At 36.6% G+C, this 57,671-nt stretch carries 54 protein-coding genes, 1 pseudogene and 1 riboswitch (2 of these 56 cut by a window edge); of the genes and pseudogenes, 39 read left to right on the forward strand and 16 right to left on the reverse strand.

The features are described 5' to 3' along the window. The 3 genes from rnpA to AC07UM_RS21930 form a co-directional block, all read right to left on the reverse strand. Positions 1–358, reverse strand: the 5' portion of a protein-coding gene (rnpA, locus tag AC07UM_RS21920; RefSeq protein ID WP_103231451.1) for a ribonuclease P protein component. Its footprint begins 14 nt before the window's first position; 358 of the gene's 372 nt are visible here — the first part of the coding sequence; it begins with the start codon at positions 356–358; its stop codon lies beyond the left edge, outside the window. 104 nt (positions 359–462) lie between these two features. Beyond that, positions 463–1,188: a tRNA threonylcarbamoyladenosine dehydratase gene (locus tag AC07UM_RS21925; protein WP_494684940.1), complete on the reverse strand. Its 726-nt coding sequence runs from the start codon at positions 1,186–1,188 to the stop codon at positions 463–465. Next, entirely contained in the window at positions 1,181–1,807 is a 627-nt protein-coding gene (locus AC07UM_RS21930) for a TatD family hydrolase (protein ID WP_494684939.1), read from the reverse strand. The genes AC07UM_RS21925 and AC07UM_RS21930 overlap by 8 nt, the downstream gene beginning before the upstream one ends. 96 nt (positions 1,808–1,903) lie before the next feature. Between AC07UM_RS21930 and AC07UM_RS21935 the strand changes: the two genes are divergently transcribed. From AC07UM_RS21935 to AC07UM_RS22030, 20 genes and pseudogenes are all read left to right on the forward strand, one after another. Beyond that, complete coding sequence (locus tag AC07UM_RS21935; RefSeq protein WP_047097234.1) at positions 1,904–2,533, forward strand: TetR/AcrR family transcriptional regulator; 630 nt, start codon at positions 1,904–1,906, stop codon at positions 2,531–2,533. Between the two features lie 103 nt (positions 2,534–2,636). Then, positions 2,637–3,632 carry an outer membrane protein assembly factor BamD gene (locus AC07UM_RS21940; RefSeq protein ID WP_494684938.1) on the forward strand — a complete coding sequence of 332 codons (996 nt, stop codon included), beginning with the start codon at positions 2,637–2,639 and terminating at the stop codon, positions 3,630–3,632. Positions 3,633–3,673: 41 nt separating this feature from the next. Next, on the forward strand, positions 3,674–3,997 hold the full coding sequence (locus AC07UM_RS21945; protein WP_027372958.1) for a DNA-directed RNA polymerase subunit omega: 324 nt from the start codon (positions 3,674–3,676) through the stop codon (positions 3,995–3,997). A gap of 125 nt (positions 3,998–4,122) precedes the next feature. Further along, positions 4,123–5,328, forward strand: a complete 1,206-nt coding sequence (coaBC, locus tag AC07UM_RS21950; protein ID WP_494684937.1) for a bifunctional phosphopantothenoylcysteine decarboxylase/phosphopantothenate--cysteine ligase CoaBC — start codon at positions 4,123–4,125, stop codon at positions 5,326–5,328. Between the two features lie 36 nt (positions 5,329–5,364). Further along, a complete protein-coding gene (porD, locus tag AC07UM_RS21955) occupies positions 5,365–6,270 on the forward strand; it encodes a type IX secretion system protein PorD (protein ID WP_494684936.1) in 906 nt (301 codons plus the stop codon). A gap of 168 nt (positions 6,271–6,438) precedes the next feature. Then, positions 6,439–8,088 carry a DNA repair protein RecN gene (locus AC07UM_RS21960; RefSeq protein WP_494684935.1) on the forward strand — a complete coding sequence of 550 codons (1,650 nt, stop codon included), beginning with the start codon at positions 6,439–6,441 and terminating at the stop codon, positions 8,086–8,088. Positions 8,089–8,418: 330 nt separating this feature from the next. Continuing rightward, on the forward strand, positions 8,419–9,558 hold the full coding sequence (locus tag AC07UM_RS21965; protein ID WP_494684934.1) for an RHS repeat-associated core domain-containing protein: 1,140 nt from the start codon (positions 8,419–8,421) through the stop codon (positions 9,556–9,558). Positions 9,559–9,560: 2 nt separating this feature from the next. Then, on the forward strand, positions 9,561–9,980 hold the full coding sequence (locus AC07UM_RS21970) for a hypothetical protein (RefSeq protein ID WP_494684933.1): 420 nt from the start codon (positions 9,561–9,563) through the stop codon (positions 9,978–9,980). A gap of 136 nt (positions 9,981–10,116) precedes the next feature. After that, on the forward strand, positions 10,117–10,446 hold the full coding sequence (locus tag AC07UM_RS21975; protein WP_494684932.1) for an RHS repeat-associated core domain-containing protein: 330 nt from the start codon (positions 10,117–10,119) through the stop codon (positions 10,444–10,446). Positions 10,447–10,517: 71 nt separating this feature from the next. Beyond that, positions 10,518–11,282 (forward strand): hypothetical protein, encoded by a 765-nt coding sequence (locus AC07UM_RS21980; protein WP_494684931.1) that lies wholly within the window; start codon positions 10,518–10,520, stop codon positions 11,280–11,282. Position 11,283: 1 nt separating this feature from the next. Next, entirely contained in the window at positions 11,284–11,988 is a 705-nt protein-coding gene (locus AC07UM_RS21985; RefSeq protein ID WP_494684930.1) for a hypothetical protein, read from the forward strand. Positions 11,989–12,459: 471 nt separating this feature from the next. Beyond that, a complete protein-coding gene (locus AC07UM_RS21990; protein ID WP_494684929.1) occupies positions 12,460–13,284 on the forward strand; it encodes a hypothetical protein in 825 nt (274 codons plus the stop codon). A gap of 16 nt (positions 13,285–13,300) precedes the next feature. Continuing rightward, positions 13,301–13,837 (forward strand): STM3941 family protein, encoded by a 537-nt coding sequence (locus AC07UM_RS21995; protein ID WP_494684928.1) that lies wholly within the window; start codon positions 13,301–13,303, stop codon positions 13,835–13,837. A gap of 161 nt (positions 13,838–13,998) precedes the next feature. Next, positions 13,999–14,619, forward strand: a pseudogene (locus AC07UM_RS22000) (IS1 family transposase). A gap of 198 nt (positions 14,620–14,817) precedes the next feature. After that, on the forward strand, positions 14,818–16,284 hold the full coding sequence (locus AC07UM_RS22005; protein ID WP_494684927.1) for a DUF5687 family protein: 1,467 nt from the start codon (positions 14,818–14,820) through the stop codon (positions 16,282–16,284). 3 nt (positions 16,285–16,287) lie between these two features. Then, positions 16,288–17,004 (forward strand): ABC transporter ATP-binding protein, encoded by a 717-nt coding sequence (locus tag AC07UM_RS22010; protein ID WP_494684926.1) that lies wholly within the window; start codon positions 16,288–16,290, stop codon positions 17,002–17,004. Between the two features lie 20 nt (positions 17,005–17,024). Continuing rightward, entirely contained in the window at positions 17,025–17,963 is a 939-nt protein-coding gene (locus tag AC07UM_RS22015) for a Dyp-type peroxidase (RefSeq protein WP_494684925.1), read from the forward strand. Between the two features lie 229 nt (positions 17,964–18,192). Beyond that, positions 18,193–18,753: an RNA polymerase sigma factor gene (locus AC07UM_RS22020; protein WP_103231440.1), complete on the forward strand. Its 561-nt coding sequence runs from the start codon at positions 18,193–18,195 to the stop codon at positions 18,751–18,753. Then, positions 18,740–19,348 carry a hypothetical protein gene (locus AC07UM_RS22025; protein WP_494684924.1) on the forward strand — a complete coding sequence of 203 codons (609 nt, stop codon included), beginning with the start codon at positions 18,740–18,742 and terminating at the stop codon, positions 19,346–19,348. The genes AC07UM_RS22020 and AC07UM_RS22025 overlap by 14 nt, the downstream gene beginning before the upstream one ends. Positions 19,349–19,378: 30 nt before the next feature. Continuing rightward, on the forward strand, positions 19,379–20,419 hold the full coding sequence (locus tag AC07UM_RS22030) for a porin family protein (protein WP_494684923.1): 1,041 nt from the start codon (positions 19,379–19,381) through the stop codon (positions 20,417–20,419). A gap of 74 nt (positions 20,420–20,493) precedes the next feature. On the opposite strand, the gene fumC is transcribed toward AC07UM_RS22030, so the two are convergent. After that, positions 20,494–21,888, reverse strand: a complete 1,395-nt coding sequence (gene fumC, locus AC07UM_RS22035) for a class II fumarate hydratase (protein ID WP_494684922.1) — start codon at positions 21,886–21,888, stop codon at positions 20,494–20,496. A gap of 227 nt (positions 21,889–22,115) precedes the next feature. Here fumC and AC07UM_RS22040 point away from each other — a divergent pair, with 227 nt between their 5' ends. Together AC07UM_RS22040 and AC07UM_RS22045 are read left to right on the forward strand one after the other, a co-directional pair. Beyond that, positions 22,116–23,723, forward strand: a complete 1,608-nt coding sequence (locus AC07UM_RS22040; protein WP_494684921.1) for a fumarate hydratase — start codon at positions 22,116–22,118, stop codon at positions 23,721–23,723. A gap of 93 nt (positions 23,724–23,816) precedes the next feature. Next, positions 23,817–24,101, forward strand: coding sequence for a hypothetical protein (locus AC07UM_RS22045; RefSeq protein ID WP_170872059.1), 285 nt, complete (start codon positions 23,817–23,819; stop codon positions 24,099–24,101). Between the two features lie 92 nt (positions 24,102–24,193). Here AC07UM_RS22045 and AC07UM_RS22050 read toward each other — a convergent pair whose 3' ends face one another. After that, positions 24,194–25,066, reverse strand: a complete 873-nt coding sequence (locus AC07UM_RS22050; protein WP_494684920.1) for a helix-turn-helix domain-containing protein — start codon at positions 25,064–25,066, stop codon at positions 24,194–24,196. Between the two features lie 155 nt (positions 25,067–25,221). On the opposite strand from AC07UM_RS22050, the gene AC07UM_RS22055 reads away from it, so the two are divergent. From AC07UM_RS22055 to AC07UM_RS22120, 14 genes are all read left to right on the forward strand, one after another. Further along, positions 25,222–27,300 carry a T9SS type A sorting domain-containing protein gene (locus AC07UM_RS22055; protein ID WP_494684919.1) on the forward strand — a complete coding sequence of 693 codons (2,079 nt, stop codon included), beginning with the start codon at positions 25,222–25,224 and terminating at the stop codon, positions 27,298–27,300. A gap of 182 nt (positions 27,301–27,482) precedes the next feature. Next, entirely contained in the window at positions 27,483–30,320 is a 2,838-nt protein-coding gene (locus tag AC07UM_RS22060; RefSeq protein WP_494684918.1) for an alpha-amylase family glycosyl hydrolase, read from the forward strand. A 75-nt stretch (positions 30,321–30,395) separates the two neighbouring features. After that, positions 30,396–30,502, forward strand: a riboswitch (SAM riboswitch). A gap of 95 nt (positions 30,503–30,597) precedes the next feature. Beyond that, positions 30,598–33,021, forward strand: a complete 2,424-nt coding sequence (locus AC07UM_RS22065) for a TonB-dependent receptor plug domain-containing protein (protein WP_494684917.1) — start codon at positions 30,598–30,600, stop codon at positions 33,019–33,021. Positions 33,022–33,028: 7 nt separating this feature from the next. Further along, positions 33,029–34,327 (forward strand): APC family permease, encoded by a 1,299-nt coding sequence (locus tag AC07UM_RS22070; RefSeq protein ID WP_494684916.1) that lies wholly within the window; start codon positions 33,029–33,031, stop codon positions 34,325–34,327. 159 nt (positions 34,328–34,486) lie between these two features. Next, the gene (prfA, locus tag AC07UM_RS22075) at positions 34,487–35,572 is read left to right on the forward strand and encodes a peptide chain release factor 1 (RefSeq protein ID WP_494684915.1); all 1,086 of its coding nucleotides are present in this window, start codon (positions 34,487–34,489) and stop codon (positions 35,570–35,572) included. A 77-nt stretch (positions 35,573–35,649) separates the two neighbouring features. After that, a complete protein-coding gene (locus AC07UM_RS22080; RefSeq protein ID WP_494684914.1) occupies positions 35,650–36,327 on the forward strand; it encodes a hypothetical protein in 678 nt (225 codons plus the stop codon). A 94-nt stretch (positions 36,328–36,421) separates the two neighbouring features. Then, the gene (locus AC07UM_RS22085; RefSeq protein WP_494684913.1) at positions 36,422–38,524 is read left to right on the forward strand and encodes a prolyl oligopeptidase family serine peptidase; all 2,103 of its coding nucleotides are present in this window, start codon (positions 36,422–36,424) and stop codon (positions 38,522–38,524) included. Between the two features lie 139 nt (positions 38,525–38,663). Next, positions 38,664–40,784, forward strand: coding sequence for a methylmalonyl-CoA mutase (gene scpA / locus AC07UM_RS22090; RefSeq protein ID WP_494684912.1), 2,121 nt, complete (start codon positions 38,664–38,666; stop codon positions 40,782–40,784). Between the two features lie 44 nt (positions 40,785–40,828). Continuing rightward, positions 40,829–41,812 carry a M28 family peptidase gene (locus AC07UM_RS22095; RefSeq protein ID WP_494684911.1) on the forward strand — a complete coding sequence of 328 codons (984 nt, stop codon included), beginning with the start codon at positions 40,829–40,831 and terminating at the stop codon, positions 41,810–41,812. Between the two features lie 408 nt (positions 41,813–42,220). Next, entirely contained in the window at positions 42,221–42,955 is a 735-nt protein-coding gene (locus AC07UM_RS22100; RefSeq protein WP_494684910.1) for a hypothetical protein, read from the forward strand. A gap of 27 nt (positions 42,956–42,982) precedes the next feature. Further along, positions 42,983–44,374: an RtcB family protein gene (locus AC07UM_RS22105; RefSeq protein ID WP_494684909.1), complete on the forward strand. Its 1,392-nt coding sequence runs from the start codon at positions 42,983–42,985 to the stop codon at positions 44,372–44,374. 66 nt (positions 44,375–44,440) lie between these two features. Next, on the forward strand, positions 44,441–44,986 hold the full coding sequence (locus AC07UM_RS22110) for a hypothetical protein (RefSeq protein WP_494684908.1): 546 nt from the start codon (positions 44,441–44,443) through the stop codon (positions 44,984–44,986). A 3-nt stretch (positions 44,987–44,989) separates the two neighbouring features. Continuing rightward, entirely contained in the window at positions 44,990–45,688 is a 699-nt protein-coding gene (gene prfH / locus AC07UM_RS22115) for a peptide chain release factor H (protein WP_494684907.1), read from the forward strand. Next, positions 45,675–46,181 carry a tetratricopeptide repeat protein gene (locus AC07UM_RS22120; protein WP_494684906.1) on the forward strand — a complete coding sequence of 169 codons (507 nt, stop codon included), beginning with the start codon at positions 45,675–45,677 and terminating at the stop codon, positions 46,179–46,181. Before prfH ends, AC07UM_RS22120 begins: the two co-directional genes overlap by 14 nt. 157 nt (positions 46,182–46,338) lie before the next feature. Here the strand turns inward: AC07UM_RS22120 and AC07UM_RS22125 are convergent, their stop codons facing one another. Both AC07UM_RS22125 and AC07UM_RS22130 read right to left on the reverse strand, forming a co-directional pair. Next, positions 46,339–46,626, reverse strand: coding sequence for a cytochrome C (locus tag AC07UM_RS22125; RefSeq protein ID WP_494684905.1), 288 nt, complete (start codon positions 46,624–46,626; stop codon positions 46,339–46,341). A 20-nt stretch (positions 46,627–46,646) separates the two neighbouring features. Continuing rightward, positions 46,647–46,940 carry a c-type cytochrome gene (locus AC07UM_RS22130; protein WP_103232222.1) on the reverse strand — a complete coding sequence of 98 codons (294 nt, stop codon included), beginning with the start codon at positions 46,938–46,940 and terminating at the stop codon, positions 46,647–46,649. Positions 46,941–47,137: 197 nt separating this feature from the next. On the opposite strand from AC07UM_RS22130, the gene meaB reads away from it, so the two are divergent. Further along, positions 47,138–48,130, forward strand: a complete 993-nt coding sequence (gene meaB / locus AC07UM_RS22135; RefSeq protein ID WP_494684904.1) for a methylmalonyl Co-A mutase-associated GTPase MeaB — start codon at positions 47,138–47,140, stop codon at positions 48,128–48,130. On the opposite strand, the gene AC07UM_RS22140 is transcribed toward meaB, so the two are convergent. Continuing rightward, positions 48,127–48,675, reverse strand: a complete 549-nt coding sequence (locus AC07UM_RS22140; protein WP_494684903.1) for a DUF4251 domain-containing protein — start codon at positions 48,673–48,675, stop codon at positions 48,127–48,129. The genes meaB and AC07UM_RS22140 overlap by 4 nt on opposite strands. A gap of 105 nt (positions 48,676–48,780) precedes the next feature. Between AC07UM_RS22140 and AC07UM_RS22145 the strand changes: the two genes are divergently transcribed. Together AC07UM_RS22145 and AC07UM_RS22150 are read left to right on the forward strand one after the other, a co-directional pair. Continuing rightward, positions 48,781–49,587 (forward strand): M48 family metallopeptidase, encoded by an 807-nt coding sequence (locus AC07UM_RS22145; RefSeq protein ID WP_494684902.1) that lies wholly within the window; start codon positions 48,781–48,783, stop codon positions 49,585–49,587. Between the two features lie 86 nt (positions 49,588–49,673). Next, the gene (locus AC07UM_RS22150) at positions 49,674–49,985 is read left to right on the forward strand and encodes a hypothetical protein (protein ID WP_236852595.1); all 312 of its coding nucleotides are present in this window, start codon (positions 49,674–49,676) and stop codon (positions 49,983–49,985) included. 36 nt (positions 49,986–50,021) lie between these two features. On the opposite strand, the gene AC07UM_RS22155 is transcribed toward AC07UM_RS22150, so the two are convergent. The 8 genes from AC07UM_RS22155 to AC07UM_RS22190 all read right to left on the reverse strand — a co-directional run. Beyond that, the gene (locus AC07UM_RS22155) at positions 50,022–50,633 is read right to left on the reverse strand and encodes an outer membrane beta-barrel protein (protein WP_494684901.1); all 612 of its coding nucleotides are present in this window, start codon (positions 50,631–50,633) and stop codon (positions 50,022–50,024) included. Beyond that, complete coding sequence (locus AC07UM_RS22160; RefSeq protein ID WP_494684900.1) at positions 50,617–51,432, reverse strand: ABC transporter ATP-binding protein; 816 nt, start codon at positions 51,430–51,432, stop codon at positions 50,617–50,619. Before AC07UM_RS22160 ends, AC07UM_RS22155 begins: the two co-directional genes overlap by 17 nt. Beyond that, on the reverse strand, positions 51,432–52,184 hold the full coding sequence (locus AC07UM_RS22165) for an MlaE family ABC transporter permease (RefSeq protein WP_124535865.1): 753 nt from the start codon (positions 52,182–52,184) through the stop codon (positions 51,432–51,434). Before AC07UM_RS22165 ends, AC07UM_RS22160 begins: the two co-directional genes overlap by 1 nt. A gap of 103 nt (positions 52,185–52,287) precedes the next feature. Further along, positions 52,288–53,616: an exopolysaccharide biosynthesis polyprenyl glycosylphosphotransferase gene (locus AC07UM_RS22170; protein ID WP_494684899.1), complete on the reverse strand. Its 1,329-nt coding sequence runs from the start codon at positions 53,614–53,616 to the stop codon at positions 52,288–52,290. 85 nt (positions 53,617–53,701) lie between these two features. Continuing rightward, a complete protein-coding gene (locus AC07UM_RS22175) occupies positions 53,702–54,331 on the reverse strand; it encodes a 7-carboxy-7-deazaguanine synthase QueE (RefSeq protein ID WP_103232231.1) in 630 nt (209 codons plus the stop codon). Positions 54,332–54,338: 7 nt separating this feature from the next. Next, positions 54,339–55,223: a bifunctional 5,10-methylenetetrahydrofolate dehydrogenase/5,10-methenyltetrahydrofolate cyclohydrolase gene (locus tag AC07UM_RS22180; protein WP_494684898.1), complete on the reverse strand. Its 885-nt coding sequence runs from the start codon at positions 55,221–55,223 to the stop codon at positions 54,339–54,341. A gap of 46 nt (positions 55,224–55,269) precedes the next feature. Further along, positions 55,270–56,910: a glucose-6-phosphate isomerase gene (pgi, locus tag AC07UM_RS22185; RefSeq protein ID WP_494684897.1), complete on the reverse strand. Its 1,641-nt coding sequence runs from the start codon at positions 56,908–56,910 to the stop codon at positions 55,270–55,272. Positions 56,911–57,112: 202 nt separating this feature from the next. Beyond that, positions 57,113–57,671, reverse strand: the 3' portion of a protein-coding gene (locus tag AC07UM_RS22190; protein WP_494684896.1) for a hypothetical protein. The gene runs 47 nt beyond the window's last position; the window shows 559 of its 606 coding nt (coding positions 48–606); its start codon lies off the right edge, out of view; the stop codon is at positions 57,113–57,115.

A 57,671-nucleotide genomic window follows, 5' to 3' on the forward strand; every position in this document is an offset into this window, starting at 1 on the left:
CTTCACAAAGCTTTATAAATTGCGCTTCCACATCCTGAAATTTCGGAGGCATCTCAGAAGAAACCCAAAATACCATTGCCATTGTTTTCTCTCCAAAAGCGAGCTTAAATAAATCTTTATTCAAACGGTAGCATTCTCTCAGCAGTCTTTTGATGCGATTTCTGTGTACGGCTTTTTTAAAATATCTTTTAGAAACAGAAACTCCAAATCTTGCAGATTCTACAGAAAGGGTGGGCTTATCTTTCAGAATGATGATTCTCAGATTGCCATTGGTCCTCCATTTGCCTTTGTCAAAAAGCAAACCGATTTCCGTGTTTTTTTTGAGCTTTTCCGCTCTGGGATATTGAGAATTTGTCATTGACGGAGTTGTAATAGTAATTTTTATATTTTTTATCCCACCTATTTCACACATTAATAAACGATGGTGCTTTTGTAAATCTGCGAAGTAGGTGTGGGAATGTTTTAATCTTGATTTAATAAATGAGTAATCACTTCTGAAGCGGTGTACAAGCCAAAAATGGCAGGCATATAGCTTATTGTTCCGTAAAATGATCTTTTATAATTGGTTCCGTCAGTCATTTTCAAACTTTCTTCGTCCTGAATATCATTGGCAAACACACAACGAACTCCTTTGTCTATTTTTACTTTTTTCAACCTTTTTCTTACCTGTCTTGCGAGGTGGCAATGTTCGGTTTTGCTGATGTCTCTTACCAATACTTTGCTTGGATCGGTTTTTCCACCGGCTCCCATTGAGCTTACGATTTTTATCCTTCTTCTTTTGGCCGCGATAATCAAACTAAGTTTTGGCGTAACGCTGTCGATACAGTCCAAAACATAATCAAATTTTGCAGAATCCAGCACTTCATCCATTCTTTCAGGATTTAGAAATTCATTGATTTTGGTTAAATTAAGCTGTGGATTGATGTCAAGAAGTCTTTCAGCAACAACTTCTACCTTGTGTTTTCCAACAGTAGAATGTAAAGCAGGAAGCTGTCTGTTGATGTTGGTGATATCTACAGTATCACCATCCACTATCGTCATATTTCCTACTCCGGCTCTTGCAAGAAATTCAGCGGCAAAAGAACCTACTCCGCCCAGGCCTACAACAAGCACGTTCGCTTTTATCAGATTTTCCAATCCATCTTCCTTTATCAAAAGTTCAGTTCTTTCGAGCCAGTATTTATCCATTTTTTATTGAGTGTAAATTTTCTAAAATTTGTTCATTCAGTTGTTCCAAAGAAATTCCTTTTATTTCTGAAACCTTACCGTACAATTCTTCGATGTTAAAATCTTCATTGTCAGTTTCTAAAAACAATTTGTCTAATGGGGTGTTTTTTAAAATATCCTGCAAAGATAAATTATACAAAACAGCTTTTCCAAAACTCAGATAAAAATTATTAGCCAGAAGGTCTTCAGCAATTTGTCTTTTTTTATTGAAACCATGGATAATCATTGGTTGTTCAGCCTTCTTCTTAAAAGAAATAACCTCATGAAATTTTCTTACACAATGAATGATAAGAGGCTTTTTTACCTCATTGGCTATTCTTATCTGTTTTAGAAAAACTTCTTCCTGAATGTTCTGATCCACAGAAACCAATGAATCCAAACCGCATTCTCCAATGGCAAAACAGTTCTCCAACATCATGCTTCTCATCCATGAAAACTGTACTTCTATATTGTTTATATCAATATCATTGGGATGTATACCAATAGAATAAGGAAAATCCGGTGGAATATTTTCTATCCCAAGATTGTAGATTCCGTTCCTGATATATTTCTTATGATGATGAAAATCAAAAAATTCCATATTCAAAAATAGCATTTTTCAGATTTAATCTAAAATTATTAAACGATCGTTTATAAATGTGTTAAAAATTTCTTAACTTTACTCAAAGTGCACTTCATGAAAAAAAAATTTACGGAAAAACAGATTCATATACTGGATATTGCAGAAGAGCTTATCGCAAAAAAAGGATACGAGGGTACCTCTGTGAGAGATATTTGTTCTAAAGCCAATATCAATGTTGCGATGATCTCTTATTACTTCGGTTCCAAAGAGAAAATGATGTCCTATCTCTATCAATACCGGGTACTGAAGACCAGAGAAAATTTCTCGGAATTTGCGGATACCATCAAAGAAGGAAAACCGGAGATGCAGATGAGAGAAATGATTAAATATATTGTTTCCCAGCTATTTAAATACAATTATTTCCATGGGTTTGTGACTCAGGAACTTCGTCATACAGAAAATCTAAAAGATGAACTGCTTGATTTCTACCAGTTATTCGTAAAAAAACTGGATGAAGTCATTAAAAAAGGAGTTGCTTCAGGAGTTTTTACCTTTACACCCAAGCCGGAAGATATCCTTACCATGATTATCGGATCCACTTTATTTGTGATCAGGAATAAAAACTTTTATGAATTGTATGTTCCGAGTAAAAATGAAGAAACCTATACCAAAGAAGCTGAGAAGAAGGTGAGAATGAATCTTTTATTAAGTGTTTTTGCTATTTTGGGATACGCTGCAGACTAAAATTACGTTAAATATTCATAAAAAAAAATCTATTGACAAAAAAGTTATATTTTTGCAAATTAGTAAATCGGCTGTGTAACCCGAAAACTGTTGAATTTTTTATATGAAAAAATATATTTTAGGTCTTTTTGCTGTAGCAGTGATTTCATCTTGTGTAAGCCAGCAGGAAAGAGCAATGAGGAGTGCTGATAAAGAGTTTATCTTAAAGGCGGCTAATGAAAACTTCGCTAAGAAAAAGTGGAAAAATGCATTGGCTCTCTATGACAGACTTGCTAATCTTGTGGCAGGAACTGATGATTTTCCTAATGTAGGTTTCAACACTGCTTATGCCAACTACTATGACAAGAGTTATAAGCTGGCAGGTCACCAGTTTAAAAACTTTGCCGTTAGTTTTCCAAAAGATCCAAGAGCGGAAGAAGCAGCATATATGTCTGCATTGTGTTACTATGAAGGATCTATGGATTACAACTTGGATCAGTCCAGTACAGAATTGGCGATCAATGAGCTTCAGGACTTCCTGAACAATTATCCGAATTCCGAAAGATCTAAAAATATCAGCCAGCTTATTGATGAGTTGTCTTATAAGCTTGAGTTTAAAGCTTATGAAAACGGAAAACAGTACTATAACATGGGAGAGTACAAAGCCGCGAATGTTGCTTTGGAAAATGTTTTGGAAGACTTCCCAAGTACAAAACTTCGTTCAAAAATTTATGATTATATCATGAAAGCCCGTTATGAACTGGCGGTAAAATCAGTATATGGTCTTAAAGATGAGCGTATTGAAAGTGCTTTGACTTATACTAAACTGGTGGAGAAGGAACTTCCCAATACAGAATATTCTAAGACAGCTGCCGATCTAAGAGAAAAACTGGAAAAGGAAAAGCAAAACTTCGTGATTGTTAAAAAACAAACTGAAGCAAGAATTGCAGCTTTAACAGCAAGACAGAAAAAAGAGGCCGAAAAACTTGCCGACAAAGATAAAACTGAGCAGCAGGTTAAAGATCAAATCAGCAATGAAAAGAAAGCAATGCAGTTACAGAGGGACAGTGCAGCACTTAAGACCCCTCCTCCGGCAGCGACTTTCAAAATCCAAAGATAATTCGTAAATTTGCCATCTTAAATAAAAATAATTTTCTCAAAATGAGTGTAAAAGATACAAAAGCCGAAGTAAATACAATTACTTACGACAAAGATAAGATTGAAGATAAAGTAGGTTCAATCTACGAAGCTATTGTTATCATGGGAAAGAGAGCAGAGCAGATCAATGCGGAGATCCGTACGGAACTTCACAACAAATTGGATGAATTTGCTGTTCACAATTCTACATTAGAAGAGGTTTTCGAAAACAGAGAACAAATTGAGATCTCTAAACATTACGAAAAGCTTCCAAAACCAACTTCAATTGCTATCGAAGAGTGGTTAAACGAAGATATCTATTTCAGAAAAACAGAAGACAGAAAATAATCATCTGTGTTTTAATAAATCAAGAGGTCATAAAGGAATTCATTTCTTTTATGACCTTTGTCGTTTTAAAGCCTGATTGTGTGGGAAAAAATAAGTACTTTAGTATTTCAAAAAATTAGAACTAAATGAGTGTTTCCGGTAAAAAGATACTTATCGCGGTTTCTGGAGGAATTGCAGCCTACAAAATTCATTTCCTGATCAGAGATTTTGTGAAAAAAGGTGCTGAAGTACAGGTTGTCATGACCCCAGATGCAGAACATTTTGTGACGAAATTAAGCCTGTCTACGTTGTCAAAAAAACCTGTGTATTCAGACTTTTATGGTGATAACGGAACCTGGAACAGCCATGTAGAAATGGCGCTTTGGGCAGACGTAATGGTTGTAGCTCCCTGTACTGCCAATACACTGTCTAAAATGATTCATGGGATGTGTGATAACCTGGTTATTGCAAATTATATGTCAGCAAAATGCCCGGTATTTATTGCTCCCGCAATGGACTTAGATATGTATGTACATCCTTCTACAAAGAAGAATTTAGAGCTTGCAGAAAGCTTTGGACATATCATTATTCCTGCAGAAAATGGAGAATTGGCAAGTGGATTGATCGGTCAGGGAAGAATGGCAGAACCGGCAACTATTTTTTCTACTATTGACAATTATTTTAATTCAAATATCCATTCAAAAAGCCTTGAAGGGAAAACTGTTTTAATTACGGCAGGACCTACCTATGAGGCTATAGATCCTGTAAGATTCATCGGAAATCATTCATCGGGAAAAATGGGGTTTTCGCTGGCTGAAGAAGCTTCAAAAAGAGGAGCAAGGGTTATTCTGATTTCAGGACCAAGCTTCCAAACCCTAAACGACCCAAAGGTTGAACTTCATAAAGTGACTTCAGCAAAAGAAATGCTGGCAAAAGTATTTGAATTTTATGAAGGAATAGATATCGGAATTGCAAGTGCAGCCGTAGCAGACTATGCACCCAAAGAAGTGGCAAAAGAAAAAATCAAGAAGAATGACGAGAGTCTGACGATAGAATTGGTTAAAAATCCGGACATTCTTAAAACGATGGGGGAGAAGAAAACCCACCAGTTCCTGGTAGGATTTGCCCTGGAGACTCAGAATGAAGAAGAAAATGCAAAAGGAAAGCTGGAAAAGAAAAATCTGGATATGATTGTTCTGAACTCTCTACGTGATGAAGGTGCCGGTTTTAAGAATGATACCAATAAAATCAAAATATTTACCAAAACGGAGAAGAAAGAATTCAATCTGAAATCCAAAGATGATGTAGCGAAAGATATTCTCAATTTTGTTGAGGCTCAACTTTTAAAATAATTTTAATAAATTTCCGTTCTCAATTTTTAATAGACAATGAAAAAAATTATAAGTTTATTTTTTCTGTTTTTCATATATACCCAAAGTTTTTCTCAGGAGCTGTTGGCTACTGTTCAGGTAAACTCCCAACTGGTAGGAGGAAGTAACCAGCAGGCGTATAAAGCATTGGAAAAAAGTCTCAGAGACTTTATCAATAATACCAGCTGGACTGGAAAGAAACTTCAGAATTTTGAAAAAATAAAATGTGGTTTTTCCATTGTTATTGGGGAAAGAGATGGCAATAGATTCAAAGGGTCCATTGTTGTTCAGGCCATGCGTCCTGTTTATAATACAACTTATGAATCTCCTTTACTGAATCTTCAGGACCAGAGATTTGGTTTTGAATATATTGAAAATGAAAGTCTTATTTTTAATGAAAGACAGTTCTCAGGTAAAAATTTGACAGACGTTGTCAGTTTTTATATTTATGTTATTTTGGGCTTAGACGGTGACAGCTTCCAGTCGATGGGAGGGTCCCAATGGTATGCAAAAGCACAACAGATTGCACAGAATTCTCAGAACAGAAACTATGAAGGCTGGAATACCATCAATGAGCCAAGAAGCCGTTCTATATTGATTAATGAAATCATGAATCCCAACTGGAGCCAGTTGCGTTCTACTATTTATACATATCACAGAGCAGGATTGGATAACCTTTTCAACCAGGACCAGACTGCGGGGAAAAAAGTGATTTTTGATGCCCTGATGCAGTTGAAAATGTACGAAAATACTTTTCAGCAGGCATTTTTCTTCAACCTCTTTATGGATACAAAAAGTGATGAGATCTTTAATATCTTCAATTCAGGCAATAACGGAGGCTTGATTCTTAATGATCTGAAGCAGACCATGATTATCCTTTCTCCGAAAAATATTGACAATAAGTGGAATAAATGGAAGGTATAAGATTGACACCTATAAAAATCCTATAAAATTACTAACAGACCATTTGATTTTAGGTTAAAAATAGAATACTATAATCGAGCAGAATGCATAAAAACATTTTCTCACTTCATTAAAAAAAAACCTATTTTTACAGTTCAAATTCAAATTGAACCATAACCCGGATTATCAATGCTTTCGAGAATTTACATTAAAAACTTTGCCCTGATTGATACCCTTGACGTATCATTGAAGAATGGTTTACAGGTTATTACCGGTGAAACAGGAGCAGGGAAATCTATTATTTTAGGGGCTCTCCGTCTTATTTTGGGAGAAAGGGCAGATGTAAAATCCATTGCTAAGACTGAAGAAAAAAGTGTGGTGGAAACAGAGTTTTCACTCAACAACCAGTTCAAGAAATTCTTTATTGAAAACGATCTGGATTACGAACTTCAGACGATTATCAGACGAGAAATCCTTCCATCAGGAAAATCGCGTGCATTTATTAATGACGTTCCTGTAACATTGGATATTCTTAAAGAACTTTCTTCGCAGCTGATTGATATCCATTCCCAATTTGAAACATCCAATCTTTTTACATCAGAATACCAGTTTAAAATTATTGACGGACTTTCTGACAATAAAAAGATTATCGAAGACTATCAACAGACATTTTCTGAATTTCAGACCCTTACATTACTGTTGAAAAAACTGAAAACCCAACTTTCAGAATCCAATAAAGAAAGTGATTATAAAGAATTTTTACTCAATGAACTGGAGGAGCTGAAACTTGATGATGTAGACTATGAAGATGTTCAGAACCAGCTTTCTATTCAGGAAAATGCAGGAATGATTTCTGAAAATGTAGGTCAGATCTTATCGAGATTCCATCAGGAAGAAATAGGAATTTTGTCTTTCTTTCATGAAGCGACCCACAAACTTTCAAAAATTTCTGAAGTTTCCACCAGTTTTGCAGAACTTGATGAAAGGCTTGAGACTTCTTTTGTTGAGCTTAAAGATATCATTTCCGAACTTGAGCATACCGCAGAGAGAGTTGAAATCAATCCCGAAAATCTGGTATATCTTACCGACCTTAATAATAAAATCAACGCCTTATTCCTTAAACATAATGTTTCGGATCTTAATGAATTGATTGAGATCAGAAACCAGCTGGCAGGAGATCAGAAAGGCGCTTCAGAACTGGAAACACAGATCGAAGAAACAGAAGAAAATATTTCTCATAAAGAAAAAACACTTCAAACTCTTGCTGGAAAACTTTCCAAGAACAGACACAAAAATATTTCTGTTTTCATCAAAAAAGCAGAAGGACTTCTGAAAAAATTAGGGCTGGAAAAAGCAAAAGTAGATATAGAACTGCAGGATGCAGACGAGTTCAATCAATTTGGAAAAGAAAATATCCAGTTGCTGTTCCAGGCCAATTCCGGGTTCCCTTTAAAACCAATTCAGACGGCGATTTCCGGAGGTGAAAGATCCAGGGTAATGCTTGCTGTAAAGAAGATTATTGCAGAAAGTGATGAGCTTCCAACCCTTATTCTGGATGAAATTGATACCGGAGTTTCAGGGAAAGTAGCTGAAGAGATCGGAAATCTTATGAGAGAAATGTCCGAAGACATGCAGCTGATCGTTATTTCTCACCTGGCACAGGTTGCTGCTAAAGGAAATGACAACTATAAAGTCGTAAAGCAGGATGTTTCAGGCAGAACACAATCTACCATTATACCTTTGAGCGACGAAGAAAAACTCAATGAAATAGCTCAATTACTTTCCGGAAGCAAAATTACCGAAGCCGCTTTAGCACAAGCAAAAGAATTAATTGGCTAATTCAGCTAATTAAAACCCCAATTTCTCAACTCTAGAAACAGCGATGTCATCCTGAGCCTGTCGAAGGGTCTATCATTTTTGTAACTCTTCAATTCTCTTTCTTAGAGCTTCTATTTTTGCATCTTTTTGTTGAATTTCCTTTTTCAGTAGGTAATGTTCCAAATATGTTGGTAATAAATTAGAGTATTGGAAACCAATACTCTAATTATAAAAATATTAGTAAAAATGTAAAGTTGAGATAAGATTGTTGATAGCCAAAACAGAAGAAAAGAGAAAATAGGCTATCTAAAATATTGACGATCATACCTGGTGTTTCAGATGTGTTGGTAAATGGGTCAGTATATTTACCAGTACAGAGACCATCTTGGAAATACCAGGATAAGTTTTGCAAAAAACAGCGAAGGCGCTCTTGAAGTTACAGACACCAACAATTATTATCCGTTTGGATTAAACCATATTTCAAATTCGTTCAGCACATCTGGTTTTGGAAGTTATTATTCTTATAAATATAATGGGAAAGAACTTCAGGAAACAGGGATGTTTGATTATGGAGCAAGAATGTATTTGCCGGATTTAGGAAGATGGGGTGTTATAGATCCCTTAGCTGAAGCATCCAGAAGGTTTACCCCTTATCATTATGGAAACAATAACCCGATAAGGTTTACAGATCCGGATGGAAGACTTACAGTAGATAACCTGCAAGGAGGATATACTCCAGGAAGTGCTGTTATGGACTTCTTTAACAGAAATGGCTTAACAGATAAAAGGAATATGCCTTTGCTTTTCCGTAACGAAAGTGGAAGAATGATAGAAACCAAAGCTTTGGGGAATGACGGACAAGGTGGCGGTGGAAGTCCTACTTTTCAATTTCCAAAAGGTCAGGAAGAATACTATAAGAAAAACTATCCGGCTTTCTATAATTTTGTGAAAAATCAATTACCTAATATGGTTGCTGACGGTAATTTTATGAATGCTCTTAGTATAGCAAGTGGGTTTTCAATAGAGGAACTTACTGAATCATTTGAATTTGGCAAAGGTATGTACCTTAAAATAATGGCATTACCTTTTGGAGATGCAGAATATTTACATATAGGAATGACAGAAAGTAGTACTTTAAATACAGCAGGTATTCAAACAGCATTGGTTGAATGGTTTGAAAAAGCAAATAGAGATAGTAATACTGTTGAGGGTATCTCTAACTTACTTTATACTGCTTCAGTAATTGCTCATGAAACAACTCATTGGGGTGATGATTTAGGTAAAAGAAAAATTCCATTTGAAGATGTTGCAGATTTTATGTTAAAAAATAAAGGCTATAGACCAGGTGATGTAGGTAATTTTTTTGAATATAAAGCTTTTGGACAAGGCGAAACGGGTATGGGCATAGGACATTATGATAAGAAAATTTCAGATAATATTACCAATTATGTGAAATTAAATTTTAAATCACTACAAAACATTTTTAAATAAATATGAAATTAAATATCAAATTTTTCTCTATAGTTATTTTAGTTGCCTTATTTTCATGCGTAAATATGAAAAGTAGTAAACAAAGAAATCTTTTTTTATCTCAATTCTTTAATAACGAAGTAGTCCACGATCAATTGTTTAAATATTATAAAACTAATCAAATTATTATATATGACCAAAAAAAGCTATTAGTGGAAAATTCAAAAACATATGGAAATGCTTCTAAAAATATAATAATACAAACGGCAAAACCTATAAATGAAAATCACTTTATAATCTATAGCTTTACATTAAATAAAAATTTAGCTTCAATTGTTTTAGCTACATCTGATTTAGATTATGGAATTATTTATTATTTAAAGAGAGATCCAATAAATGGGTCTTGGTTGATTATGAATGTCATTCCTAAAAACAGTAGATAATTAGTGGTAATTTAGATATGTTCTTCCTATTACGAGCGTCTCGCTCATGTCCATAAATAAAACAAAACCACTGCTGATGCAGTGGTTTTATTATTTGTTCTGAAGAAACCGCTATATTTAACAGTACAGAGACCACTTGACAGACGAGTTAAAGAGAAGTTTTTATGAATGCTGCGAACGCAGTTCACTCAGGATAAGTTTTGCAAAAAACAGCGAAGGAGCTCTTGAAGTTACAGACACCAACAATTATTATCCGTTTGGATTAAACCATATTTCAAATTCGTTCAGCACATCTGGTTTTGGAAGTTATTATTCTTATAAATATAATGGCAAAGAGCTTCAGGAAACAGGGATGTTTGATTATGGAGCAAGAATGTACATGCCGGATCTGGGAAGATGGGGCGTCATTGATCCATTAGCTGAAGAAGGTTTACTCCTTATCATTACGGAAACAAGAACCCGATAAGGTTTATTGATCCGGACGGAAGACTTACCGTAGATAATCTGCAGGGAGGATATACTCCAGGAAGTGCTGTCATGGACTTCTTTAGCAGAAATGGTTTAACAGATAAAAGGAATATGCCTTTGCTTTTCCGTGATGAAAGTGGAATGATGATAGAAACCAAAGCCTTAGGTAAAGATGGTGAAGGTGAAGGTAAAATAACGATAGGAGAAATCTTAGAAAGTGTTGGTGTTGAACTCACTGGAGATATATCATCTTATATGGAAGCTAATGTAATATTGAATTTAAGAGAACAGATAGGTGAAGACTTTCCTGAACCAGAAACAATGAAAGCGAAATATGACGATTGGAAAAAATTAGTATCTTCTGGTAAATCATCACTTTCTGAACTGTATAAGATTACAAAAACAGAATTTAGAGAAGACACTAATATAAATAGTCCTGCCGTCACACGTGGAAATACTGTTTTTATTAATATGAAACATAATCCAAATGTTTTATCTTATGCATTTACGCTTGGACACGAAATGTACGGGCATGTTTTTGCAAATATGTTTTTTAAAAGTAAGTTTAGTGAAATAACAAGAGTTCCCGAATCAAGCCCTAGATCTTTTAATTTTTTTCAAGAAGTAATGGGATTACAATGGGAAATGTCTGTAGGGGCTACTAGATACACAAAGTATAATAATCAAGACCCATTTAAATCAGCTTCTTTTTATTATGGTCCAGCAGGGCAAGGGCATGAACAGTCAGTTATAGATCTTGTTGGAAAAAATATCAATCGTTTAATGTATGAGTGGAAAAATATCTATAATTTCCAAAAAAATCAATCAAAGTAATATGAAAACAAAATTTATAACCATTGTATCTTTTTTCTTTTTTACCACAATATTTGGTCAGCTAAGATTAGATTTTAAACTAATAAATTCTGTAGTGAACATAACTATTTATAATGATTCGGAAGAAAGTTATATTTTCCCTTTAGACAGGTCTCACTTTCGACCTTACGAATCAACATGTGATGCATTTGATGAATACGAAAAAGAATTTCCAAGCTTTGGACTTATGGTTAATATTATAAATCCTGAAGGAAATAAGGAAAATTATATTTTGGGATATAATAAAGATTCTGAACGTGATGCTATTCTTTATAATCTTAATAAAAGAAGAGAAAAATTAAAAAAAGAGGTAATGATATGGAGTAAAAATAATAATATAAAAAATTATAATCTCGCATACATTAACTATGAAATAATGAAAAATTTGATTTATTTAAAACCTAAAGAAAAAGTAACATTCAATGTTAACCTTGATTTAAACAACATAACAAATCAAGAATTAATTTTTTATAATTATATTCTTGAAGAATCACATAGTTATAAGCTATATTTAAATTTATGCGAATTTAAAGAAATTAGTAAATATCTAACAGTTTCCCAAAGGGTAAAATTACAGAAATATAAATTCTTAAATAATTATATAGACAGTAATATTATTAATGTTAAAATTAAAAACAATTCTCCAGTTAATTACTTTTATAAATAAAGCAAAACCACTGTAAAAGCAGTTATTTTTTCACCCTATATCCTAGCTGTTATATTTATCAGTATAGAGACCACCTTGACAGACAAGTTAAAGAGAGGCTTTTATGAAGGCTGAGAAGGTAGTTCAGTCAGGATAAGTTTTGCAAAAAACAGCGGAGGAGCTGTTGAAGTGACAGACACCCAACAATTATTATCCATATTTGGTCTCAACCACATTTCAGGAATGTTAAGTATCCCCAGTTTTGGAGGTTATTACTCTTATAATATAATGGGAAAGAACTTCAGTTGATTATGGAGCAAGAATATACATGCCGGATTTAGGAAGATGGGGCGTTGTAGATCCGTTAGCTGAAACATTCAGAAGGTTTACCCCTACTATTATAGGAACAACAATCCTATAAGGTTTATCGATCCGGACGGAAGACTTACCGTAGATAATCTGCAGGGAGGATATACTCCAGGAAGTGCTGTCATGGACTTCTTTAGCAGAAATGGTTTAACAGATAAAAGGAATATGCCTTTGCTTTTTCGTGATGCAAGTGGAAGAATGATAGAAACCAAAGCTTTGGGGAATGACGGTCAAGGTGGCGGTGGAAGTTTCACTTTCACTGGAAAATATGCAATATCCGTGTTTAATTATTTTAATAATGGAGGATCTATGTCAGGACTTAGCTTCGGTGATACTGAGGTGACATGGTATACGGGTACTGCTACCCAAGATGCTTATAGAATGGGTGATGATATCTATTCAGACATAGATCTTGGAGGAATACATAGAGCTAAGATTTCTACCCAAAGTTTTGTGAATTTGAGTTTAATTGGAAATATAAATGATGGTTTAGGTGGATTTGCAGAAGGGCTTTCATATAATGGAAATAATGGAGGCAAATTATATATTGGTACAGCTCGCCTAAATAAACCAATTAATTTAGGTTTTACAAAATTTTACGGAAATGGTAAAACATATATAAATCCTTCTTACATGGGTAAAGTTGGAAATGTTTTAGGAAAAGCTAGTATAGCAGCAACTGTTATAATAGGAGGAGTCAATATCTATAACGGGGTTCAGCAAGACGGAGGAACATTTGGACATAACGCTACAAAGGCAACCACGGGAACTGTAGGAGGTGCAATAGGAGCTTGGGGAGGAGCTACTCTGGGTGCAGAAATAGGAGCGGGAATTGGTGTTTGGTTTGGTGGTGTAGGAGCAGCTCCAGGAGCTCTTATTGGTGGAGTAATTGGTGGTATAGCTGGAGGTATAATAGGGACAAAAACAGGAGAAGGTGTAATCTATTAAATAACAAAAAGAGAACATGGAAACGAAAGTAATTAAATCTTGTAATAAAAAATTTTTATTATCAATAATTGGATCTTTAATATTTATATTTTTAGGAGGATGGCTAGCAATTAATCCAAACAAATTCGTATCCGCAATATTTAAAAATATATTATTTATACGTATTGCTGGTATTGTAGCTTTATTATTTTTTGGTTTCGTATTGCTTACAATAATTAAAAAAAGATTATCTGATAAAAATATGGGGATTATAATAAATGAATTAGGAATTATTGATAATTCTAGTTTTGTAGGTGTTGGCCTCATTAAGTGGGAGGATATAATTTCGATAGAAAAGAGCAATGTGTTATCGACAAATTTTTTGCTTATAAAGGTTAAGAACCCTGAGCATTACATTAATATTTCAACAGGTGTAAAATCAAAATTACTCAATGGAAATTATAAATCTTATGGTACTCCTATATCAATATCATCAAATTTTATAAGTTGTAGTTTTACTCAGCTGGAAGACACTCTATTAAAAAGTTTTGAAAAATATAAATTGAATAATTGATTGGGGAAATATTTCAAATGTATTGAAAATTAATGTAATGTTTCAGATATGTTGGTATGCAATATCTATGGAGATTACAAAAGGAAATCTCCATTAAATATTCAAAGAAAGAGTAACTATAACGGTTGCTCTTTCTATTTTTATGAAATAAACAGCTCTTTATGAATGTAAAAATCTATTCATATTCCAAATGTGTTGGTGAAGATTTTATCAAATATGGCAAAACCAATTATGGTAAGCAACGTTATCAATGCAGGTTGTGTAAAGGCATCAGTGTTTTAAAGTATTCTTATAAGGCTTACAAAAAAGAGCTTAATGCAGATGTTATCCGTTTGACAAAGGAGGGTTTAGGAATAAGAAGCACGGCGAGGGTATTAGAAATATCAACAAGAACTCTACTTAAAAAAATCATTGCTATTGCCGATCGTATTTTTCAGCCTTTAATTTCCTATAATCAATCTTACGAACTGGATGAGATGAGGATCTTTGTCAGAAGGAAAACTAATCCTGTTTGGCTGGTGTACGCCATAAATAAAAACAAGACAAATTGTCGGGTTGCAAATAAAATCTATACAGATAAACTGAGAAATTATTAATATCTTATTCCAAAAGAAATTCACAAAACCACAAGATTTGGAACAAATACAATAGAAAGAAAAAATCTGGATCTAAGAACCCATTTAAAAAGATTGAATAGGAAAACCATCTGCTTCAGTAGAAGTATTTTAATTTTAAAGGCTATTTTTATTTTTGGAAATATTAGGGTTAAGAGAGCTCTATAAAAAATTGAGCATGTCTCCTACATTTGACGGTACAAACAAACATAGAATGGAATCACTTTTATCTTTATTAATAGAAAAACTACTTAGGAAATAATCTTTTTTATTTTGATTCTTATTATTTGTAAATAATCAGAGGTTTTTCCAATTAAATCTGTAACATATTATACGTTATATTTACTAATGTATAAAAACTAAAATATGTTTCTAAAGTTCCTTAGGCTTGAAATCAAAAGCTTTTTCCGTGGTACATCTTTAGGGATCAATCTGGCCATGAAGATATTCCGGTTCATCGGAATTCTGTATTTCATGGGATGTCTCGTAGGCGGGGCTTTTATTGCTTTTTTCTATGTACAGGAAGAAATGCACCAGGATCCTTTAAAAGTGGTCTCAAAATTCATGATTGTTGCCTGGATTATTGATCTGGTCATTAAATATCTCTGGCAGGAAATTCCTACACAGAATATTAAGCCCTTTCTTACCATGAATATCAGGAAGAATACACTGGTCAATTATATGTTGTCCAAAACCTTTCTTTCAGCATTCAGCTGGCTGAGTTCTCTATTCTTCATTACATTTTCATTGATTGCTTTGTTTAACGGATATAGCATTTTAGGAATTTTGGTGTGGCTTATAGGAGTTATTTCATTACTCTATCTGAATAATTTCATCAATATCTTCTTCAATGGTAAAGAAACACTGGCCATTATTATAGGAGTTTTCTTTGTGGGCATCGGAGCTTTGGGATATTACAATATCGTTCCGGTTCTGTCTTATTCTGAATCTGTTTTCTACAGTTTCTATGAAAAACCTTATTTTGCTTTGATCCCTGTTTCCCTGTTTGTGATCTTGTGGTGGCTTTGTTTCCGTTATCTGCGTAAAGAATTTTACCTGGATCAGGGACTTGAAGCCAAAAAGACAATAGGGAAAACTGAAAATATTGCTTTCTTAAATAAATACGGAGCTACCGGAACATTTATCAATAATGATATTAAAATGCTAAGACGGAATAAAGTGGCCAAAGGTATTCTTCTGGGAAGTTTTATGTTCCTGTTCTATGGATTGCTGATGTTTTCGTCTTCGCTATACAAAACTCCGGCAATGATGATGTTTATGGGTCTTTTTGTGACAGGAGGTTTTCAGTTTCTGTTTGGACAGAGGGTTCCTGCTTTTGACAGTTCTTATTATCCCCTGATGATGACCCTGAATGTTCCGTACAAAGACTATTTAAAGGCCAAATGGTGGCTGATGAATATAGTAACGGGAGTTTCTATGATTGTGGCGCTATGCTACGCGTATTTCGGTTGGGAGGTCTATGTTACATTCTTCGCTGCAGGACTCTACAATATAGGAGTCAATTCTCAATTTACCTTATGGTCCGGGGCTTTCAATAAAAATCAGATCGATCTTAATTCAAAAGAGAAAAGGATGGGGCAGAAAGGAAGTTTCAATCTGGTAGCAATGCTTCTGTTGATTCCTAAAATGCTTCTTCCGATGGGGGTATTTGCATTAGCAAAATATTTCTCAGGAATTACTGGAGGGGTAATAAGCATTGCCATTATCGGTATTATAGGATTTTTCATGAGAGAAAGAATATTCAATATTATCGTAAAACTTTACAAAAAAGAAAAATACAGCACCATTGATGCATTTAAAAATAAAGGTTAAGCCATGATCAACATACATAATTTATCAAAAACATATGGAACAGCAACTGTTCTTAATATCGAACATCTTGAGATTCCAAACGGAGAAACTTTCGGCCTTGTAGGAAACAACGGGGCAGGAAAAACAACCCTTTTTAGCCTGATGCTTGATTTGATTCAGGCGACTACCGGATCTGTAAGCATTGACGGAATCAAAGTCAGTGAATCTGAAGCCTGGAAAAATAAAGTTTCAGCCTTTGTAGATGACACTTTTCTTATTGGATATCTCACCCCTGAAGAATATTTTTACTTTATTGGAGAGCTGAGAGGGCAAAATAAAGCTTCAATAGATGAATTTCTAAAACCCTTTCACGACTTTTTCAATGGCGAGATTCTAAAATCAGGAAAATATATCCGTGATCTTTCGAAAGGAAATCAGAAAAAAGTAGGAATTGTAGGAGCCATCATTGGAAATCCTGAAATTATTATTCTGGATGAACCTTTTGCCAACCTGGATCCGTCCACACAGATCAAACTGAAAAACCTGATTAAGGAATTGTCTAAGCGGGAGGGTGTTACTTTCCTGATATCCAGCCATGATTTGTCCCATACTACGGAAGTCTGCAACAGGATTGTGGTGGTGAACAAAGGACTTCTGGTAAAAGATATTCAGACCAATCCGGAGACGTTAAAAGATCTGGAGCAATATTTTGCAGATCAGGTTTCAATTTCGGATATTTAGTACATTAAAAACAGATAGGTATGAATAGGGCAGAATCACAAAATGTAACAGATTATCCTAACAGCAATACGATTTTCATGGTGTGGAAGCTTCATGAGGATCCTAAATTGAAGGAGGTCTTTCAACAATTGTGTGCATTGGTACTCAACCTTAATAATTCGGTTTTCAACAGATTCCCGGACAGCAGGGCAAACTGTGTAATGGGTATTGGAGCTGAAGCATGGAAAAAACTGGAACTTCCGACACCTCCGCCAAAAGAACTGACCAATTTTGAAGAAATCAAAGGGATAAAACATACCGCTGTTTCCACGCCGGGTGATCTTCACTTTCACTTAAGAGCAGATAATAAAAGCCTGATCTTTGATATGGCTATTGAAATATCAAATCTATTGAGCTCAGTTGCTGAAAGCATTCTGGAAATTCACGGGTTTAAATATTGGGATGCACGTTCTATTCTAGGTTTTGTTGACGGAACAGAGAATCCTCATGGTGATGACCGCGATTATTTTGCAAAAATCGGAGACGAAGACTCTCAATATAAAGATGGAAGTTATCTCTTCGTTCAGAAATATCTTCATAATATGGCTGCCTGGAAAGGGCTTTCTACAGAAGATCAGGAAAAAGTGATTGGGAGATCAAAGGAAAATGATATTGAAATGTCTGATGATGTGAAACCTTCCAACTCCCATATTGCGTTAGCCAATATCGAAGGTGAAAACGGTGAAGAATTGAAAATTGTCAGAGATAATATGCCTTTTGGAAGTCCTTCTACTAATGAGTTTGGAACTTATTTTATTGCCTACTCAAGTACATTTACTACCACCAAAAAAATGTTGACCAATATGTTTATAGGCGATCCCCCGGGAAACTATGACAGAATCTTAGACTTCAGTACAGCGGTTACAGGAACGCTTTTCTTTGTTCCTACCCGAAATATGCTTGATGAATTCTCAGGATAAAATATAAAAAGGCTGTCTCACTCTGAGGCAGCCTTTTATCAATTGTTTTTACAGAAACTATACAGAATTCTCAGATTTTTATAATTTGTATATTAAGTCATTAATGCTTGATTTTCAGTGTTGTAAATGTTATTTTGGAACAGTGTCGTTATTAAGTAAATAAAAAATATTTTTTTAAGTTGTAACCTTTTTTTGTTTTGATTGTCTTTAAAGTAGAAACAGCATAAGCATGAAACTTTTGTTCGGAAATAAAAAGAATGATTTGTTGAGCCTCCTGAAGAAACAGGATCCGGCTGCACAGAAGATTTTCTATGAACAGAATGTGAAGAGATTCCTGAGTGTAAGCAAAAGCTATGTGAGCGATTTGTATCAGGCAGAAGATTGTCTCATTAAAGCATTCTGCAAAATTTTTAAGCACATAGAAACCTTCAGAGAAGAGTCGAACCTGGACAGCTGGGCAAGAAGAATTGTGGTGAATGAATGCCTGAATTTTATCAAAAGCCATAAAACAGTATTCTATCTGGACGAGATCAACCAGTCTTTTCACGAAGACATCCACGAACCGGAGATTGATTGTGATTTTAATGCACAGGACCTTTTGGATCAGCTTCCCGATGCCTACAGGATGGTTTTTAACCTCTATGTGCTGGAAGGGTACTCGCACCAGGAAATTGCTGACACTTTGCAGATTTCAATGGCTGTGAGCAAAACACAGCTGTTCAGAGCAAAAGAAAAATTAAGAAAGATCTACTTTCAACAACAAAAAAAATTGAAAAATGAAAACGTCTAAAGATAATCTTGAATTTCAGATCAAAAGACAGATTGAAGAAAGAGAAATGGCTCCATCCAGAGATTTGTGGTCTGAAATTGAACTTCAGAATACGAGTAATTACCCTCCCAAATCAAGAGTAAACTGGTTTTTGGTGGCTGCATGTTTACTTTTGACATTGAGTTTGGGAACTGTTCTGGTTTTTCTTAATCAACCCTCAGAAATTCAACCTGAAATTGTAAAAACGATAGAAAAAACGGACACCGATAAAATAGCAACAGAGCCTGCTCAAAATAATACTCCTTTAGCTGTTCAGGACGACGAAAAAAAGGAAGTAAACAAAACGCTTTCCCAAGATAAAGAAGAAGTCATTTCTGCAGTGGCAATAGGTGAAAATAAACTTATTCCTAGAGAAACTGCCGTAAAGAAACTGGAGATTCCTCAGCTTTCTCATCCTAAACTCATCGCAAAAGCCGATTCTTTGAAAGCTTCGGTTAAAAAGAAAAAATATGTAGATCCTTCTACACTTCTCTTTTCAGTAGAACATAAAGATGTTATTGAAAAAACCAAAGATGGAAGTAACGTAGCGACTACTATCGATTTGAATGCCAGATAATTTATCCGTAAAAAATTAAAAATTAATAATATGATCAAGAAATTAATCGTAATGGGATTGCTATGCTTTTCTGCAGCATCATTCCATGCACAGAAAGCACTGAATATTAACCTGTCTTCTAAAAAAGATACCGAGGTAAGCCCGATTGTAAAGGAGAAAGTGGAAGAATATGCCACAAAGATCAATACTATTATTCAGGAGGAAAAGAAACTGATGGAAGATGAACTTACCGTTTTACAGGCCAGAAATCTTGATAAAGCAGATTTTGACAGAGAGAAGGCCCAGATTGCAGACCGTTACTCCGAGAAAATGGATAAGAGAATTGAAGAACTGGGATTTGATCTGGATGATGTTATTCAGAAGCAGGTAAGATATTCACTTTTGAATACCGATGTTACCTCGAAAGAAGATCTTAAAGAAAAGCTGTTAAAAAAATTCCGCCCCAGCAGAAGCTTTACAGGCTATTTCTCTTACGGAATCATGACACTGACAAATAGTTCTCCCGACAATAATCTCGATAAAAATATCGGGTATGCCAATAATCTGGAATTTGGTTTGAAACTGAATTATCAGCTAAGCAGGACAAGTCCGTGGGCCGTTATTTCAGGGTTAGGGTTTTCCTGGAGAACCTTGAGAGCAGACAACAATATGTACTTTGCAAAAAGTGCTGACCAGGGAGTTGCTTTGGTACAAGCTAATGAAAATCTGGATAAAAGTAAACTGAGAACAGGATATATTATCGTTCCTCTCGGTATGCAGTATAATTTCTCCAAGCTTAAAAATGCAGGAATGGATATCCAGTACAGAAGCTATTACACAGGATTTAAAGTAGGGGCCAATGTATATGGAGGGGTAAAAATGTCTACCAACAACATTGTAAAAGGAAATGATGGCGAAACCAGAGACCGCGGAAATTATCAGGTAAATCCTTTCGTGTATGGAGCACAGCTTACTGTATCGTATAACAGCTTTAGCTTATTTGTTAAAAAAGACTTCAGCAACTTCTTTAAAGACAGTCATTTTAAGGATGATAAAGCACTGATATTCGGCTTAGCCATTGGATTAGATTAAATAAACATTGAGCGTAAATTAAAAACTCCGGGAGTCATTCCCGGAGTTTTTACATTGTATCAGTTATAGAATCATTATTTTAAACTTCCTACCATATCTTCTGGTTTTACCCATTCATCAAACTGCTCAGCAGTTAACAAACCAAGATTGATGGCTTCTTCTTTTAGAGTCGTTCCGTTTTTATGAGCGGTTTTGGCAATTTTAGCGGCATTTTCATATCCAATGTGAGTATTTAAAGCCGTAACAAGCATTAACGATTTATCTACAAGCTCTTTAATTCTCTCATGATTCGGTTCAATACCTACAGCACAATGATCGTTGAAAGAAATACATGCATCAGCAATCAATTGGGCAGACTGTAAGAAATTATAAGCCATTACCGGTTTGAAAACATTCAGCTCATAGTTCCCCTGAGTTCCTGCAAATGAAATGGTTGTATCATTTCCTAAAACCTGAGCACAAACCATTGTTAAAGCTTCATTTTGAGTAGGATTTACTTTTCCGGGCATAATTGAAGACCCCGGCTCATTTTCAGGAATGTGAATTTCCCCGATCCCGGAACGTGGACCTGATGCTAAAAGTCTCACATCCTGAGCAATTTTATATAAAGAAACGGCAAGCTGCTTCAATGCACCGTGGCTTTCCACAATAGCATCATGAGCTGCCAGCGCTTCAAATTTATTTTCAGCGGTAATGAAAGGATGTTTTGTAAATTGAGCAATATATTCGGCAACCTTTACATCATAGCCGTTAGGCGTATTCAATCCTGTTCCTACGGCTGTTCCGCCTAATGCCAGTTCAGAAAGGTGAGGCAGAGTGTTTCTTAAAGCTCTTAATCCAAACTCTAACTGAGCAACATACCCTGAAAATTCCTGTCCAAGGGTAAGTGGAGTAGCATCCATCAAATGGGTTCTTCCAATCTTTACAACATCTTTGAACGCTTTTGACTTCTCAGCCAGTGTATTTTTTAACTTTTCTACTGCCGGAATGGTTACCTCCACTACTTTTTTATAAGCAGCAATGTGCATAGCAGTAGGATAGGTATCATTGGAAGACTGGGATTTGTTGACATCGTCATTCGGGTGGATCTCTGATTTGTCACCCAATGTTCCGCCATTATTGACGTGAGCTCTGTTTGAAATGACTTCATTGACATTCATGTTCGATTGTGTCCCGGAACCTGTCTGCCAGATCACCAAAGGAAACTGGTCGTTCAGTTTTCCTTCCAGAATTTCGTCACACACGATGGCGATCATATCTCTTTTTTCGGCAGGAAGCACTCCCAGCTCAGTATTGGTAAAAGCGGCAGCCTTTTTCAGGTACGCAAAAGCTTCAATGATCTCATGCGGCATTGAACCTTCAGGTCCGATTTTGAAATTATTTCTTGAACGTTCCGTCTGTGCACCCCAAAGTTTGTCTGCAGGAACCTGCACTTCTCCCATGGTGTCTTTTTCTATTCTGTAATTCATTATGGTTGAAATTTGTATGATCTGTTGATGATAAAATCCTAAAACCCCTTCACACTATTGAATTTTAATGCAAAAAATAATGTTAGGCTTTCATTTATTTAGCTCCTATAAAGGTACTTATAAACTCAGAAACCCACAATTTATAATCATTATAAATATCAATTTAAATGACTGATTTTACTCATATTTTTTTTAATGAGGCGTATTTTTGCACAAACAAAAATTGAATGGACTTTAGATATCAGGATCCGTATCCAATTCAGAAAGATGATACGGTGTATAAGAAGCTTACATCAGACTATGTAAAGGTTGAAAAACTGGGTGACAGAGAAATTTTAACAATTGATCCGAAAGGATTAGAGTTATTAGCGGAAGAAGCGATGGCAGATGTTTCTTTCATGCTTCGTTCTTCACACCTGGAAAGCCTTAAAAGAATCATTGATGATCCTGAAGCTACAGATAACGACAGATTCGTTGCTTACAACCTTTTACAAAATGCTGCAGTAGCGGTTGAAGGAGCTCTTCCTTCATGCCAGGATACAGGAACAGCTATTGTAATGGGAAAAAAAGGAGAAAATGTATATACAGGAGTAGATGATGGAGAATACCTAAGCAAAGGAATCTTCAACACCTATCAAAAAAGAAATTTAAGATATTCTCAGGTAGTTCCTTTAACGATGTTTGATGAGAAGAATTCAGGATCTAACCTTCCTGCACAGATTGATATCTATGCTAAAAAAGGAGATTACTATGAATTTTTATTCTTAACTAAAGGAGGAGGTTCAGCTAATAAAACATTCTTGTACCAGAAGACAAAATCTTTACTGAACGAAAAGTCTCTTGAAGAATTTGTTAAAGAAAGAATCTCAGATCTTGGAACAGCGGCCTGCCCGCCCTACCACTTGGCATTGGTAATCGGAGGAACTTCCGCAGAAGCTAACCTTGCTGCAGTAAAAAAAGCATCCGCTAAATATTATGACCATCTTCCAACAGAAGGAAATGAAGCTGGACAGGCATTCAGAGATCTTGAGTGGGAAGCTAAAGTTCAGAAGATCTGCCAAGAAAGTGCAATCGGAGCTCAGTTTGGAGGGAAATATCTTACCCATGACGTAAGAGTAATCAGACTTCCGAGACACGCTGCATCTTGTCCGGTAGGAATGGGAGTTTCTTGCTCTGCAGATAGAAATATCAAAGGAAAAATTACAAAAGAAGGGATTTTCCTTGAGCAGCTTGAGCAGAATCCGAAAAGATTCTTGCCAGATACTCCTCCACATTTAGAAGAAGCCGTTGAGATTAACCTGAACAAGCCGATGCCGGAAATCCTTGCTGAGCTTTCAAAATATCCGATCAAAACAAGATTGAAACTGAACGGAACATTGATCGTAGCAAGGGATATCGCTCATGCAAAAATCAAAGAAATTATCGATAGCGGGAAACCAATGCCTGAATATTTCAAAAATCACCCGATCTATTATGCAGGACCTGCAAAAACTCCGGAAGGAATGGCTTCAGGAAGTTTTGGACCTACTACTGCCGGAAGAATGGACGTGTATGTAGACGAATTCCAAAGCCACGGAGGAAGTATGATCATGCTGGCAAAAGGAAACAGAAGTAAAGATGTTACCAATGCTTGTGGTAAATACGGAGGTTTCTACCTTGGATCTATCGGTGGTCCTGCTGCGATTCTTGCAAAAGACAATATTGTGTCTGTAGACGTAGTAGACTTCCCGGAATTGGGTATGGAAGCGGTAAGAAAAATCGAAGTAAAAGACTTCCCTGCATTCATCATTACCGATGATAAAGGCAACGATTTCTTCGCAAATCTTGCTCACTAATTAGTTTAAAATTAAAATAAATAACAAAATAGAACATGTATCTTTTGTGTAAAAGGGAAAAAAGTTCTATTTTTGCCTAAAATCTTTAAGAGAATGATAACGATATTATCAGCATTTTGGCCGTTCTACCAGTTCCTTTGGACTATATTCTTCATTACTATGTTCTTAGTGGGATTCTGGTGTATTTTCATGTTCTTCGGATTAGTAATCCCAATGTGGCTAACTGAAGGTTTGAAAGAGTATTTCGGAAAAGTAAAGCCTTTCGATCCTGAAGATATCAGAAGAAAGCTTATTTCTGAGCAGGAAGGTGTAGAAGTTATCTATAGCGAGCCTAAAGGAAACGGACCTTTCCTTCACGATCACGGACATCATCATTAATTGATTGTCATTGCTTTTTCACCTGAATTCTGAAAAAGCAATATCAAAGCAAAACAACATATATAAACCGCTTAAGCAATTAAGCGGTTTTTCTATTTATTATTTCTCAGGCTTTCCGGTGATACCCCAAATTTCTTTTTAAAAGCCCGTGTAAAGTTCTGTAGATATTCATAACCGCATTCAATGGCGATCTCTTTGATCATAATATTTTTATCGGGAATCAACTTTTTGGCTTTCAACATTCTGAGTTCCGATATATAATGAGCAATTGTTGTATGGTACTGTGCCTTGAATTCCTTTCTGATGATATTCTGATTCATCCCAATATATTTCCCTATTTCTTCAGCCTTTATATTTCTGTGGTAATTTTCATCGATGAATTTTCTGATTATTTCAGGGGTCTTTGGATTTGATTCCAGGATATTCTTTTCATTGAACTGTTCGAAAATAAGAATAAGAAGCTTGATGATCTTAGCCTCTATAAATAATTTCTGCATGATTCCTTTCTTTGTGTAGCCCAGAATCTCTTTGATGATCATGTGCATTTCAACCGTTATGTCAGGAGGTGTTTCTTTATGAAGGAAGATAAAATTATTGTGAGTCATGTTTTCCAGAATTTCTGCGTTCTCGTGATTAAGCTCCGGATTGATGAGGTTAAAAATATATTGATAATTGATCTGAATCTGAAGATATCTCAAAACCTCCTGATTTTCTGTCCATAGTTCAGCAACACTTTCGTTAGGCGAATAATGAAGGATATATTGATTTTTCCTGAATAAGAATTTCGTTCCACAGTCATGAGCTTCCAGATTGATACCATCACTTAGCAAGAAAATAAGATTAAAGCTTGATTTCCCTTCCAGCATATGGGACTTGAAGGATTGGTCAGGACACAGGTCTTCCTGCATGATGATTTTGATGTCTTCGGATCTGAACAAAAGTCCACTTTTAGAATGATTCCTCATACAACACATTTTTACAGCCATGGTACAACTAACTTAAGGTAAAAGTACCGCGTAGGATAACCAAAAGTTCGAAAATGATAACTCGGGGTTAATTATGTGAGGTACTTTTGCGCAAAATTAAATTAAATTTAGAATAATTAAAAATAATATTTCATATGTTTAAAGATTTACATTTTGCAATAAAGAAAATCAGCACGGGATTAGCATTGCTAGCCGCTGCTGGAAGCGGTTTGTATGCTCAGCAATGGGAAAATGTAGGAGGAGTTCAGGATGTATCAGCCGGGGGAAGTAGTTTTAATAACTTGGTTATTGATAATTCAGGAAATTATTATCTTTCCTATTATGATGTTTCAGTAGCCAAAGGTTCTGTTCAGAAATTTAACGGAAGTACATGGTCTTATTTAGGAGGAAGTCCTGGAGTTACTACCGGAACGGCAACATACAATTCATTGTCTATAAGTCCTAACGGAAACAGCATCTATTATACCAACCAGATTGGTTATCCAGGCTCCGGAATGGAAGTACATCTCTTTACAGGATCTTTATGGTCTCAGCTTCCTAACGCTACAGATAGCCCTGTTAACTATCAGGCTTCCGCAGTATCTTCTGACAATATTATATTCACTTATGGATCCTATGGTCAGGGGACTGTCAAAAGATATTTTGGCGGTACATGGGAGCAGGTAGGAAATGCAGGCTTTTCAGGAGGTGCTGAATTTGCTGAAATGGTCATCGGAACCAATAATAAAGTGTATACATGCAATGTTTCCGGAGGTTTAAAAGTATATCAAAACAGTACGGATGCAAGTTCCTCACAAGACTGGAACTTAGTAGGTGGGGCGGCTGTAGATGCTTCTTCATCAGGAGAACAGTATAATGCTGATATCGCTTTAGATGGAGCTAATAAAATCTATGTTGCCTATGTTTCAAACTCAGGAGGAGGAAGAAAGGTAAATGTTAAAAAGTTTGACGGAAACTCTTGGGTGCAGGTTGGAAATGCCAATTTTTCAGCAGGAAGTGTACAGCATGTTGCTTTAGCCGTAACAGAATCCGGGAAACCTTATGTGGTGGCCAGCCGTTTTGAAAATGATAATTTCCTGAGAAATACAGTCTATAAATTAGATGATTCACAAAACTGGGTTCCTTTTGGAGGTGACTTCGTTTCTGATGGTGAAGCAAAATACAATGATCTTGCCATAGATAAAGCACACAATTACCTTGTTCTGGCTTATTCTGACAATACTACAAAAGTTAAAAGAATCTCTTTAACGTTAAATCCACAAACATGCAGCAATACAGATCCTGGATCGAATGTGGGAGATGTAGGTTGTGTGAGTTTTATGTATCGCGGTCAGCAGGTTGCCTATACTACGGTAAGGGGTGCAGATGGAAAAATATGGCTTCAGCAGAATCTGGGAAGTGCACAGGTTGCTTCATCAATGGCTGATGCGAATTCATATGGAGATCTTTTCCAATGGGGAAGATGGGATGATGGGCACCAGCTTAGAAACTCTCAGGTTGTACAGGCTCCATCTCCTAATACTCCTGAAGGAACAAGTGCAACAGCAGGAGGTTATATTGCAGGTTCTCCAGCATGGTGGGCAGGTTTTTCAGGTGGAGATACATGGACAGGAGCTTCCGTTGCTGATGTTAGTGCATCTGCCGGAGTAGATCCTTGTAAAGCAATAGGGACAGACTGGAAAATGCCTTCTCAGGCAGAGTGGGCTGCTCTGGTAGGAGCTGAAAGTATTGCAAACCCTACAACAGCCTATGGAAGTCATCTTAAACTGCCGGCAGGAGGATTCAGAAGCTCAAGCAATGGCGAGTTTACTTATGTAGGCCAAAGAGGATACTTCTGGAGTTCTGACACTTCGAGTTCAGGAGGGAAATATCTTTATATAGGAACTACTATTGCTAATGCTTCAGCAGGTGCCATGAGAGGACAGGGGGCATCAGTAAGATGTATTAAGCCATCATCTTCTCTGGGAACTTCGGATATTAAGCTGAATAAATCAGTAGTAGGAATGTATCCCAATCCTACAAAAGGGATACTCACGATAAAAGCAGATTCCGGTATTGAAAAAGTGAATATTATCAACGCTGTAGGGCAAAAAATGAATGTACAGTTCTCGGATAACCAGATCAACATGACCGAGCTGCCTTCAGGATTATACATCGTAGAATTAAAATTAAAGAACGGTCAATCCATTTCAAAAAAGATTATAAAAGACTAACCGGATCTTATCAAAGAATTTCGTTAGATAAAAAATAGTTCATTACAATTACTTTTATTGGGAGGCTCATGAAATTTTCATGAGCCTTTTTCTTATTTGTTTTTCCCATTAAAATGAAATATCAGATCAAAAATAATGATGATGAATAAAAATTAATATTATATTCGATAAAAAATAAGATAATGAAAAAATTTTATTCCTTTGTTTTTCTGTTGATTACCGTGGTCGTTTTCGGGCAGATCAACTATACCATTACACCCAATCCATTCAACGAAACCGATGCTGTTACGCTGACAATTCCCGGGGACCAGATTGATGAATCCGCATGGGGTATTTCCAACAATGCTGTTTATATCTGGTCTTGGTCTTTTGATACCAATTATCAGAACAGTCAGAACTGTCCTACCAATGGCAGCTGGAGCGATTCCAATGACCTGAATAAACTGAATTATAATGCAGCCACAGATACCTATTCCCTGGCTTTTACTCCGACTTCTTTCTTCGGAAGAACAGGAATCGGACGATTTGGTTTTTTATTAAAAGATAAAACAGGGGCACATCAGACCTCACCGGATATATTTGTCAACGTGGGTACTTTAAGCTTAACCCTTACAAATCCACTGGCGAACAGTCTTACCTCGGTCCCGGCAGGAAATTCAATCAATATTACAGCCACTACCAATGTTAATACTACTTTCCAGTTAAAAGCCAATGGAGTTGTTGTGAACTCAACTTCAGCTCTTTCACAAGCTTATTCTTATACTTATACGGTTTCAGAAGACGCTAATATGGAGCTTACAGCAACTCAGGGATCCAATTCCAAAAATGCGGCATTTATTCTGCAGATTCCGAGAAATGTAGTGACTCAGGCGGTTCCAAGCTGGATCCGACAGGGGATTAATTATCATCCTACAGATCAGACCAAAGTAGGGCTTGCATTGTATGCTCCCGGTAAAAACTTTGTGCATGTTATCGGCAGCTTTAACAACTGGGCTGTGAATGATGCCTATTTGATGAAAAAGGATACCACAAATCCTGATCTTTACTGGATTGAACTCAGCGGACTGACCCCTCAGCAATTATATTCTTTTCAATACAGAACCAATGATTTAAGAAAAGTAGCAGACCCTTATTCACCACAGATTTTATCTTCTTATGACGATCCATGGATTTCGGCTTCTACCTATCCAAATCTACCTGTATTCCCTGCAGGACAAGGTTTTGAAGTTTCTACATTTAAAACAGGGCAAACCGCTTATAACTGGCAGGTAACCAATTTTCAAAGACCTGCGAAAGAAGATCTGATCGTATATGAATTATTATTAAGAGACTTTACTCAGGAAAAAAACTGGCAGTCACTGATCAACAAGATTTCTTATTTGAAGAATTTAAAGATCAATGCTATAGAATTGCTTCCCATCATGGAATTTGATGGAAATCTTTCCTGGGGATACAATACTTCCTTCCATTATGCATTGGATAAAGCATATGGAACTCCTGAAAAATTCAAAGAATTTGTGGATCTGTGCCACCAAAACGGAATTGCGGTGATTTTAGATGTCGCCTTTAATCACGCAACAGGACGCTCACCTTTGGTAAGACTTTGGAATATAGACCCTGATGGAGACGGTTATGGAAATGTTGCTCCGGATAACCCTTATTTCAATCAGGTTCCCAAACACTCTTATAATGTGTTTAACGATTTTAATCATACAAGTTCTTCAACTCAATATTACGTTGAAAGATGCCTTCAGCAATGGTTGACAGAATATCACATCGATGGATTCCGTTGGGATTTGACGAAAGGATTCACCCAAAGCTGCTCTGAAAATGATGAAGCCTGTACCAATGCTTATCAACAAGACAGAGTTGACATTATGAAACATTATGCAGACAGGCAGTGGGCTATTGATCCCAATTCTTATATGATTTTCGAACACCTGGGAACAGATGCAGAAGAACAGCAATGGGCCAACTACAGAATAGCAGAAGGAAAAGGTGTTATGCTTTGGAATAAACAAACCGATCCCTATAATCAAAATACCATGGGATATAAGGAAAACAGCAATTATGACCGTATGAATCACAGTCTTCATGGCTTTACCAATATGAGTGCAGTGGGATATGGGGAAAGTCATGATGAGGAAAGACTCATGTTTAAAAACCTTGAATATGGTGCAGTGAATGGAGGTTATAGTGTTAAAAATCTGAATACGGCTCTTGAAAGAATGAAAACCTTCGGAGCTACATTCTTCACTATTCCCGGTCCGAAAATGATCTGGCAGTTTGGAGAATTAGGATACGAATTCAGTATCAACAGATGTGCGGATGGTACGATCAACAGCGGATGCAGAACAGATGAGAAACCAGTTGCATTTACTCTGGGATATGATACGGATGTAAACAGAAAAGCAGTGTATGATACATGGGCTAAAATAATCAACATCAGAAATACCCATCAGATTTTCAAATCTAAAACATACAGCATAGAATCCAATAATCTTACGAATGATCCTGATGGACTGATCACCAGGATTTATCTCTATGATACAACCATTACTACCGGAATAAAGAATGTGGTGGTATTGGCTAATTATACTACTTCTGCACAAAATGTTGTTCCTTACTTTCCTTACACAGGTCAATGGCAGAATCTGATGGATGACAGTGTTTCCAATATAGCTTCAACAACAGCTCCGATAACTTTACAGCCTGGAGAATACAGGGTTTTCGGAAATTATGCAGGAGCTTTGTCAACAAAGGATACTCACGCAGCTAATAAATTATCCCTTCAGATTGCTAATAATCCAATACAAAACGGGATCGCAAAATTAATTTTTAACAAAGCAAAAAACGGAGAGATTTTATTTTTTGACATGACCGGTAAAAAGCTGGATTCATTCAGACTTGATAAAGAAAACGGGACTTATGAAACCAAAATCAATTATCCGCCAGGAACTTATCTGGTTCAGTTAAAATCGGAAACAGGAATCGCAATTCAAAAGATGATTGTTAAGTAAAACAAAAAGGCAGATTGGCAGAAGAGCTGATTTGCCTTTTTTGTATATTGAAAAAAATAGTCTACTTTTGTGGTAGATTTATCAAGAAAGGTGGAGGGATTTGGCCCAAAGAAACCTTAGCAACCTGTACAATTCAAAAAAGTGCAAAGGTGCTAATTCCAACCCGAAAGGGGAGATAAGTGAAGTCAATATTCTTATATGAATTCCATTTCTTGAAGTCTTGTTTATCTGCGAAAAGGTTCGCAGGAATGTTATTATTAATTGGCAAGAACGAAAAATGAAAAAATTAAGTACAGCAGTATTTTTGCTGAGTGTAATTTTGGTAGCTGCTCAGGAGAATGAGGAGAAAGGAAAACAAATCGAAGACATTATCATTGTCGGAAACCGAAATGTCAAAAGAACAAAACTTGAGACACCGGTTCCTGTAGATGTTATCAATATTGACAAGATCCAGAGAAGCTCTCCACAAATGACCGCTCAGGATCTCCTGAACTATGTGATCCCATCATTCAACGCAGTGAGACAATCTGCTTCTGACGGTACAGAACATATTGATCCCGTATCCTTAAGAGGAATGGGACCAGATCAGATTTTGGTATTATTAAACGGAAAAAGAAGACATTCTACATCGTTAGTCAACTATCAGAATACCGTAGGAAATGGCTCTGTAGGAACAGATCTTGGCACAATTCCCATCATTGCAATTGATAGAATAGAAGTCTTAAGAGACGGAGCAGCGGCACAATATGGCTCTGATGCTATCGCAGGAGTGATCAATATTATTCTTAAGAAAAATGCCGGAGCCTCTGCAAGTCTTACTTATGGAGTAAGCGGAAGAAATGATGGCGATACTTATCAGGCCGGAGCCAATTACGGAACTTCATTAGGAAAGAAAGACGGCTATATTAATCTTTCACTACAATTAAGCCATAGAGGAAAAACAACAAGAACTCAAAATCATGATTTAGATATTTTCGGAGATAATTTTGCATATGCGTTTGCAAATGATCCTGAAGCGGCAAGAGCTGCAGATGATGCAAAGATTAAAGAACGAGGATTGACGCGTGATGATTTCAATTTTCAGATCGGAGATGCCCAGATTAGACAGGGACAGCTGTTTTTCAACGCAGAATACCCTTTTAATGATAATTTTAAACTGTATTCTTTCGGAGGTTTTAGTATCAAAGAAGGAAAAGGTTTTGGTTTCAGAAGACTTCCGAGCGAAACATCTAATGTCGTTTCATCTATTTACCCAAACGGGTTTCAGGCAAGTCTTGGATCTCAGGTCTATGATGTGTCTTATGCTGTAGGCGCAAAATATAATGTCAATAACTGGCTATTCGACCTGAGTAATACCTTCGGAAGCAATACGTTCAATTATAATGTAAACAATACGAATAATGCTTCCCTTGGGGCAAAATCGCCAACCCGTTTTTATGCAGGAGCCCATAGTTTCCTTCAAAATACCGTTAATCTTGATGTTTCTAAAAATATAAATCGTTTCAATATCGCATTCGGAGGAGAATTCAGATTTGAACAATACCAGATCAAGGCCGGAGATGAGGCTTCTTACACCCAATATGACATCAATGGAAATGTGGCTGCTGAAGGTTCTACGGTACTTGGTGCAGGAGGATCACAGTCTTTCATTGGGTTTTCTCCCAACAATGCATTGACGAAGGACAGGCATTCGACCGCAGTATACGCAGATGTTTCCTATGATTTAGATAAAAAACTGAATATTGATGCCGCTGCAAGATTTGAAAACTACTCAGATTTTGGAAATACATTGAATGGAAAACTCGCTGTACGATATGAATTTGTGAAAAATTATGCAGTAAGAGCAGCAGTCGGAACAGGATTCAGAGCGCCCTCACTTCAGCAGCAGTATTTTAATAATTCTTATGCCGATATTTCGACTTCAGGATCGGGAATTGTCACCAAAGGGATCTTCAGGAATGATAGCGATGCTGCCAGAATTTTAGGATTTGATAAACTCAAACAGGAAACTTCTGTCAACGCAAGTGCAGGATTTACCCTTCACCCTTTGAATAAATTATCTATTGCCGTAGATGGATATTGGATCAAAGTGAAGGACAGAATTGTAATCACCAGCAATATTACAGATCCAAGGCTGGCCCAGTTTAAGGTGGAAAGCGGAAGATTCTTTGCCAATGCTGTTGATACAGAAACGAAAGGAGTAGATGTGGTTGTTTCCTATGACTGGCTACTTGGTAAAGGAAATTTAAATATTAATCTTGCCGGAAACTATACAGAAACGAAAATTACAGATTTCCATTTTCCGGAAAACTTAGGAACCCCTCAGAATGAATTCTTTGGTCCGGATCAGATCAATATCATTGAAACATTATCACCCAAAACAAAAGCATCATTAGGATTAAATTATGGAATCGGGAAGTTCAATTTTCTCGTAAGAAATACCTATTTTGGCAAAGTAATAAGAGATGGTTATCCTTTTGGCGGAGTTCAGGAGTTCTCTCCAAAAGTAGTGACCGACATCAGCGTTGGGTATGATATCACAAAAAGTATCAACTTTACCGTTGGAGCCAATAATATTTTTGATGTCTTCCCGGATCGCCAGATTTATGAAAATTCATACTATGGAGTATTCAAATATGCACCGGTTCAGATGGGAACGCTGGGGAATTATTTCTTCGGAAGGCTTAATTTTAATTTTTAATCATTAAATGAGTACTACCTCGCATCAGATTGGCTGGAAAACAGCTGCAGCCATCGTCGTTTCCAATATGATCGGAACAGGAATTTTTACCACCCTGGGATTTCAGTTATCCGATATTACCAATACCTACAGTATTTTCCTGCTGTGGGGTATTGGAGGAATTCTCGCTTTGTTTGGAGCCTTTTGCTATGCTGAATTAGGCTCACACTTTAAAGGAAACGGAGGCGATTTTATCTATCTAAAAGAAACCTATCATCCACTGTTTGGATATCTGATAAGCTGGGTTTCTCTGATTATTGGATTTTCTTCTCCTGTGGCCCTTGCAGCATTGGCAATGTCAAAATACCTTTCCGTATTTGATTATTCTTTTGGAAATGGTTTTGCGATTGCAGCTATTTTTCTGGTTGCGATTGCGTTGTCATTTAGCCTGAAAACGTCTAGCAGATTTCATAACTTTTTTACTTTCATCAAAATAACCTTCATTATTGTGTTGGTTATTCTTGGAGTTGGGCTTTCAGATTCACCACAGATTGGAAATAGTCTGAACTTCAGTGACAACTGGAAAAATGAGATCATGCTTCCGGCTTTTGCCACCTCTCTTGTTTTTGTTACCTATTCCTATACGGGTTGGAATTCGGCATCTTATATCGCCGGGGAAATAAAAGATGTGCAGAGGAATCTTCCCAAATCACTCATTATAGGAACTGTTTTCGTGACAGTAAGCTATATTTTGGTGAATTATATTATGCTGAAACATGCTTCTGTAAGTCAACTGGCAGGAAAAGAAGATGTAATGGGAGAAGCAGCTGTCAATATGCTGGGACCTGCCTTTGGAAAAATTGTCAATATTTTTATCGCTTTACAACTGGTTGCTACAATTAGCGGATACTTATGGGTAGGATCGAGATTAACGCAGGCTTTTGCAAAACACACCTCTATTTGGAAACCATTATCCGCAGGCAATGAAAAAGGAATTCCCGTAAGGGCTATTTTTGCGCATGCAGTGATTGCGGCCATTATTATTCTGACAGGAAGTTTTAAAGAAATCTTCGTGTACACGGCTTTTATTTTACAGCTTTTTGCAAGTCTGGCTATTTCTACCGTATTCTTTCTGAAGAAAAAAGATAGAAAAATTTTTAAGTCTAACGCTTTCCATATTTTTCCTGCTGTTTTTCTCCTGTTCAGTATTTATATTCTCTACTTTACATTTATTCATAATCCTAAAGAAAGCCTGATAGGACTGGGAATTATCGCAGTTGGAATTATTTTATATCTGGTGGACAGAAGGCTGTCCAAAGGATCTTAGAGGCGGTTTTAATCCCGTATAAAGTGGGATAAACAAATTTGTAATTGGGTGTTTTTGCCATTTTACTCCCTTTATCCCTAATGCTCAAAAATTTATGCTGATTCGGAATTTTAATTTTGAATTAATAATTCTTATCTTTGCACCCACAAAATTTCTACAATGTCTAAATCATTAATTCCAAAATTAGAAGCTATAAAACAAAGATATAATGAGGTTGCAGACCTTATTATACAGCCTGATATCATTTCAGACCAAAAAAAATATTCTTCTTTGAACAAAGAATATAGTGATTTGGGAAAAATTGTAAGAGTTTACGATCAGTACAAAGGTGCCCTTGACAGCATTGAAGAATCTGATGAAATCATTGCTGATGGATCAGACAGAGATCTGGTAGATCTTGCTAAAGAAGAAAAATTGGAAGCTCAGGCTAAAATTCCCGGATTGGAAGAAGAGCTGAAAGTATTGCTTATTCCTAAAGATCCTGCAGATGATAAAAACATCATCGTAGAATTACGTGCAGGGACAGGTGGTGATGAGGCGGCTATTTTTGTAGAAGATATCTACAGAATGTATACCATGTATTTCAAAACAAAAGGATGGAGACATGAAGTTACAGATTCCAACGAAGCGGCAAAAGGCTACAAGGAACTGATTATGAAAGTGGAAGGAGAAGGCGTTTACGGAATCATGAAATTTGAATCAGGAGTTCACCGTGTACAACGTGTCCCTGAAACAGAATCTCAGGGGAGAGTTCATACATCCGCAATTACAATCGCTGTTCTTCCGGAAGCTGAAGAAGTAGATTTTGAATTGAATCCTGCCGATATTGAAATGCAGACTTCTCGTTCAGGAGGTGCCGGAGGTCAGAACGTAAACAAGGTTGAAACTAAAGTTCAGCTTACCCACAAACCTTCAGGGCTCGTAGTGGTCTGTCAACAGGCTCGTTCTCAGTTGGCTAACCGTGAATTGGCAATGGAAATGCTAAGAACAAAATTATACGATATAGAATTACAGAAGGTGCAGGGAGATATTGCAGCACAACGTAAATCTATGGTATCTACAGGAGACCGTTCTGCAAAAATTAAAACGTACAATTACCCACAAGGTAGAGTTACTGACCACAGAATCAATAAGTCTATGTATAACCTTGATGCCTACATGAACGGAGATATTTCTGAAATGATTGATGCGGTCATCATGGCAGAAAATGCAGAGAAAATGAAAGGAGAAGAAGAAAATTACTAAGATTAGAACACATACAAATAAAGCCTCTGATTCTTCAGGGGCTTTGTCTTTCCAAATAACAAAACATAAAATATACTATGAAAACCTACAAAATTATTTTGCTGCTGATGCTTACCATGATGGGACAGCAACTTTTCGCACAGACTGAAGTAAAGAAACCTAAAGAAGCCTTTGAACTGTTCTTTGGTACTTTCGTGAATAATGATGAAGAAACTTTGAAAAAGCTTAATGATTATTTAAAGCCTACAGTAGAAGGGCAGGATGCTTATCAGGTAAACTTCAAAGAAACTTCACAAGAAGTGATGAACGGCAGTGTAGAGAATTTTTTGTCTGCTTTTCCTAAAGCTACAGGTTCAGCATGTAAAAAAGAAGCTGAAGACTATTTCAGAGCCATGTTTGATAACTTTAAAAAAGGAAAACTTACCATTAAAGATGTAAAAGTAGTTCCTAATGAATATGTTGAAGGGCAAAAAATTGCAGAAATAACCTATTCTGTAAGTTTCCTGGTTCCATCAAAACTAACTTCCGGACCAAAAGGTGATCTGAAAAAAATAAAAGTGGAGGATCTGAAAAAATATCTGACTCAGGCAGTTCAGGATTTTAAAAATGCTGATAAAACAGTAACCACAGATCAAAACTTTAATCTATACGAGCTTAAAGAAGGTGATAAAATATACTATTGGAACGGAAGTCCTGATGAGATTGTTACCAACCTTACCGATTTCTATTTTGAAAGCTTCGGTGCCAGTGAATAGTACAAAAATACGATAGTAAAACACACAAGTCTCAATGTATTGGGACTTTTTTTATTTCATATACTTTACGTATTTTTGAGAAAAACCGATCAGTATGAATTTTAAACCTATATTGTTAACTGCTGGAGTATTATTTTCAGCATCTTTTTATTCTCAGAAAATGAATTATCCTAAAGCATTAAAAGGAAGCCAGACCGATACTTATTTTGGAAGCGCAGTTGCTGACCCTTTCAGAGACCTTGAAAATGATTCCGAAGCGACTAAAAAATGGGTGGATGAAGAAGTTACTTACAGTCAAAACTATCTTTCAAAAATTCCGTTCAGAGATAAAATTAAAAGCCAGCTGAAGGACATCTGGAACTATGAAAAAATTTCAGCACCTTTCAAAGAAGGAGATTATACCTATTATTATAAAAATGATGGTTTGCAGGCACAGTCTGTTTTGTACAGAACAAACAACAAGACGAATGCCACAGAAGTATTTTTAGATCCTAATAAATTCTCAGAAAAAGGAACAACTTCACTTTCTAACCTGTCATTCAATAAAAAAGGAAACCTTGCCGCTTATTCTATCTCTGAAGGAGGAAGTGACTGGAACAAGATTATCATCATTGATGCAATTACCAAAAAGCAGATTGATGAGACTTTGCTGGATGTGAAATTCAGTGGAATTTCATGGCAGGGAGATGAAGGGTTCTATTATTCAAGCTATGATAAGCCGAAAGAAGGGACGGTACTTTCCGGGATGACAGATAAACATAAAGTCTATTTTCATAAACTGGGAACCAAACAGTCTGAAGATAAGTTGATCTTCGGAGGAGATAAAACACCACGAAGATATCTGGGTGCCGGAGTTTCTGAAGATCAGAGATACCTTATTATTTCTGCTGCTAATGCTACAAATGGTAATGAATTATATATAAAAGACCTTAAAAAAGGCGGAGACTTTGTACAGATTGTAAGCGGATTTGATGTCAATGCAAACATTGTAGACACAGAAGGTGATGATCTTTTCATTTTTACAGATAAAGATGCACCCAATATGCGTCTTGTAAAAACAACAATCAGTAATCCTGCTCCAGCAACATGGAAGGACGTAATTCCACAGACTGAAAATGTATTGGGAATTTCTTCCGGTGGAGGATATTTCTTTGCCACCTATATGATTGATGCCATAGATCAGGTAAAACAGTTTGATAAAGCTGGAAAACTGGTTAGAGAAATTACACTTCCTGGTAAAGGAAATATTTCAGGATTCGGAGGAAAAGAAAAGGAGAAAGATGTTTACTTTTCTTTCAGTAACTATATTACACCGGGAACTACCTATAAATTCAATGTAGACTCAGGTAAATCTGAAGTATATCAAAAACCGAAAGTGAAGTTTAATCCGGATGAGTATGTTTCAGAACAGGTATTCTATACTTCCAAAGATGGTACAAAAGTTCCTATGATGATCAATTATAAGAAAGGAACTAAGCTTGATGGTAAAAATCCTACTATTCTATACTCTTACGGAGGTTTCAATATTAGCCTGCAGCCATCATTCTCTGTAGTGAATGCTATCTGGATGGAAAATGGCGGTATCTATGCCGTTCCAAACATTCGTGGTGGAGGTGAATACGGAAAGAAATGGCACGATGCAGGAACAAAACAGCAGAAGAAAAATGTTTTTGAAGACTTTATTGCTGCCGGAGAATATCTTCAGAGCAAAGGCTATACTTCAAAAGAATATATGGCACTTTCAGGAAGATCCAACGGAGGATTGCTGGTAGGAGCAACCATGACAATGCGTCCGGATCTGGCAAGAGTAGCATTTCCGGGAGTAGGAGTTTTGGATATGTTGAGATATAATAAATTTACGGCCGGAGCAGGATGGTCTTATGACTACGGAACTGCAGAAGACAGTAAAGAAATGTTTGAATATCTGAAATCATATTCTCCTGTACACAATGTAAAAGCAGGAACTTGTTATCCATCAACAATGATTATCACCAGTGATCATGATGACAGAGTAGTTCCGGCACACTCATTCAAATTTGGAGCAGAACTTCAGGAAAAACAGACATGTAAAAATCCTATTCTTTTGAGAATTGAAAAGAATGCCGGTCATGGTGCCGGAAGAGCAACAGATCAGGTGATTAGCGAGAATGCAGATCTTATATCATTTGCTTTGTATGAGATGGGAATAAAGAAATAAATTACATCATATACCAATAAGAAAGGCCGGGCATTTGCCCGGCCTTTTTCTTTTGCTAAAATAGGGAGAAACAGAACGTTAACAGAAGTTTCATGTTTCGCTCAAAAAAATTAACTTTACGCAGACAAAAATAATTGGAATGCGAAAGACAATTTCTGTGAAAAAACCTGATTTTAGTGTATCACCTCAGGAAAGAGAGATTTACAATTTTGAAAAAGATGGGCTTGAACTTAAATCATCTTATGAGAAAAAAGATGTAAAAGATGAATCATTAACGCAGACTTCACCAGGAATTGAACCTTATCTGAGAGGACCGTATTCCACCATGTATGTTCAGAAACCATGGACAATCCGTCAGTATGCCGGATTCTCTACTGCTGAAGAATCCAATGCTTTTTACAGAAGAAATCTTGCTGCCGGTCAGAAAGGACTTTCTGTAGCGTTCGACCTGGCGACTCACAGAGGATATGATTCAGATCATACAAGAGTGGTGGGGGATGTAGGAAAAGCAGGAGTTGCCATTGACTCGATTGAAGATATGAAAATTCTTTTCAATGAAATTCCATTGGATCAGATTTCCGTATCGATGACGATGAATGGTGCGGTACTTCCTATTTTGTCTTTCTACATCGTTGCAGCAGAGGAGCAGGGAGTGAAACAAGATCAGCTTTCAGGAACAATCCAAAATGATATTCTGAAAGAATTCATGGTAAGAAATACCTACATCTATCCACCTGCACCTTCGATGAAGATCATTGCAGATATTTTTGAATATACTTCGCAGAACATTCCAAAATTCAACTCTATTTCTATTTCAGGATACCATATGCAGGAAGCTGGTGCTACGCCAGTACTGGAAATGGCTTACACATTAGCAGATGGTTTGGAATATGTAAGAACAGGAATCAAAGCTGGAATGAAAGTAGATGATTTTGCTCCGAGATTATCCTTCTTTTGGGCAATTGGAATGAATCATTTTATGGAAATTGCTAAAATGCGTGCTGCAAGGTACATTTGGGCAACCCTTTTAAAGCAGTTTAATCCTCAGAATCCAAAATCTCTGGCATTAAGAACCCATTCTCAGACCTCCGGATGGTCATTGACAGAGCAGGAACCTTTCAATAATATTACAAGAACAGCTATTGAAGCTTTATCTTCAGCATTAGGAGGCACACAGTCTCTTCATACCAATGCACTGGATGAAGCCATTGCCCTTCCTACAGATTATTCAGCAAAAATTGCAAGAAATACACAGATCATTCTTCAGCAGGAAAGCGGAATATGTGATGTTGTAGATCCAATGGGAGGAAGTAGCCTGGTAGAAAGCCTTACTCAGCAAATGATTGAAGAAGCGATGAGGTATATCAACGAGGTAGAGCAGGAAGGAGGAATGACGAAAGCTATTGAAGCAGGAATTCCTAAAATGAGAATTGAAGAAGCTGCTGCTAAAAAACAGGCTAAGATCGACAGTGGAGAAGAATTTATTATTGGTGTGAACTCATTCAAATCTTCATTGAAACAGGATGCAATAGAGATCTTGGATATTGATAATACAGAAGTCCGCAGAAAGCAGATCGAAAGACTGAAAACGATAAAAGCAGAAAGAAATGCTGATGCTGTTGAGCAGATCCTGAATGAAATCCGTGAAAGTGCAAAAACAGGAAAAGGAAACCTTCTGGCACTATGTATCGAAGCCGCGAGAAGAAGAGTTACTCTTGGTGAGATGAGTGATGCCATGGAAGAAACCTTTGGAAGATACAAAGCAAATATTAGAACAATTTCTGGTGTATACGCAATGAATGCCGGTAAAAACGAATTTTTTGAAAAAGCCCTTCATCTGACTCAGAAATTTGAAGAAGAAGAAGGACGCCGCCCAAGACTAATGGTCGCTAAAATGGGACAGGATGGTCACGATAGAGGAGCAAAAGTAGTAGCAACAGCATTTGCCGATATGGGATTTGATGTGGATGTAGCTCCACTGTTCCAGACCCCTGAAGAAGTAGCTAAGCAGGCTGTAGAAAATGATATTCACATTTTAGGAGTATCTTCATTGGCTGCAGGGCACAAAACACTGGTTCCGCAGGTAGTGGAAGAATTGGCCAAACTGGGAGCGGATGATATTACCATTGTTGTAGGAGGAGTAATTCCACAGCAAGATTATGAATTCCTATATGCTAATGGTGCTGACTTTATTTTCGGTCCTGGAACCAACCTTCCGAAATGTGCCGTAGAAATTTTAGAAAGATTTTTAGAAAAATAAACAGAAAAGCTTTAATTTCAACATAGAGATTAAAAGCATATCCTATGAGTCTGAAAAATATAGTAAAGCCGACAAAGAAAAAACTGCTTTTTCTTGTCGGCTTATTTGTTATTGCAGGTATTTTTCTGATGGCTTCCGGAAAGAAAAATACATCAGTACAAAGCTCTCCAATACACGCAGACACGGGTTGGGTAAAGAAACATTTAACAGCACTTACCCAAACGCCGCAGTTCCGGAATCATAAAAATATAGACCAGCTGAACGCAGTGGCAGATTATATTCATCAGAATTTTACTGCTTACAGTGACAGCACTTCTTTCCAGGAATATAAAGTTGATGGGAAAATATATAAAAACGTGATCTCCTCCTTTGGAACAGAGAATAAGAAGCGAATTATCATAGGAGCCCATTATGATGTCTGTGGAGATCAGCAGGGTGCGGATGATAATGCAACCGGAGTTACGGCCCTTTTGGAGCTGGGAAGAATGCTTAAAGGACAGAAGTTGAACTACAGAGTAGATCTTGTTGCTTATACATTGGAGGAACCACCTTATTTCAGAACCGAAAATATGGGAAGCTACATCCATGCAAAATACTTAAAAGACAAGAATATTGATGTATATGGAATGGCAAGTGTAGAAATGATTGGTTATTTCCGGGATGAAAAAGGTTCTCAGGGCTTTCCTCTAGGTATTCTTTCATGGGTATATGGAGATAAAGGAGATTTTATTACGCTGGTCAAAAAATTCGGAGCCGGTAAATTTGTTCGTAACTTCAGCGGAAATTTTAAAGAAGCCCATCAAATAAAAACAGAAACATTTACAGCACCAAAATTCATATCAGGAACCGATTATTCGGATCATCTTAATTATTGGAAATTTGGGTATTCTGCTCTAATGATCACCGATACCTCTTTTTTCAGGAATAAAAATTATCACGAAACCACCGATACGCTGCAGACGCTGGATGTGAAGCGGATGACAAAAGTTATTGATGCCATTTTTCTCAGTGTTATTCACCTTAAGTGAAAAAAATATTTTGATTATCAGAAAAATTTATATATTTGCACCTGAAAATCAAGTTTAACCAATAAAAAACGACGAAGCAATGTTCAGAACAAAACAGAATTCTACAGTTGGATTGCCACTTATGGTGGTAAGGCTTCGCGGTTTGGTACATTCTTAGAATAATAGTACAATACAATATCAAAACCCGAAGTCGTAGAGATTTCGGGTTTTTTATTGCGCAATATTTCAAACTTCAAGTTTCCCCGAAATCTTTTTTAGTGTCACATAAGGACAAAAATAGGATGAGGTATGTCCTCAAAACCGTTGGCGTCTATTATTAATCCATTCAACTAACATTTTAGTTGATTAAAAGTTGTGTGAGGTAAGATAAGCTAACTTCTAATATCTCACATCTAACTTCTCTTAACAATGGAAAATGATAATCTTCTGTCTTCCCGCTTGAGAAGCGTAAGAAGCAGAAAAAGAACAAGTAGAAAAGATGTAGAAAAACAGATCAGAAAAAAGTATAAACGTAGTAAAGAGCTTTGGAATATAAGAAGAAACATTCCATTGATTCCTTTAGATAAACCCTATCAGAGAGGCTTTGTAAGATTCTTTGTGGTAAGGGAAGATGTCATGAGAACTAAAGACGGAGATTTTTTTGACGGAATTCTGAAGAAAATCAATACTTACATGTATTCTGAAAGCAGGCAGTTTCTCAAAAAGAAAAGAAAATTCGGACGAAGAATATATGTAGAAAGAGAGCAAAAGCTTAGCAGAATTTCTTCTTACTCTTGGAATGATCCGAAGTTAGGGCTTACACCAAGGGAAAGACAGTATTTTTTGAAACTTGAAGAATATTGGCCTGTAAGAAAGAGATACGATACTTACTACGAATTCATCGAGCCATGGAGGTTTATCCTGAGAATAAGACCCAATATGATTACCCACTACAAGCCTGTGGACTTTGAACTAGAAAAAGAATATGCAGAGCTTGAATCCTATCTGGGACAACATAAAGTGTCAGGAATTATTCATAAAACAATGCATGGAAAACCCAATCCATGGAAGATGAAATACAAATCTGATAAAACGGGAAGTACAAAATACTTTCACTACAAAATGTCTGCAACAGAGATTGCAGAAAACTTACAGGACTTATAGGTCCAACTGTTATTTAAAACAAAAACAATGGGAAATTTAAAACTAAAAGGAAAAGATATATTAAAATTGGGCTATCCAAATAACCAAAGCGTAAACGTAGCATTGGAAGTCATGAAAAGAAATTTTGCAACGAAAAATATTCACCATGTAAAATCTCTTTTAAAGGAAATCCTGCTGAATCCGGAGAACTTTGAAAAAGATCTCACCTTCGGACAGATCGCAGAAACCCTGCTTTCATCCAAAAAAACAGAAAAAAGAATGCTGAATTCACAGCGTGCTGCATTTCAGATTTTTGGAAATAACATTTCAGAAGAGGCTAAAAATCAGCTGTATACCGCTTTGAAGCTGCCTGTTTCTACTCAGGGAGCATTAATGCCTGATGCTCACAGTGGGTACGGGCTTCCAATCGGCGGAGTTCTGGCGGTGGAAAATGCAGTAATCCCTTATGGAGTAGGAATGGATATTGGCTGTAGAATGAGCCTCAGTATTTTGGATACACCGGTTTCATATCTTGAAGGAGCAAGGGATAAATATGAAAAAGCGCTTGCCGAACATACCAAATTCGGGATGTATGAAACGCATAAATCTCACATAGATCACGAGATTTTTGATAGAGATACATTCGATATGATCCCGATTTTAAGAAGATTAAAAGGAAAAGCAATTAAGCAGATGGGCTCCTCAGGCGGAGGAAATCACTTTGTGGAGTTCGGAGAAGTAGAAATCACCGAAGAAGACAAACAGATTGGTCTGCCAAAAGGAAAATATCTGGGAATACTTTCTCATAGCGGGTCTAGAGGGCTGGGAGCAGAAATTGCGCAGTATTACTCAAGAGTGGCAACAGAGCAGTGTCCGCTACCCAAGGAAGCTCAAAACTTCGCCTGGCTGGACCTTAGTACCCATCTCGGTCTGGAATACTGGACAGCAATGAATCTTGCAGGAGATTATGCTTCAGCCTGTCACGATGATATTCACAGAAGACTGGTAAAAGCAGTCGGTGGAAGAGTAAAAGCCAGAATTGAAAACCATCACAACTTTGCCTGGAAAGAAATTCATAACGGAAAGGAAGTGATTGTTCACCGAAAAGGAGCAACACCTGCCCATGAAAATGAATTGGGAATGATTCCCGGATCCATGACTGCAAAAGGGTTTATTGTTCGTGGAAAAGGAAATCCAGAGTCTCTGAAGTCAGCATCGCATGGTGCAGGAAGAGTACACTCCAGAGGAGAATGCAGAAGCCTATTCACCCAGCATGATATCAAAAAAGAACTGAAATTGAAAAATGTGACGCTTATAGGCGGAAATGCAGAAGAAGCACCAATGGCTTACAAAAATATCAATGAAGTGATGAATGCGCAGAGTGAACTGGTAGATATTCTGGGAACATTCCAGCCAAGAATTGTGAGAATGGACAGATAATCTGCCATACTAACCTTATAGGTTTCTAAAACCTATAAGGTTTAACAAAATATTAAAAAACAAAAAATGGGAGCACCACATAACATAAAACGATATGGTGAAGTCTGGCCGGAATTCAGAATCCGGTTGGGACTCGAAATTTTAAATAGATTAAAAGATAAAATCATTATATCAGGAGGCTGGGCGTGGCATTTTATGTCAGAAACAGGACATACGGAATACAAACACGCTCATGACCACAAGGATATTGATGTTTTTGTAAAGAAAGAGAATGTAGCAGAAGTCGTAATCATTCTTCAGCAGGAAGGGTTTCAGAAAGTTTGGACCCGATATGATCATCTGCCGAGTGAAGAAAACTTTCGCAGGTATGAAAAAACGATAGAATTGGACAATGATAAATTCCATAGAATGACGATAGACTTCTTTGAAAGGGATGATCTTGAAACAATTGAAGCCAATGGTTTTACCGTTGTGAAGCCTGATGTTTTACTTTCATTTTACAGGAATATTCATTCCAGCGACAAATGCTGGGCAGTGATGGCTGCAAAAAATTTATTACAAAAGGGAATAGATCCGGTAGGACATCCTTTATTAAGCAAAATGCCAACATAAAAAATGGAAAAATTAATACAGATCACTTCAGGAAGAGGTCCTTTAGAATGCCAATGGGTAGCAGCCAAGGTTCTGAAGACCTTTCTTGAAGAGGCAAAACAAAATACAATAGAATATGAAATCATTCATCGTGAGAACGGTGATGAAAACCTGACACTGAAATCGGTGACTGTACTTCTAAAAGGCGAAGGAGTAACTCTGTTTTTAAAAAGCTGGTTAGGAAGCGTTTGTTGGATAGGAAAAAGTACATTCAGGAAACTGCATAAAAGAAGCAACTGGTTTATTGGCATTTTTGAACTTGAAAATCTAAAAATGATTGATTTCAATGAAAAAGATATTCGTTTTCAAACCGCCAGAAGCCAGGGAAGTGGAGGACAAAATGTAAACAAGGTGAATACTGCAGTGCGTGCCACCCATATTCCTACCAGAGAAACTGTTTTTGTGCAGGATTCCCGTTCGCAGCTGGAAAATAAAAAATTATCCGCTATCAGATTAAAAGAAAAAGTAATGGCGGTTTATATTCAGCAACTGGAAAGAAAGCTGAAAGAAACCTGGTCTCTTCAAATGCAGATAGAACGCGGAAATCCGGTTCGTACATTTTCAGGAACAGATTTTAAAAAGAATTACGAAGACAAGACATTCAAAAAACAAAGGAATGCCTTGAAAAATGACCTTAAAAACTACAAAAATGACCTTAACTAAAAGTAAATATTATTTTGAAGCATTGGATTATTTTCCATTCAATCTTTCCGAATGTATGGATGCGCTGAACTATGCCCTGTCTTATGAACCTGAAGATGCGGATAGTCTTTGTCTGATGGGAAGAGTATATTCGGAGGAATTGAAAGATTACGAAACTGCAAAGAGATACTTTGATGAGGCCATGCAGAGCAATATCGGAAATATCAATACTCCCAAGTATTATATCGAATGTCTTTTGAATAATGAAGATTATAAAGAAGCAGAAAAATTAATTGAATTTGCTTTAAAGATAAAAGGAATCGATAAGTCTGAAATTCTGAATTGCCTGTCTCTTTTGAAGGAAAGAAACTTTGAGTACAAACAAGCTTTGGCAACCCTTAAAGAAGCTAAAAAGTTTGCCTACAACCGCACTGCGCTTGAAGTCATTGAAGACAGAGAAAAGTTTGTCAAAGGAAAGGTTACCAGAACAAGAACCATAAAAAAGGCAGAATAATCTTTTTTTTTGATTATTCTTAAAAGAAATGAGGCTATCTCAAAAGTGTCATTCTGAACGAAATAAAATGGAGTGAAGAATCTCATATATTTGGGTATCAATAAGATTCTTCCTCCGTCAGAATGACAAAAGCAAATTATTTGACTTTGTGACAGCCTTATTTCTTATTCACAGAGATTAGATAATCATACACCATTTGATGTTGATCATCAGTGAGTTTAGCCTTGGGAGCCATTCTGCTTAACGTGTTGATCCATCCCTTGTCGTCATGCTTGGTAGGTTCTGGAAGCTTATGACATTTTGTACAGGAGTTTTCAAAAATGGTCTTTCCTTGTGTCAATTGCTCGGATGAGGTATACTTTGGCCCTGTTACAGCCACACTTTTTGGTCCGCAGGATACCAGAAATGCTGATGCTGCGATACCGCTCAAAATGAATTTTTTCATACCCTATTTTTATTTGATGATTACTTCTTCACAGAAACAATATAATCATAAACCCACTGGTGCTGTTCATCCGTTAGTTTTGCCTTTGGAGCCATAGAATTCATAATACCTACCCATTGCACAGGATTGTGCGAAGCAGGATCAGGGAGTTTATGGCATCTTCCACAAGAGTTTTCAAAAATAGTTTTCCCTTGAGCAATCTGTTCTGCAGTAGATGTGGAAGTTCCTGCAGTAGCAGCAGATGTAGTAGCTTTTGGCGTACAGGAAACCAGCAATATAGCAGTAAACGAAGCCGCAGCGATGAGTTTTTTCATGTTTCTTTTTTTGATATATAACAAATGTAATAAATTCCTTAAGCCGTTGATACAGGGTATTGTAGTTTTAATTTAGAAGAAATAAAATTTGAACTGATGAGAAATTGATAATTATAAATAAAGTCAATGTAAATCTTTTGCTTATCATTATGAGCCGGCTATTGACCATTCGCATTTTAATTATTAATTTTGAATCAATGAAATTTTCTACAGAAGAGCTAATAGAAGGAATACAGTCAGGAAACAAACGCCTGATTGCAAAAGCTATTACATTGGTTGAAAGTAAAAAAGCAGAGCACAGACAACAAGCAGAAGAACTTTTAAAGAAGATCATGCCCTTTACCGGAAACTCCTTGAGGGTAGGGGTAACGGGAGTTCCCGGAGCCGGAAAATCCACCTTTATAGAAAACTTCGGGCGGTTGGTTATAGCTCAGGGCAAAAAAGTTGCGGTTTTAGCTATCGATCCGAGTTCTGCAATCAACAAAGGAAGTATTTTAGGTGATAAAACCAGGATGGAAGAACTGGCCAAAGAAGAAAATGCATTCATACGTCCTTCCCCAAGCTCAGGTTTTCTGGGCGGTGTAGCCAATACTACATTCGAAACGATGATGATCTGTGAAGCTGCGGGATATGACTATATTTTGATTGAAACAGTAGGAGTGGGGCAATCAGAAGTCCTTGTAGCAGATATTACTGATGTCTTTCTATTCCTTAAAATCATTGGAGGTGGAGACGAGCTGCAGGGAATAAAACGCGGGATCATGGAAATGGTAGACCTTATTTTCATCAATAAAGTAGAAAAAGACAATCTTCAGAAAGCAAAAAATACAAGATTGGAATTAAAAAGAGCACTGGATTTTATTCCTCCCAAAGAAAAGGGATGGAAAATCCCTGTTTTATTAGGTTCTGCTTTGTATAATGAAGGATTGCAGGATGTCTATGATAAAATCTTTGAATTTATTGATCTGAAAAAGAAAACAGGACGTTTTGATGAAATTCGTGTTCAGCAGGCCGAAAAGCGATTTGAATATTGGGTTCAGGAATATATTTTATCCCTGATGAAAAAGAGCAATGCCGTGGAAGAAGCTTACCACATGCACAAAAAAAATGCTTCAGCCATGGTTTCCAATCCAAGTACTGAAGCAAAATTATTTGTAGAGAAATTTTTATCTAACGAAAACAGGGATTAAGGTTTCTCTTTTTCCTGTTTTACCTCAGTTTTAGAAACATATCCGTCATAACTAATAGGTTGTCTGTCATTACTTCTCACAGAAACGAAAGCTTTACCGTTTTTAAAGATCTCAATATTGACTTCATCTACGGTTTTTACATCCTTAGGCTTGAACTTTAATGTCCAGGTTCCTTTTTTATTCTGAATTTTATTGACAGTAAAATCTTTTGAAGTGAATCTGTAGCTGTTGTCACCTGTATTTCCATAGCTTGGGTTGAATACCCTTCCGAAATAAGGTAATACTACGTCCAGTGTATTTTTAGTTACATCAATTGTATAATCTCCATTCAGATTAAGCAATCTTGTTGCAGTGGCATTTGGCATGGAATTCATGACATTGATAACATCATAATTCGTAGGATTTGCTCTTTCTGCATGGAAGGTGAACTCCTGAGAATCTACCAAGGTGTTCACGATTTTCGGATCTAATGAACCCTGTGATGCACAACTTTGAAAAAAGAACAGAAATCCAAAAATACTCAGTAAAGAAATATACTTTTTCATAATGAAATAATTATTACATTTAAATAGCAAAATGTATGCAAATATATTCTTTCTTAAATATTTTGGAATAAAAATTGTAAAGGTTGAATTATTAACACTCAAACTATGAAAGTTACACATCTATTTGGAATGGGAGCTGTTGCTCTGTTGGCTGCTGCCTGTACTACAAACCCAATTACAGGAAGGTCTTCTTTACAGCTGGCCAACAATTCGGAAATTTTAACAATGTCTTCACAGGAATACAGAACGACATTGTCTAAAGGTAAAGTGATTACCGGTACAGCAGATGCAAAGAGAGTGGTAAATGTAGGAAGTAGAATCAAGAGCGCAGCAGAAAGATATTATCAGAGTATAGGAAGATCAGCAGATCTTGCTAATTACAGCTGGGAATTCAATCTTTTGCAGAGCAGCGAGCTGAATGCCTGGTGTATGCCTGGTGGTAAAGTCGCTGTATACACCGGAATATTACCGGTTACCAAAGACGATAATGGTCTTGCCGTAGTATTGGGGCATGAGGTTTCTCACGCATTGGCAGGACATGGAAACGAACGAATTTCTCAGGCAATGGTTGCTCAGTACGGAGGGGCTATCCTGGGAGGAACGATCTCCAATTCACAATGGGCAAGTGTTTTCCAGAAGGTATATCCTATCGGATCACAGGTTGCTTTATTGAAATACGGAAGAGGTCAGGAATCTGAAGCTGATGAAATGGGGCTTTACCTGATGTCTATGGCAGGATATGATCCGAGAGCAGCAATTCCTTTCTGGAACAGAATGGAAGCATCATCTACAGGATCAAGACAACCTGAGTTCTTATCTACCCACCCAAATCCGGAAACAAGAATTTCAGATATCAACAAAGATCTTCCGAAAGCATTAGAATACTATAAGGCTGCGGGAGGAAAAATATAATTAGAATTTTAATCTTGAGTAAGGCCTTATTAAATTTTTAGTAAATTTGGTAAGGCTTTTTTATACAACCACCTAAACACAATATTATGAAGAGTTTATCAATTACCGGACTTATACTTTTGGCTGTTTCTGCATTGCTTTTCTATCTAACGACTGATTTTGCTGTAGAACAAATAAAAATCTCTCACATCATGGGAGTGATGGCAGGAGTTGGGATAGGACTTATCATTGGAGGAATGGTAGGATATTTGAGTAAGGGAAGCGCTATCAAAGCGGAACAGAAGAAAAAAGAATTCAAGCAGCTGCAGAAAGACAAAGAAGATCTGGAAAAGCAGGCTGCAGAAATTGCAAAGCGCCAGGCTGAACTTGAAGATCAAAATAAAAACCCTCAAATTTAATTTGAGGGTTTAAAAGTTGTTATTTTCGATACTTGATTAGAATTTATATCCTAAACCTACCATAAACAAGTTAGGTCTGTTGTCATATCTGATTTCCGAACCGGAAACCCTGTTGATAAAGTTTCTTTCATCTTTACTGAAAGCGCCTTCATATCTTGCATTGACAAGAAACTTTTTGATTTCAAGCTGAGCACCAAACTGGTATCCTACTGTAAAATCATTTTTAGCATTTTCTTTAAAATCGTTGTAGGTATTGTCTTTGTTTAAGTTAAAACTTCCAACAGGTCCAACGAAAACGCCCAACATATTTCCTAAAAGATTGTATCCCAAAAGAACGGGTACATCTATACGGTTGCTTTTAACATCAAAAGTAGTGTTCTGTGTAGTAAACTCGTTTTTGAAATGAGTATAGTAGATTTCCGGCATCACAAACAGTGAAGTAGGAAGCCCCACTTTTAATGAAAGTCCCACATTGAAACCTACATTATTTTTACCTGTTCCGTCAATGGCATCATTCACTGTTCCTTTAATATTGGACCATGAAGGTGATCCTGTAGGAAAAATTAAGTTAGCCTTACCTGCCAGAGAAATCTGTGCAGAAGCCCACATTGAAAATCCTAATAACGCTATACTAAGTGCCTTTTTCATTATCGTCTATTTTTGTATTTGTAGTTTCAATCGTTTTATTATTCTCAAGTAAATAGTCTCTCAGCTCTTTAAATAGTTCTGAAGAATAAACGAAATCAATCAGATTTTTATTGCCTGCAGTAATCAGGATATCTTTATTTCCTTCCCATTCTTTGATTCCCAATCGTAGGTATACAATTTTCTCGCCAATCGTCATTACAGAGTTCATGTCGTGGGTATTGATGATGGTAGTAGTATTATATTCTTTTGTAATTTCGTAAAGAAGATCATCAATTACCTTAGAAGTATATGGGTCAAGTCCGGAATTGGGTTCATCACAGAATAAATATTTAGGATTGTTGACAATGGCTCTGGCAATGGCAACCCTTTTCTGCATTCCTCCTGAGATCTCAGAAGGGTATTTTCTGTCGGCTTTATCAAGATGTACTCTTCCTATTACTTCAAAAACCCTTTTCTTTTTTTCTCTGTAGCTAAGGTTGGTAAACATATCAAGAGGAAACATAATATTCTCTTCCACAGTAAGGGAATCAAATAATGCACTTCCCTGAAATACCGTTCCGATTTCTGCACGAAGATGCTGTTTTTCATCTCGATTCATGGTATTTACATTCCGGCCGTCAAATAAGATTTCTCCTGAAGATGGCATATACACATTCAACAGACTTTTTAGAAAAACTGTTTTCCCGGAACCACTCTGCCCAATAATTAAGTTTACTTTTCCTTTATCAAATGAAGTTGAAATTCCCTTCAGTACTTCAACATCATCAAAACTTTTCTTAAGATCTTTTACCTCAATCATTAGCTTAATATTAATTGGGTTAAAATTAATTCGGAAATGATAATGAATACCATTGTCCATACCACTGCCTGTGTACTGGCTCTACCTACTTCCAAAGATCCTCCTTTTACATTGTATCCGAAATAAGACGGTACAGTAGCAATGATAAAAGCAAAAACGGTTGTCTTGGTAAATGCATAGTAAACAAATAAATTGGGCATATACATTTGGATACCAACGATATAGTCATTTTCTGTCCAGTTTCCTGTTAATATCCCTGCAATATAACCACCTCCGATACCGAATACAATACTGATAGCGATAAGAAGAGGGTTAAAAATCATACATGCGATAATTTTTGGAAGGATCAGAAAATTGGGTGAATTTACTCCCATAATATCCAAAGCATCTATCTGTTCGGACACTCTCATTGTTCCGATACTGGATGCAATATATGACCCTACTTTTCCTGCTAAGATCAGACTGATAATCGTAGGTGCGAATTCCAAAACCAATACCGCTTTTGTAGCATATCCTACAAATGAAGGCGGAATAGGAAATGAAGAAGCATCAAAGTTATTGAACATCTGAATAGCAACTACAGCTCCCACGAAGATGGATGTGAAGATGACAAGTCCGAAAGAATTCACTCCCAAATCATTAATTTCTCTCATGAACAGCTTCCAGAAAACTCTCATTTTCTGAGGTTTCTGCAGGGATTTTCCCAAGAGGATCATGTATTCCCCTACTGCTGTGAAAAACTTTTTTAACATACTGCTAAATTAGACTTTTTTATTTAATTAGGCTAGAGTCGAGAATAAGACTAAAGCCTAGTTTTGTGTTAAAATTATTTCAATATTTACGTTATTATGATCTTTATTTGGCATTTTTATCACCTCCTATCACCAATAAAACGGTTTTTAAAATAATGACCAGATCGAGTACAAAGCTCCAGTTTCTTACATAGAAAGCATCAGCCAGAACTCTTTTTTTCATTTCTACTTCCACGTCTCCAAAATCACCACGCAATCCATTCACCTGTGCCAATCCCGTAATTCCAGGACTCACCATACTCCTTAAGCTGTATCTTCCGATTTTAGGTTTATAATAATTGTCTACAGAAAGCATATGCGGCCTTGGCCCGACGACAGACATCTCACCTTTCAATACATTAATGAACTGTGGAAGCTCATCAAGGCTGGTTTTTCTTAAAAATTTACCTACTTTGGTAATTCTGGAATCATTTACAGAGGTTGTTTTGGTTGCGGACTCATCGTTCACAATCATCGTTCTGAATTTGACACAGTTGAAAACCTCTTCATGAAAACCATATCTTTTCTGAAGGAAAAAGACAGGACCTTTGGAAGTCGCCTTAATAAGGATAGCAATAATGGGAAATACCCAGGAACAGATCAAAATCAATATCAGGATAGAAAAGAAAATATCAAAAGTTCTTTTCATCAGAAAATTGGAATAATAATCTAATGGATACCTTGCCTGATTAAGGACCGGCTGGGTTTGTATATATCCAAGATCATACAGGAAAAAATCGCTTTGCGTGATACTCGGAATCAATGAAATATGAATCTTGTTATCCTCCGCCAGTTTGAAAATCTCATTCTCAATCTTTTCATCATAAGAGTTTTCCATGGATAAAAATAAGGTGTGAATCCCGTTCTTTTTCCAGAAAGTAACCAGTTCACTGATGTTGATATCAGAACTTTCATATTCAAATATCCTGTATCCATAGTCTTTACGGTCCATAAAGATATTCTTCAGGATATCTGTAGACTGATGGTCTCCTAAAAACATTACATTTCTGTAATTGGCTCCCAGAGATCGCAAATATTTGATCGCAAAATAGATTAATGACTTTGCCAGGAAGATGAAAATAAAAAGATAAAATGAAAGCCAGTAAATATCCGAATTGAAAAATGCATTATTACTTACCTTCCCTATAAGCAGAACGCCAAGTATAAAAAAGAGGAAATGGATTAAGAGGCGTTCAAGAAACAAGGTATATGTAAGGTTTCTCGGAATGTTGTATATTTTTGTTCTACCACTCAGAAGTACCCAGAACAAAAACAACAGAATCAGAGAAAAGATATTTTGATACCAGGTTTCTTTATGGTATTTTAAACTTTCGTTTCTGCTTATAAAAAAGAATATGAAAATAGATGCAATAACCATGAGGTCAAGCAACATAATGATCGATTTCAAGTATCTAGAGTATCGAATTCTCTGCATCTAACGGTATTATAGCTTATAAGACCAGCTAATTTAAGCTTTTTTAAGGGATATTCAGATATTTATGAGTCTGAACTGAAGCCTGCCATTCCGGATGTTCCAGGATGAAGTCTGTGATCTTAGGATACATGTCATCTCTCTTGCTCCATTCGCTTTGAAGATAAAGCCTGCAGTTTTCAGAAACTTTTGAAGCCTGCTCCTGCGCGAACGTAAAGTCATGCTGATTGAAAATGATCATTTTAAGCTCATTGGCCTTTTGGTAGATCTCTTCTTTAGGTAATCCTGTTTTCTTTGGAGAAAGCGTAATCCAGTCAAGGTGCCCGCTCATAGGATAAGCTCCTGAAGTTTCGATATGTACTGTGCACCCCAGTTCTTTTAGTCTGGAGGTTAATATTTCTAAATTCCACATTAATGGTTCGCCACCCGTTAAAACAATTGTTTTACAGTGTTTGGCAGCCATTTCTGCAATTTCTACTGCATTCATCAAAGGGTGGAGTTTCGGATCCCAGCTTTCTTTTACATCACACCAGTGACAGCCGACATCGCAGCCTCCAAGTCTGATGAAATAAGAGGCTTTTCCAGTATGTGCTCCTTCTCCCTGTAAAGTGTAAAAATGCTCCATTACAGGGAGCATTTTACCTTCTTTTAATAAAATATCTTCTTCTTTATTCATTTTAAAATTAGTCGTTATAGACCGAAGTTTTATAAGCAATGATGGTGTTTTTCATCAACATCGCTCTTGTCATTGGGCCTACTCCTCCAGGTACCGGAGTAATCCAGCTTGCTTTTGCGGCACAGCTGTCAAAATCTACATCACCTGCTAGGTAATATCCTTTTGGAGAATCATTATCAACTCTTGTAATACCCACGTCAACAATCACAGCTCCTTCTTTGATCATATCTCCTTTTAAGAAATGCGGATCTCCCAAAGCGGTAATTACGATGTCTGCTTTTCTTGTATATTCTTCAATGTCTTTTGTGTATGAGTGTGTAAGGGTAACAGTAGAGTTTCCAGGGAAATCTTTTCTTCCCATCAGGATACTCATTGGTCTTCCTACAATTTTACTTCTTCCGATAATTACACAGTCTTTTCCTTTCGTTTCAATATTATACCTTTCCAATAATGTTAAAATCCCGAAAGGAGTAGCTGGTAAGAAAGTATCCATTTCAAGAGCCATTTTTCCGAAGTTTTCAGGGTGGAAACCATCCACATCTTTTCTTGGGTCAATAGCATTGATGATCTTTTCCTGATCAATTTGATCCGGTAAAGGCAGCTGAACGATAAATCCATCTACTGCTTTAGATTTGTTAAGCTCGTCAATTTTTTCTAGTAATTCAGATTCAGAAACCGTACTAGGGAATTTAATTAAGCTGGACTGAAACCCTACTTCCTCACAGTCTTTCACTTTAGAGTTTACATAGGCTTTGCTTGCTCCATTATTTCCTACAAGAATAGCCACCAAATGCGGAGCTCTTCTTTTGCTTTCGAGAATCTTGTCTACTTCAACCTTGATCTCTGCTTTTATTTCTTTGGATACTTTAAGTCCGTCAAGAATTTCTGCCATTTTTACTTTTTTACTTTATAGATTTACTTTTACTTTCTTTTATGTACTATTTATTTTCTTTATAGTAACTGATCAATCCATTGGTAGAGCTGTCGTGAGAGCTTATTGCCTCGTTATTCTCAAGCTCAGGAAGGATTTTACTGGCTAATACTTTTCCTAATTCCACTCCAAACTGGTCGAAGCTGAAAATATTCCAGATGACTCCCTGAACGAAAATTTTGTGCTCATACAAAGCGATCAGCTGACCTAATGAAAAAGGAGTTAATTCCTTGAATAATATAGAGTTGGTAGGGGTGTTTCCGTGGAAAACCTTGAAATTGAGCAATCGGTCTATTTCTTCATCAGATTTTCCTGAATTTCTAAGCTCATCTTCAACTTCCTCTTCCAGTTTTCCGAAGGCAAGTGCTTCAGTCTGAGCGAAAAAGTTCGCTAATAATATATCCTGATGATCAGAAACTTGGTTCGGGCTTTTTGCATACGCAATAAAATCTGCCGGGATCAATTCTGTACCTTGGTGGATCAATTGATAGAAAGCGTGTTGACCGTTTGTACCAGGCTCTCCCCAGATAATAGGTCCCGTTTCATATTCTACGAATTCACCATTTCTGTCTACACATTTTCCATTGCTTTCCATATCTCCCTGCTGAAGATAAGCAGCAAATCTGTCCAGATACTGAGAGTAAGGTAAGATTGCATACGTTGTTGCGGCGTAGAAATTACGATACCAGATCCCAAGAAGTCCCATTAATACAGGAACGTTTTCAGAGAAATCTGCAGTCTGGAAGTGTTGGTCAGTATCAAAAGCCCCTCTTAAAACCTGTTCGAAGTTTTCATATCCTACAGAAAGAACAATGCTTAATCCGATAGCACTCCAAAGTGAATATCTTCCGCCTACCCAATCCCAGAACTCAAAAATATTTTCTTCAGCAATTCCGAATTTTTTAACGGCTTCAATATTAGTAGACAGCGCAACGAAATGTTTGGCAACATCTTCCTGTTTTCCAGCTTTTAGGAACCAATCCTTAGCCGAATTTGCATTGGTCATTGTTTCCTGAGTAGTAAATGTCTTGGAAGCAATGATAAATAAAGTGGTTTCAGGATTTAAGTTTTTTACCACTTCTGCGATGTGATTTCCGTCCACATTGGAAACAAAGTGAACATCTAATCTTGTTTTAAAATGCTTTAAAGCTGAACAAACCATTACAGGTCCCAGATCTGAGCCTCCAATACCAATGTTTACAACATCAGTGATCTCTTTTCCGCTAAAACCTTTGTGTTCACCAGAAATAATTTTCTCAGAAAAAGATTTCATGTGATCAAGAACTTTCTTGATCTTTGGTTTGATATTTTCTCCGTCCACAAGAATTTCACGATCAGAGAAATCTCTTAATGCCGTATGCAGAACAGCTCTTCCTTCCGTCTCATTTATTTTATCTCCGGAGAACATTTTAGAAATGGCATCCTTTAGCTGGCTTTCTTCTGCCAGTTGCAATAAAAGATCCTTCGTTCTTGAATCGATTAGATTTTTAGAATAATCAAAAAGATAGTTGTCCTTTTGCAGGGAAAACTCACTAAAACGGTTCGGATTATAATGGAAAAGGCTTCTAAGATCAAAATCATTTCCACCGAAGTGTTCATCAAGTGCCTTCCAGCTATTAGTTTGTGTTGGATTTATTTTTGATAGCATAGTACAGAATTTTTATACTTCAGAAAATCATGTATTGGATGAAAATTACTGACAATCTATAATGATTTATTTCTGATTTGCAAATTTACGGAAAAATAAAACCTCAGATAAATTTGAAGATGAGAAATAACGATTTTTTAAAAAACAAAGCCTCAGATATTCTCTGAGACTTCATTTTTAGGGTGTATAAAAAGCAGTTCAACTATTCTTCCATTTCATTCAGGATCTTTTCCAATTGTCTGGCACTGGGTCCGTAAATATATTTTGTCCATAAGATAATGCTTACTACAACAGAAAAAACGCCTATCAATACTAATAAAATGAGTGATATTTGATTTTTATCGGTAATGTCAGCTAACGATTCCCCCTTTTTCTCCAATATATTAAATGCGATTAAACCCAGGGTAATTAGAAAATGGGGAAGTAGCAAGAAACCAAAAGACTGGTATCTTTCCATGTTTAACTTGAGTTCATGATAGATCTTCCACAGGCTGTTTCTTGTGTTTCCGGTATAAAGTTCTGCTTGTTTGTAAAATTGATAAAATCCGAATAAATAATAACAGGACACTACTACCAATACAGCGTAAGATATATAATATATGATATACTGTGAAGAGGGAAATTGAAATAGTAGCGGGAAAAACCCAATAAGTATAATGGAAAGAACCTGTGCAGGGAATTCCTTCTTCATACTCTTTTGAATCTTTTCTATAGGATGTTTACTTTCTTTTAATTGTTCTATAGTGTCAGGAATATGGACG

This window comes from Chryseobacterium sp. GW821-FHT04C04, from assembly GCF_059420365.1.

Excerpts from the sequence above, each read along its gene's own strand:
- AC07UM_RS21935 (WP_047097234.1), top strand. The coding sequence starts at position 1,904 with ATGAAAAAAAAATTTACGGAAAAACAGATTCATATACTGGATATTGCA.
- AC07UM_RS21940 (WP_494684938.1), top strand. The coding sequence starts at position 2,637 with ATGAAAAAATATATTTTAGGTCTTTTTGCTGTAGCAGTGATTTCATCT.
- AC07UM_RS21985 (WP_494684930.1), top strand. The coding sequence starts at position 11,284 with ATGAAAACAAAATTTATAACCATTGTATCTTTTTTCTTTTTTACCACA.
- AC07UM_RS22070 (WP_494684916.1), top strand. The coding sequence starts at position 33,029 with ATGAGTACTACCTCGCATCAGATTGGCTGGAAAACAGCTGCAGCCATC.
- AC07UM_RS22065 (WP_494684917.1), top strand. The coding sequence starts at position 30,598 with ATGAAAAAATTAAGTACAGCAGTATTTTTGCTGAGTGTAATTTTGGTA.
- prfH (WP_494684907.1), top strand. The coding sequence starts at position 44,990 with ATGGAAAAATTAATACAGATCACTTCAGGAAGAGGTCCTTTAGAATGC.
- AC07UM_RS22080 (WP_494684914.1), top strand. The coding sequence starts at position 35,650 with ATGAAAACCTACAAAATTATTTTGCTGCTGATGCTTACCATGATGGGA.
- AC07UM_RS22150 (WP_236852595.1), top strand. The coding sequence starts at position 49,674 with ATGAAGAGTTTATCAATTACCGGACTTATACTTTTGGCTGTTTCTGCA.
- AC07UM_RS22110 (WP_494684908.1), top strand. The coding sequence starts at position 44,441 with ATGGGAGCACCACATAACATAAAACGATATGGTGAAGTCTGGCCGGAA.
- AC07UM_RS22170 (WP_494684899.1), bottom strand. The coding sequence starts at position 53,616 with ATGTTGCTTGACCTCATGGTTATTGCATCTATTTTCATATTCTTTTTT.
- AC07UM_RS22120 (WP_494684906.1), top strand. The coding sequence starts at position 45,675 with ATGACCTTAACTAAAAGTAAATATTATTTTGAAGCATTGGATTATTTT.
- AC07UM_RS22140 (WP_494684903.1), bottom strand. The coding sequence starts at position 48,675 with ATGAAAAAGTATATTTCTTTACTGAGTATTTTTGGATTTCTGTTCTTT.
- coaBC (WP_494684937.1), top strand. The coding sequence starts at position 4,123 with ATGAGTGTTTCCGGTAAAAAGATACTTATCGCGGTTTCTGGAGGAATT.
- AC07UM_RS22020 (WP_103231440.1), top strand. The coding sequence starts at position 18,193 with ATGAAACTTTTGTTCGGAAATAAAAAGAATGATTTGTTGAGCCTCCTG.
- AC07UM_RS22160 (WP_494684900.1), bottom strand. The coding sequence starts at position 51,432 with ATGATTGAGGTAAAAGATCTTAAGAAAAGTTTTGATGATGTTGAAGTA.
- AC07UM_RS22050 (WP_494684920.1), bottom strand. The coding sequence starts at position 25,066 with ATGAGGAATCATTCTAAAAGTGGACTTTTGTTCAGATCCGAAGACATC.
- AC07UM_RS22105 (WP_494684909.1), top strand. The coding sequence starts at position 42,983 with ATGGGAAATTTAAAACTAAAAGGAAAAGATATATTAAAATTGGGCTAT.
- AC07UM_RS22040 (WP_494684921.1), top strand. The coding sequence starts at position 22,116 with ATGGACTTTAGATATCAGGATCCGTATCCAATTCAGAAAGATGATACG.
- AC07UM_RS21995 (WP_494684928.1), top strand. The coding sequence starts at position 13,301 with ATGGAAACGAAAGTAATTAAATCTTGTAATAAAAAATTTTTATTATCA.
- prfA (WP_494684915.1), top strand. The coding sequence starts at position 34,487 with ATGTCTAAATCATTAATTCCAAAATTAGAAGCTATAAAACAAAGATAT.
- AC07UM_RS22015 (WP_494684925.1), top strand. The coding sequence starts at position 17,025 with ATGAATAGGGCAGAATCACAAAATGTAACAGATTATCCTAACAGCAAT.
- AC07UM_RS21960 (WP_494684935.1), top strand. The coding sequence starts at position 6,439 with ATGCTTTCGAGAATTTACATTAAAAACTTTGCCCTGATTGATACCCTT.
- AC07UM_RS22010 (WP_494684926.1), top strand. The coding sequence starts at position 16,288 with ATGATCAACATACATAATTTATCAAAAACATATGGAACAGCAACTGTT.
- AC07UM_RS21965 (WP_494684934.1), top strand. The coding sequence starts at position 8,419 with ATGGGTCAGTATATTTACCAGTACAGAGACCATCTTGGAAATACCAGG.
- fumC (WP_494684922.1), bottom strand. The coding sequence starts at position 21,888 with ATGAATTACAGAATAGAAAAAGACACCATGGGAGAAGTGCAGGTTCCT.
- AC07UM_RS22155 (WP_494684901.1), bottom strand. The coding sequence starts at position 50,633 with ATGAAAAAGGCACTTAGTATAGCGTTATTAGGATTTTCAATGTGGGCT.
- AC07UM_RS22180 (WP_494684898.1), bottom strand. The coding sequence starts at position 55,223 with ATGGCAGAAATTCTTGACGGACTTAAAGTATCCAAAGAAATAAAAGCA.
- AC07UM_RS22030 (WP_494684923.1), top strand. The coding sequence starts at position 19,379 with ATGATCAAGAAATTAATCGTAATGGGATTGCTATGCTTTTCTGCAGCA.
- AC07UM_RS21990 (WP_494684929.1), top strand. The coding sequence starts at position 12,460 with ATGGACTTCTTTAGCAGAAATGGTTTAACAGATAAAAGGAATATGCCT.
- AC07UM_RS22165 (WP_124535865.1), bottom strand. The coding sequence starts at position 52,184 with ATGTTAAAAAAGTTTTTCACAGCAGTAGGGGAATACATGATCCTCTTG.
- AC07UM_RS22085 (WP_494684913.1), top strand. The coding sequence starts at position 36,422 with ATGAATTTTAAACCTATATTGTTAACTGCTGGAGTATTATTTTCAGCA.
- AC07UM_RS22005 (WP_494684927.1), top strand. The coding sequence starts at position 14,818 with ATGTTTCTAAAGTTCCTTAGGCTTGAAATCAAAAGCTTTTTCCGTGGT.
- porD (WP_494684936.1), top strand. The coding sequence starts at position 5,365 with ATGAAAAAAATTATAAGTTTATTTTTTCTGTTTTTCATATATACCCAA.
- pgi (WP_494684897.1), bottom strand. The coding sequence starts at position 56,910 with ATGCTATCAAAAATAAATCCAACACAAACTAATAGCTGGAAGGCACTT.
- scpA (WP_494684912.1), top strand. The coding sequence starts at position 38,664 with ATGCGAAAGACAATTTCTGTGAAAAAACCTGATTTTAGTGTATCACCT.
- AC07UM_RS22025 (WP_494684924.1), top strand. The coding sequence starts at position 18,740 with ATGAAAACGTCTAAAGATAATCTTGAATTTCAGATCAAAAGACAGATT.
- AC07UM_RS21945 (WP_027372958.1), top strand. The coding sequence starts at position 3,674 with ATGAGTGTAAAAGATACAAAAGCCGAAGTAAATACAATTACTTACGAC.
- AC07UM_RS22145 (WP_494684902.1), top strand. The coding sequence starts at position 48,781 with ATGAAAGTTACACATCTATTTGGAATGGGAGCTGTTGCTCTGTTGGCT.
- meaB (WP_494684904.1), top strand. The coding sequence starts at position 47,138 with ATGAAATTTTCTACAGAAGAGCTAATAGAAGGAATACAGTCAGGAAAC.
- AC07UM_RS21970 (WP_494684933.1), top strand. The coding sequence starts at position 9,561 with ATGAAATTAAATATCAAATTTTTCTCTATAGTTATTTTAGTTGCCTTA.
- AC07UM_RS22055 (WP_494684919.1), top strand. The coding sequence starts at position 25,222 with ATGTTTAAAGATTTACATTTTGCAATAAAGAAAATCAGCACGGGATTA.
- AC07UM_RS22125 (WP_494684905.1), bottom strand. The coding sequence starts at position 46,626 with ATGAAAAAATTCATTTTGAGCGGTATCGCAGCATCAGCATTTCTGGTA.
- AC07UM_RS21980 (WP_494684931.1), top strand. The coding sequence starts at position 10,518 with ATGGACTTCTTTAGCAGAAATGGTTTAACAGATAAAAGGAATATGCCT.
- AC07UM_RS22060 (WP_494684918.1), top strand. The coding sequence starts at position 27,483 with ATGAAAAAATTTTATTCCTTTGTTTTTCTGTTGATTACCGTGGTCGTT.
- AC07UM_RS22095 (WP_494684911.1), top strand. The coding sequence starts at position 40,829 with ATGAGTCTGAAAAATATAGTAAAGCCGACAAAGAAAAAACTGCTTTTT.
- AC07UM_RS22175 (WP_103232231.1), bottom strand. The coding sequence starts at position 54,331 with ATGAATAAAGAAGAAGATATTTTATTAAAAGAAGGTAAAATGCTCCCT.
- AC07UM_RS21925 (WP_494684940.1), bottom strand. The coding sequence starts at position 1,188 with ATGGATAAATACTGGCTCGAAAGAACTGAACTTTTGATAAAGGAAGAT.
- AC07UM_RS22100 (WP_494684910.1), top strand. The coding sequence starts at position 42,221 with ATGGAAAATGATAATCTTCTGTCTTCCCGCTTGAGAAGCGTAAGAAGC.
- AC07UM_RS22130 (WP_103232222.1), bottom strand. The coding sequence starts at position 46,940 with ATGAAAAAACTCATCGCTGCGGCTTCGTTTACTGCTATATTGCTGGTT.
- AC07UM_RS22045 (WP_170872059.1), top strand. The coding sequence starts at position 23,817 with ATGATAACGATATTATCAGCATTTTGGCCGTTCTACCAGTTCCTTTGG.
- AC07UM_RS21930 (WP_494684939.1), bottom strand. The coding sequence starts at position 1,807 with ATGGAATTTTTTGATTTTCATCATCATAAGAAATATATCAGGAACGGA.